The 57,671-nt window shown below is 72.7% G+C and carries 39 protein-coding genes (1 of these 39 running past the window's edge); 12 read left to right on the forward strand and 27 right to left on the reverse strand.

What is annotated here, in order from left to right:
* Positions 1–254: LLM class flavin-dependent oxidoreductase (locus tag AB0J87_RS32065; protein WP_363971108.1), on the reverse strand; the 254-nt coding region annotated here is incomplete at its 3' end.
* Between the two features lie 90 nt (positions 255–344).
* Between AB0J87_RS32065 and AB0J87_RS32070 the strand changes: the two genes are divergently transcribed.
* A complete protein-coding gene (locus AB0J87_RS32070; RefSeq protein ID WP_355209769.1) occupies positions 345–1,037 on the forward strand; it encodes a hypothetical protein in 693 nt (230 codons plus the stop codon).
* A 7-nt stretch (positions 1,038–1,044) separates the two neighbouring features.
* On the opposite strand, the gene AB0J87_RS32075 is transcribed toward AB0J87_RS32070, so the two are convergent.
* Positions 1,045–1,671 (reverse strand): TetR/AcrR family transcriptional regulator C-terminal domain-containing protein, encoded by a 627-nt coding sequence (locus tag AB0J87_RS32075; RefSeq protein ID WP_363971110.1) that lies wholly within the window; start codon positions 1,669–1,671, stop codon positions 1,045–1,047.
* 84 nt (positions 1,672–1,755) lie between these two features.
* Here AB0J87_RS32075 and AB0J87_RS32080 point away from each other — a divergent pair, with 84 nt between their 5' ends.
* Both AB0J87_RS32080 and AB0J87_RS32085 read left to right on the forward strand, forming a co-directional pair.
* A complete protein-coding gene (locus tag AB0J87_RS32080) occupies positions 1,756–2,958 on the forward strand; it encodes a cytochrome P450 (RefSeq protein WP_363971112.1) in 1,203 nt (400 codons plus the stop codon).
* A 78-nt stretch (positions 2,959–3,036) separates the two neighbouring features.
* Positions 3,037–3,936: a CHRD domain-containing protein gene (locus AB0J87_RS32085; RefSeq protein WP_363971114.1), complete on the forward strand. Its 900-nt coding sequence runs from the start codon at positions 3,037–3,039 to the stop codon at positions 3,934–3,936.
* A 117-nt stretch (positions 3,937–4,053) separates the two neighbouring features.
* Here the strand turns inward: AB0J87_RS32085 and AB0J87_RS32090 are convergent, their stop codons facing one another.
* The 4 genes from AB0J87_RS32090 to tatA form a co-directional block, all read right to left on the reverse strand.
* Positions 4,054–5,349 (reverse strand): hemolysin family protein, encoded by a 1,296-nt coding sequence (locus AB0J87_RS32090; protein ID WP_363971116.1) that lies wholly within the window; start codon positions 5,347–5,349, stop codon positions 4,054–4,056.
* Between the two features lie 64 nt (positions 5,350–5,413).
* A complete protein-coding gene (gene mgtA, locus AB0J87_RS32095) occupies positions 5,414–7,939 on the reverse strand; it encodes a magnesium-translocating P-type ATPase (protein WP_363971118.1) in 2,526 nt (841 codons plus the stop codon).
* Entirely contained in the window at positions 7,923–8,291 is a 369-nt protein-coding gene (locus AB0J87_RS32100; protein ID WP_350727544.1) for a metalloregulator ArsR/SmtB family transcription factor, read from the reverse strand. The genes mgtA and AB0J87_RS32100 overlap by 17 nt, the downstream gene beginning before the upstream one ends.
* 19 nt (positions 8,292–8,310) lie before the next feature.
* Entirely contained in the window at positions 8,311–8,574 is a 264-nt protein-coding gene (tatA, locus tag AB0J87_RS32105; RefSeq protein ID WP_350727543.1) for a Sec-independent protein translocase subunit TatA, read from the reverse strand.
* Between the two features lie 198 nt (positions 8,575–8,772).
* Between tatA and AB0J87_RS32110 the strand changes: the two genes are divergently transcribed.
* Together AB0J87_RS32110 and AB0J87_RS32115 are read left to right on the forward strand one after the other, a co-directional pair.
* Entirely contained in the window at positions 8,773–13,482 is a 4,710-nt protein-coding gene (locus AB0J87_RS32110) for an amino acid adenylation domain-containing protein (RefSeq protein WP_363971121.1), read from the forward strand.
* Positions 13,479–22,976: an amino acid adenylation domain-containing protein gene (locus AB0J87_RS32115; protein ID WP_363971123.1), complete on the forward strand. Its 9,498-nt coding sequence runs from the start codon at positions 13,479–13,481 to the stop codon at positions 22,974–22,976. The genes AB0J87_RS32110 and AB0J87_RS32115 overlap by 4 nt, the downstream gene beginning before the upstream one ends.
* A gap of 57 nt (positions 22,977–23,033) precedes the next feature.
* On the opposite strand, the gene AB0J87_RS32120 is transcribed toward AB0J87_RS32115, so the two are convergent.
* The 19 genes from AB0J87_RS32120 to AB0J87_RS32210 all read right to left on the reverse strand — a co-directional run bounded on the left by AB0J87_RS32120 (position 23,034) and on the right by AB0J87_RS32210 (position 47,001).
* Positions 23,034–23,738: a BTAD domain-containing putative transcriptional regulator gene (locus AB0J87_RS32120; RefSeq protein WP_350727540.1), complete on the reverse strand. Its 705-nt coding sequence runs from the start codon at positions 23,736–23,738 to the stop codon at positions 23,034–23,036.
* Positions 23,739–23,992: 254 nt separating this feature from the next.
* Positions 23,993–28,129 carry a DUF4157 domain-containing protein gene (locus tag AB0J87_RS32125; RefSeq protein ID WP_363971125.1) on the reverse strand — a complete coding sequence of 1,379 codons (4,137 nt, stop codon included), beginning with the start codon at positions 28,127–28,129 and terminating at the stop codon, positions 23,993–23,995.
* Positions 28,130–28,131: 2 nt separating this feature from the next.
* Positions 28,132–29,454, reverse strand: a complete 1,323-nt coding sequence (locus AB0J87_RS32130) for a DUF6519 domain-containing protein (protein ID WP_363971127.1) — start codon at positions 29,452–29,454, stop codon at positions 28,132–28,134.
* Positions 29,455–29,464: 10 nt separating this feature from the next.
* Positions 29,465–31,531: a phage tail protein gene (locus AB0J87_RS32135; protein WP_363971129.1), complete on the reverse strand. Its 2,067-nt coding sequence runs from the start codon at positions 31,529–31,531 to the stop codon at positions 29,465–29,467.
* Positions 31,528–33,990 (reverse strand): putative baseplate assembly protein, encoded by a 2,463-nt coding sequence (locus tag AB0J87_RS32140; protein WP_363971131.1) that lies wholly within the window; start codon positions 33,988–33,990, stop codon positions 31,528–31,530. Before AB0J87_RS32140 ends, AB0J87_RS32135 begins: the two co-directional genes overlap by 4 nt.
* A gap of 105 nt (positions 33,991–34,095) precedes the next feature.
* Positions 34,096–36,687 (reverse strand): putative baseplate assembly protein, encoded by a 2,592-nt coding sequence (locus AB0J87_RS32145; protein ID WP_363971133.1) that lies wholly within the window; start codon positions 36,685–36,687, stop codon positions 34,096–34,098.
* Entirely contained in the window at positions 36,684–37,052 is a 369-nt protein-coding gene (locus AB0J87_RS32150) for a GPW/gp25 family protein (RefSeq protein ID WP_350727534.1), read from the reverse strand. Before AB0J87_RS32150 ends, AB0J87_RS32145 begins: the two co-directional genes overlap by 4 nt.
* Positions 37,049–37,393 (reverse strand): hypothetical protein, encoded by a 345-nt coding sequence (locus tag AB0J87_RS32155; protein WP_355209731.1) that lies wholly within the window; start codon positions 37,391–37,393, stop codon positions 37,049–37,051. The genes AB0J87_RS32150 and AB0J87_RS32155 overlap by 4 nt, the downstream gene beginning before the upstream one ends.
* Before the next feature lie 14 nt (positions 37,394–37,407).
* On the reverse strand, positions 37,408–37,995 hold the full coding sequence (locus AB0J87_RS32160) for a phage baseplate assembly protein V (protein ID WP_350727532.1): 588 nt from the start codon (positions 37,993–37,995) through the stop codon (positions 37,408–37,410).
* Between the two features lie 9 nt (positions 37,996–38,004).
* Positions 38,005–39,114 (reverse strand): hypothetical protein, encoded by a 1,110-nt coding sequence (locus AB0J87_RS32165; protein ID WP_363971136.1) that lies wholly within the window; start codon positions 39,112–39,114, stop codon positions 38,005–38,007.
* The gene (locus AB0J87_RS32170) at positions 39,104–39,418 is read right to left on the reverse strand and encodes a LysM domain-containing protein (protein WP_350727530.1); all 315 of its coding nucleotides are present in this window, start codon (positions 39,416–39,418) and stop codon (positions 39,104–39,106) included. The genes AB0J87_RS32165 and AB0J87_RS32170 overlap by 11 nt, the downstream gene beginning before the upstream one ends.
* Positions 39,418–40,098: a hypothetical protein gene (locus AB0J87_RS32175; protein ID WP_363971138.1), complete on the reverse strand. Its 681-nt coding sequence runs from the start codon at positions 40,096–40,098 to the stop codon at positions 39,418–39,420. The genes AB0J87_RS32170 and AB0J87_RS32175 overlap by 1 nt, the downstream gene beginning before the upstream one ends.
* Positions 40,095–40,328, reverse strand: a complete 234-nt coding sequence (locus AB0J87_RS32180) for a hypothetical protein (protein ID WP_363971140.1) — start codon at positions 40,326–40,328, stop codon at positions 40,095–40,097. Before AB0J87_RS32180 ends, AB0J87_RS32175 begins: the two co-directional genes overlap by 4 nt.
* Complete coding sequence (locus AB0J87_RS32185) at positions 40,325–42,418, reverse strand: ATP-binding protein (protein WP_363971142.1); 2,094 nt, start codon at positions 42,416–42,418, stop codon at positions 40,325–40,327. The genes AB0J87_RS32180 and AB0J87_RS32185 overlap by 4 nt, the downstream gene beginning before the upstream one ends.
* Positions 42,415–43,602, reverse strand: a complete 1,188-nt coding sequence (locus AB0J87_RS32190; protein ID WP_363971144.1) for a DUF4255 domain-containing protein — start codon at positions 43,600–43,602, stop codon at positions 42,415–42,417. Before AB0J87_RS32190 ends, AB0J87_RS32185 begins: the two co-directional genes overlap by 4 nt.
* A complete protein-coding gene (locus AB0J87_RS32195; protein ID WP_363971146.1) occupies positions 43,599–44,297 on the reverse strand; it encodes a hypothetical protein in 699 nt (232 codons plus the stop codon). Before AB0J87_RS32195 ends, AB0J87_RS32190 begins: the two co-directional genes overlap by 4 nt.
* Positions 44,294–44,932, reverse strand: coding sequence for a hypothetical protein (locus AB0J87_RS32200; RefSeq protein WP_363971148.1), 639 nt, complete (start codon positions 44,930–44,932; stop codon positions 44,294–44,296). The genes AB0J87_RS32195 and AB0J87_RS32200 overlap by 4 nt, the downstream gene beginning before the upstream one ends.
* 12 nt (positions 44,933–44,944) lie before the next feature.
* Positions 44,945–45,475, reverse strand: coding sequence for a phage tail protein (locus tag AB0J87_RS32205; protein WP_192784721.1), 531 nt, complete (start codon positions 45,473–45,475; stop codon positions 44,945–44,947).
* A gap of 26 nt (positions 45,476–45,501) precedes the next feature.
* Positions 45,502–47,001 (reverse strand): phage tail sheath C-terminal domain-containing protein, encoded by a 1,500-nt coding sequence (locus AB0J87_RS32210; protein ID WP_363971150.1) that lies wholly within the window; start codon positions 46,999–47,001, stop codon positions 45,502–45,504.
* Positions 47,002–47,166: 165 nt separating this feature from the next.
* Between AB0J87_RS32210 and AB0J87_RS32215 the strand changes: the two genes are divergently transcribed.
* Positions 47,167–47,898, forward strand: coding sequence for a DUF3592 domain-containing protein (locus AB0J87_RS32215; protein WP_363971152.1), 732 nt, complete (start codon positions 47,167–47,169; stop codon positions 47,896–47,898).
* A gap of 16 nt (positions 47,899–47,914) precedes the next feature.
* On the opposite strand, the gene AB0J87_RS32220 is transcribed toward AB0J87_RS32215, so the two are convergent.
* Both AB0J87_RS32220 and AB0J87_RS32225 read right to left on the reverse strand, forming a co-directional pair.
* A complete protein-coding gene (locus AB0J87_RS32220) occupies positions 47,915–48,586 on the reverse strand; it encodes a carboxymuconolactone decarboxylase family protein (RefSeq protein WP_363971154.1) in 672 nt (223 codons plus the stop codon).
* Positions 48,587–48,640: 54 nt separating this feature from the next.
* On the reverse strand, positions 48,641–50,023 hold the full coding sequence (locus AB0J87_RS32225; RefSeq protein ID WP_363971156.1) for a cytochrome b N-terminal domain-containing protein: 1,383 nt from the start codon (positions 50,021–50,023) through the stop codon (positions 48,641–48,643).
* Between the two features lie 161 nt (positions 50,024–50,184).
* On the opposite strand from AB0J87_RS32225, the gene AB0J87_RS32230 reads away from it, so the two are divergent.
* The 6 genes from AB0J87_RS32230 to AB0J87_RS32255 form a co-directional block, all read left to right on the forward strand.
* Positions 50,185–50,670 (forward strand): SigE family RNA polymerase sigma factor, encoded by a 486-nt coding sequence (locus tag AB0J87_RS32230; RefSeq protein WP_350727519.1) that lies wholly within the window; start codon positions 50,185–50,187, stop codon positions 50,668–50,670.
* Complete coding sequence (locus AB0J87_RS32235) at positions 50,667–51,839, forward strand: hypothetical protein (protein ID WP_363971159.1); 1,173 nt, start codon at positions 50,667–50,669, stop codon at positions 51,837–51,839. Before AB0J87_RS32230 ends, AB0J87_RS32235 begins: the two co-directional genes overlap by 4 nt.
* A gap of 160 nt (positions 51,840–51,999) precedes the next feature.
* Positions 52,000–52,932, forward strand: coding sequence for a sulfotransferase domain-containing protein (locus AB0J87_RS32240; protein ID WP_363971160.1), 933 nt, complete (start codon positions 52,000–52,002; stop codon positions 52,930–52,932).
* Between the two features lie 67 nt (positions 52,933–52,999).
* Complete coding sequence (locus AB0J87_RS32245) at positions 53,000–54,166, forward strand: peptidogalycan biosysnthesis protein (protein ID WP_363971162.1); 1,167 nt, start codon at positions 53,000–53,002, stop codon at positions 54,164–54,166.
* Positions 54,167–54,187: 21 nt separating this feature from the next.
* Positions 54,188–55,846 (forward strand): non-ribosomal peptide synthetase, encoded by a 1,659-nt coding sequence (locus AB0J87_RS32250; RefSeq protein ID WP_363971164.1) that lies wholly within the window; start codon positions 54,188–54,190, stop codon positions 55,844–55,846.
* Positions 55,839–57,671, forward strand: the start of a protein-coding gene (locus tag AB0J87_RS32255) for an SDR family NAD(P)-dependent oxidoreductase (RefSeq protein WP_363971166.1). The gene runs 3,384 nt beyond the window's last position; the window shows 1,833 of its 5,217 coding nt (coding positions 1–1,833); it begins with the start codon at positions 55,839–55,841; its stop codon lies beyond the right edge, outside the window. The genes AB0J87_RS32250 and AB0J87_RS32255 overlap by 8 nt, the downstream gene beginning before the upstream one ends.

Here is a 57,671-nt window from a genome sequence, read left to right on the forward strand (position 1 = left end):
TACGCCGCCAGGTCGTCCTTGCCCGACACGATGTTGACCAGCACCCGTCCCCCGGTGAGATGGTCCAGGGTCGCGGCGGCGGAGGCGAAGTTGGCCGGACGCCAGTAGCCGGGCCGGACCGCGATCAGCGGCTGGAACGTCGTCGTCCGCGCGGCCAGCGCGGCGGCGACCGTGAAGGTGTCGGGCCGTCCCCAGCCGGCGCCGATGAGCGCCCCGCTCCACCCGTGCTCCTCGACGGTCGGCGAAAGTTTCACCCCGGGTTGACTGGCCGAGTCAACAGGCGCAAAGTGTCATTTAGTTTGGATGTCAGCCAAACTAACCATGGCAGGTAGAAGGGATCCAGCATGCGCAAGATCGTGCGTTCCGCCGTCCCCGTTTGCGTACTGGCGATGGTCGCCGTCCTCTTCGCCCCGCCCGCGCTGGCCGCCACCTGGTCCTCCACCGACCGATGGGGCACCTGGTCCAACGGCGGCTACACGCTCTACAACAACATCTGGGGCAGCGGCGCCGGCCCGCAGACCATCTGGGCGAACTCCTACAGCAACTGGGGCGTGTGGGCCAACCACCCCAACACCGGCGGGGTGAAGTCGTACCCGAACGCCACCAGGTACGTCGGCAAACGCATCAGCGCCCTCGGCAGCGCCACCAGCAGCTTCAACGTCACCGTGCCGAACGGCGGCTCGTACACGACGGCGTACGACATCTGGGACTCGGCCAACGCGTACGAGATCATGCTCTGGATGAACAAGCACGGCGCCGTCGGCCCGATCGGCTCCCGCCAGACCGGCGCCACGGTGGGCGGTCACAGCTGGGACGTCTACCGCGGCAGCAACGGCGCCAACCAGGTCTTCTCGTTCGTCAGGACCGGCAACACCAACTCCGGCACCGTGGACGTCAAGGCGGTGCTCAACTGGCTGCGCACCAACGGCTGGATGGGTGACGTGACGCTCGGCAACGTGCAGTTCGGCTACGAGATCACCTCCTCCAGCGGAGGGATGGACTTCGTCACCAACAGCTTCTCGGTGTCCGCCGGCTGACCGCTCCCTAGGCCTGGGAGTGGTCGTCCCCTCGGTAGACGGCCATCAGCAGCGGGCGGGTCAGGTCCGCCATCTCGGCGGGTGAGCGCGGGCAGTCGTGCTGGAGCCAGTCGGTGGCGACGCCGATGAGCGCGCCCGCCGTGAACGCGGCGGGCACGTCATGCGGGGTCCGGGCCGTGAAGTCGGTCGGGGTGTCGTCCCCGGTGGCCTTGCGGCGCGCGCCGACGTAGGCCGCGACGGTGGCGTGGCGGCGCACGTGGTCGATGACGCGCGCGCTGCCCTGGGGCCCGAGCACGCTGCGGTAGAGGCCGGCGTGCTCGTCGAGGTGGGCGAAGAAGGTCAGCAGCGTGTCGGGGGCGTCGTCCGGGACGTCCCGGACACCGGGGTCGGGGATGGCCTCGATCAGGTCGTCGATCATCGTGGTGCACGCCGCCTCGGCCAGTTCGTGCACGTCACGGTAGTGGTCGTAGAACGTGGAGCGGCTCACTCCGGCGCGTTCGGCGACATCGGCGACGCTGATCCTGGACAGGTCGCCGTCCTGGACGAGGTCGATCAGCGTGCGTTGCAGGGCCGCTTGCGTGCGGCGCACCCGCGGGTCGCTCAGGTCGCTCTTTCTGTCTCTGGTGAGGGCCACGCCTCAGTGTACTGTGCCCTACATCTGTAGGTTAGCCTACAGATGTAGGGAAATTTGGGAATGGCATGCTGATTGGGGACAACCGTGACCGCTGACTCCGCTGAGACGCTCCAGATCACCCGCACCTGCCCGTACGCACCGCCCGAGCAGCACCTTCGCCTCCTGCGTGAGCAGCCGGTCACCGAGGTCGCGCTGCCGGGCGGTTCGAGCGCCTGGGTCGCCGCCCGCTATGAGGACATCCGTACGGTCCTGAGCGACCCGCGTTTCAGTGCCGACCGCCGCCATCCCAACGCCCCCAGGCTGAGCGGCGAGATGGCGCCCGGCGACTCGCCGCTGCCCAAGATGATGCTGGAGATGGACCCGCCCGAGCACGGTCCGGCGCGACGCGCCGTGATCGGGGAGTTCACCCTCAGGCGCATCGCGGCCCTGCGGCCGCGCATCCAGCAGATCGTGGACGAGCACCTCGACGCCATGCTGGACGGTCCCCGCCCGGTCGACCTGGTGCGGGCGTTCGCCCTGCCGGTGCCCTCGCTGGTGATCTGCGAGCTGCTCGGCGTGCCGTACGAGGAGCACGATTTCTTCCAGACGCACTCGGCGCAGCTGCTCAACCGCGCCGCCACGCCGCAGGAGCGCCACCACGCCTCCTTCGAGCTGGCCGTCTACCTGGACAAGCTGATCAGGGCCAAGGAGGAGGACCCGACCGACGACCTGCTCGGCCGCCAGGTGGTCAAGCAGCGCGAGAGCGGCGAGGTGGACCACGGCGCGCTGCTCAGCCTCGCGTTCCTGCTGCTCATCGCCGGGCACGAGACCACGGCCAACATGATCTCGCTGGGCACGTACATGCTGCTGCGCCACCCCGACACGCTCGCCGCGCTGCGCGAGGACCCGAGCAAGACGCCGGGCGCGGTCGAGGAGCTGCTGCGGCACTTCACCATCGCCGAGTTCGCGATCATGCGGGTGGCCACCGAGGACGTGGAGCTCGGCGGCGCGGTCATCCCCGCGGGGGCGGGCGTGCTCACGCTGGCCAACGCCGGCAACCGCGATCCGGAGGCGTTCGCGGACCCCGACGCGTTCGACATCGAGCGCGACGCCCGCAGCCACCTGGCCTTCGGTTACGGCCCGCACCAGTGCCTGGGCCAGAACCTCGCCCGCGTGGAGCTGGAGATCGTCTTCGACTCGCTGTTCAGGCGGATCCCCGGCCTGCGGCTGGCCGTGCCCGCCGAGCAGCTCTCGTTCAAGGACGAGGCCAGCGTCTACGGGATGCACGAGCTGCCCGTCACATGGTGACGCAGAACCGTTGAACCAAGTTCATGAATCGGCCCGTACCTCCCAGGAGTAAGCAATCACCTAACCAAGGGCCGATTCATGAACAAGCGCACCCTCGCTCTTCCTGGCCTGGCTATCACCACCGCACTGGTCGCCGCTCCCGTGCCACCGGCCGCCGCGCAGACCAGCACTCCCGTCTACCTGGCCGCCAGCCTCGCCGGCAAGAACGAAGTGCCCGCACCCGGCACCAAGGTCGGCGATGACGACGGCGGCGCCCTCGCGGTCTTCCGCATCCACGGAAACCGCGTCGACTACGCCGTCCGCTGGAGCAACGTCAACGCCCCCAGCGGCTTCCACATCCACAAGGGCAACGCCGGCCAGAACGGCGAGGTCAAGATCCCCTTCATCACCACCGCCCTGCCGGCCCAGCTCCACGCCATCAAGGGCACCGTCATCGTCAAGGACCTCAACCTCCTCGGCCGCATCCTCAACAACCCCCAGGGCTGGTACGCCAACCTCCACAACGCCGACTTCGCCGGCGGCGCCGTACGGGCCCAGCTCCAGCGCATCCGCCCCGTCGCCCTGGAGAGCATCCTGGCCCACGGCTTCGGCCGCACCCTGACCACCCGCGCCGACGGCAAGCAGGAGATCCCCGCCCCCGGCACCAAGGTCGGCGACCACAACGGCCGCGCCGCCTGGCTCGTCCAGCCCGAAGGCGACCGCGTCTGGTTCGCCGCCACCTGGAAACACGTCGACACCCCCACCGCCGCCCACGTCCACCGCGCCCCCAAGGGCAAGAACGGCCCCGTCGTCGTCCCCTTCTTCGAGGCCAAGGACGGCCTGCCACCCAGCGTCAACGGCCTCGCCGGCAGCTCCAAGACCGACACCGCCACCGCCCGCCGCATCTGGAAGAACCCCAAGAACTGGTACGCCAACCTGCACAACGCCAAATTCCCCGGCGGCGCGGTCCGCGGCCAGCTCTACCGGGGCGACTGGTAGCGGAGGGCTCCTCGGCCCGGCGCGGGTGCGCTGGGCCGAGGAGGCGGTCCGGCTGGGGCGGCCGGTCCCGCGCGGCCAACAGGCCGGCTCGGCGACGGCCGGATCCGCCGCTCCGGTCTACGCGTCCTGTTCCGCCGCGTCGGGTACGGCGACCGGATGCAGGCGGACCTGCGTGATCGCGTGGCGTTCGACGCCGAGGACCTCGATGCGCCAGCCGGCCACGGTCACCGACTCGCCCGGCGCGGTCGGCACCCGTCCGAGCTCGGTCAGGACCAGACCCGCGACGGTGGTGTAGTCGCCCTCCGGCTGCCCCTCCAGGTGCACGTCCACGTCCGGCAGGTCGTGCACCGGGAAGCCGCCGGGCATCGTCAGCGTCCCGTCGTCGCCGCGCTGGACGGTCTCCAGGTCGCTGTCGGTCTCGTCGTAGATCTCGCCGACCACCTCTTCCAGGAGGTCCTCCAGGGTGACGATGCCGTCCACGGCGCCGCGTTCGTCGACGACGAGGGCGAACTGCTGGCGTTCGGCCTTGAAGCGGCGCAGCGCGTCGGAGACGTGCAGGCTCTCGGGGAGGACCAGGGCGGGCCGGGCGACGTCGGCTGCGGCCTCGGCGTCCTGGGTGAGCAGGTCGCGCAGGTTGGCGATGCCGAGGGTGTCGTCCAGGTTGCGCCCGCGGACGACCGGCGCGCGCGAGTGCCCGGAGGCCGCCAGTTCGGCCGCGGCCTGCCGGAGCGGGGTGCCGGCCTCGATCGTGAACACCTGGCGCGGGGGCACCAGGACCTCGCGCAGCACCCGTTCGGTGATCTCGACGGCGCCGGAGATGATCAGCCGCTGCTCCGGGGTGAAGCCGCGGTGGACGCTGACCAGATCGCGGATCTCCTCCGGGCTCATCTCCTCCCGGTGCAGGTCGGGGTCCCCGCCCATCAACCGGACCGTCAGGTCGGTGGACTTGCCCAGCGCCCAGATGACCGGCCGCGACATGCTCCCCAGCACGCTCAGCGGACGGGCGACCAGCAGCGCCCAGGTCTCCGCGCGCTGCATCGCCACCCGCTTGGGCGCCAGCTCGCCGAACACCAGGGTGAGGAACGTCAGCACCAGGGTGACGAGGATGATCGCCACCGGACCGGCCGCGCCGCCGAGGAAGGACAGCAGCGGCACCAGGGGTTCGGACAGGGTCACCGCCGCGGTGGCCGAGGCGAGGAATCCGGCCAGGGTGATGCCGATCTGGATGGTCGCCAGGAACTGGTTCGGGTCGCGGGCCAGCTTGGCCAGCACCCGTCCTCCGCTGCTGTGCTGCTCCAGGCGGCGCAGCTGGCCCTCCCGCAGGGAGACCAGCGCGAGCTCGCTTCCCGCGAACACCGCGTTGATCACGATGAGGACCGCGACCAGGGCGAGTTGCACCCAATAACCATCCACGAAAGGGGTTCCTCCAGACGCATGACACTTGCTGTATTGCGCAACTATAAAACAAGTGTGGCGTCTATGGCGTTCTGCGGCCTCTGTCCAGGAATCTCCGGCGGGTGATGGCCAGCAACGTGCCGCCGTACAGGCCGACCACCGCCAGCAGCCACAGGTAGCTCGTGGCAGGCAGCGCGACCAGCCCGAACGCGCCCGTCAGCGGCGAGAGCGGCAACAGCAGGCCGACCGCGGCGAGCGCGCCCGTGGCCAGCCCGAGCGGGCGCGACACCCCGCTGATGGGGCGCAGCAGCAGCATGATGACGGCCTGGGTGAGCATGTTCTCGATGAACCAGCCGGTGTGGAAGGCCGGCGCCCCCTCCACGCCGAGGACCCAGGTCAGGACGGCGAACGTGACGAGGTCCGCCACGGCGTTCAGGGCCCCGAACCCGACGACGAAGGGCAGGATCGCACGCGGCCGGAGCCGGAGCGGGCGGCGCAGGACGGCGGGGTCGGCCCGGTCGAAGGCGAGGGCGAGCTGCGCGGCGTCGAAGCACAGGTTCTGCACCAGCACCTGGACGGGCAGCATCGGCAGGAACGGCAGCGCCAGCCCGGCCGCGAGCATCGCGATCACGTTCCCGACGTTGGACGACAGCGCGATGCGCAGGTAGGTGACGATGTTGCCGGTGCTGCGCCGCCCGGCGGCGACCGCGTGATCGACCGCGGCGAGATCCTTGGCCGCCAGCACGACGTCGGCCGCCTCCCGGGTGACGTCCACCGCGCCCCTCGGGCAGATGCCGACGTCGGCGGCGCGCATGGCGGCCAGGTCGTTGACGCCGTCGCCGAGGAAGCCTACGGTGTGGCCGGAGGCGCGCAGCGCGCGTACGACCCGTGCCTTCTGCTCCGGGGTGCAGCGGGCGACCACCGTCGCCCGGCCGACGGCCTCGGCCAGCTCGGCGTCGGACAGGTCCGCCAGCTCGCCCGCGTTGACCACCGCGCCCACGCTCAGGCCCAGGTCCCGGCAGGTACGGGCGGCGGTCGCCGGATGGTCGCCGGTCAGCACCTTGGGAGTGATCCCGCGGCGGGAGAGCGCCGCCAGGGCCCCGGGCGCCTCCGGCGACGGCTCGTCGGCCAGCGTGACGAAACCGGCGAAGGAGAGCCCGCGCTCCTCGCCCAGTCGGTGGACGGCAGGGCGGTCGGTCACAGCGACCGCGAGCACCCGCAGCCCTTCCTCGGCCAGCCGGTCGGCCAGGCGGACGGCCCGCAGGCGATCCGGCGGGCTGAGCGTGCAACGTTCCAGCACCGGCTCCACGGCGCCCTTGACCACGACGCGGTGCGCGCCGCCGTCGTGCACGAGCGCGCACGAGACGCGGCTCACCGGATCGAACGGCGAGGCGTCCACGCCCTCGACGTCCCCATGGTCGGGCGCGCCGAGCAGGATCGCCTCGTCCAGGGCGTCGGGCACCGGCGGGTCGGCCAGGTGCAGCGTCCAGAAGCTGTTGATCGCGGCCCAGCGCAGCACCTCGGGATCCGGACCGCCGTCCGGGCCGATGGAGTCCCGGAGCACGGGACGGTCCCGGGTGAGCGTGCCGGTCTTGTCCATGCACAGCACGTCGATCGCGCCCACGTCGTGCAGCGCGGCCAGCCGCTTGACGATCACGCCGCTGCGCGCCAGCAACGCCGATCCCCTGGCCAGGGCGGTGGTCACGACGACGGGCAGCATCTCGGGCGTGAGCCCGACGGCCACCGCCACCGCGAACGGCAGCGCCTCCAGCCCCCGGCCGCGCAGGACCGCGTTGGCCACCAGCGCCACCGGCGGGATGATCACCATGAGCCGGACCAGCGTCCAGGAGATGCCGTTCACCGAACGGTCGAACGCCGACAACCTGCGCGCCGGCGCGGCGGAGGAGCCCGCGAGCATCGTGTCCGCGCCGGTGGCCGCCACCACCGCCAGCGCGCTCCCGGCGACGACGCTGCTGCCCTGCCGGCACAGGTGATCGTCACCCTCGGGCAGGTCGAGCGCCCGCTTGGGGACCGGGGCCGACTCCCCCGTCAGCGGCGCCTGGTGCACCGTCAGACCCCTGGCACGCAGCAGCCGGACGTCGGCCGGCACCAGGTCGCCCGGCCCCAGCTTGATCACATCGCCCGGTACGAGCTGATCGACCGGGATCTCCCGCTCCCACGGCTCGGCGTCCTCCGACGCGCGCCGCCGGACCGTGGCCGTGGTGGCCACCAGCTCCCGCAGCGCCGCGGTCGAGCGGTCGGCCCGGTATTCGCCGTTGGAGCGGAGCACGCAACTGGCCACGACCAGGAGCACGATGACGCCCGCCGTGCCCCAGGACGCGATCAGGGCCGACACCACACCCAGCGCGAGCAGCACCATCGTGAACGGGTCCCGCAGGCTGCGCGCCAGCCGGCGCGGCCAGGACACGGGACGACGACCGGGAAGGACGTTCTCACCGTGGCGGAGCAACCGGGACTCGGCCTCCGCCTCCATCAGGCCGCGCGGCCCGCTGTCCAGCAGCCGCAGCACCTGCAGCCTGCTCAGGCCCGCGACCTCGTCCCCGGCCGGCCGGGACGGCGTGCTCGGCGCCTCAGGCGCCCAGACCACGGGCCTGTCCCCCCGGGCGGCCCGCCCGCTCGGCAAGGCGCCCGACCAGCACCTGGACCGTGGCGACGATGTCCTGATCGTCGATCAGGTAGACCACCCGGCGTCCCTCGCGCCTCGACCGCACCAGGCCGGCCAGCTTCAGCTTGGCCAGGTGCTGGCTGACCGCGGGAAGCGCGCCGCCCACCCGCTCGGCCAGCCCGGTCACGTCGCATTCGCCCTGTGCCAGCGCCCAGACGATGTGCAGCCGCGGAGGCGACGACAGCAGCCCGAAAGCGGCCGCGGCTTCGGCCAGCACGTCGGCGGGCGGGTCGCCGACCTCCCCCATCGCCACCGTCACTCCTCCTCCGGACATAGCCGCCCAGTCTAGGGCGTCACGGCTTGGCCTGCCCGTCCTCCCGAATACCCGCGCGCAGCCTGGCCGCCTGCTCCTCCAGCCGCCGCGCCTGCTCCTCCAGCGTCGGGCCGGAGGGCGGCGGCTCGGCCGGTTCGTCGTCGTGGAGCTTGCCGGCCTCGGCCTTGAAGATCCGCAGGGACCGGCCGACGGCGCGGGCCGTCTCCGGGAGCTTCTTCGCGCCGAAGAGCAGCACGAAGACCAGGGCGATGATGAGGATTTCTGCCCATCCGAGATCCTGCATGAGGAGTCCTAACGTTGCTCGGATGCGCAAGTATAGGAGTGTCCAGGCGCATCGAAGACGCCACCTGCCGGTCGAGCGCCGCCGCCTCTGGATCGCATGATCACCAGATGGTTGACAGAGATCTAATGACAAGGTCATTCTGTTCGGCGGCCCACCCCCAAAGGGTCCTAAAAAACTCAACAATCGGCAGGCGTGACAATGACGTCAGATGCACCACCCTTGGCATCTGTTCTGCACCTTTACCAGGAGCAGTTGTACGCGGCCCCCGAAAGGGTCGCTGTTTCGGCCGGGCAAGAACACCTCACTTACCGGCAGTTAGATCGCCTGGCCAACGGCATCGCCGCCCAGCTGCGTCATCTCACGATGACCGGACAGCGGTGGGTCGCCGTGCTCGCCGGCCGTTCCATCCGGCTGGTCGCGGGACAGCTCGGCGCGATGAAGGCGGGCGTCGCCTTCGCGCCGATCGACCCGGCCACGCCCGTGGAGCGGATCCACGCCATGCTGGCGGGAGCCGCGGCCGTGATCACGGCGCCGGAGTGGAGATCGCTGGTCCCCGACGGCATCCCGGTGATCGACACCCCCGCCGAGGCGGACGCCTCACCCCCGCCCGATGTCGAGCCCGACGACCTCGCCTACGTCGTCCACACCTCCGGCTCGACGGGGACGCCCAAGGGCGTGCTCGTCCCCCACCGCGCGCTGACCAACCTGATCGGGTGGTCCCACGAGACCTTCGGCCTCGGTGGCCGTGCCTCGCTGCTCACCAGCCCCAACTTCGACCCGTCGGTCTGGGAGATCTGGATGTGCCTGACCGCGGGCACCACGATGGTCATCCCCACGGAGGAGATCCGGCTCTCGCTGCCCGCGCTCCGCGACTGGATCGTGGATCAGGAGCTGACCACCTGCTACGCGCCCACTCCCATCGCGGAGGGCCTGCTCGGCCTGTCCTGGCCGGAGGAGACCGAGCTCGCGACGCTGAGCACCGGCGGTGATCGCCTCACCACCTACCCGAGGCCCGGACTGCCCTTCCGCCTCATCAACCTGTACGGCCCGGCGGAATGCGCCGTCAACGCCATCGCCGGCGAGGTGCCCGTCCACGACGGCCAGAGCCGCCCGCCCGCGCTCGGCTCGCCGCTGCCCGGCGTCACCGTCCGCCTCCTGAACGAGGAGATGCGGCCGGTCGACGAGGGCGAGATCCACCTCGGCGGCGTGTGCGTCGGCCTGGGATACCTCGACCGGCCCGACCTCACCGCCGAGCGATTCGTCCGGGATCGCGACGGGCAGTTGCTCTACCGCACCGGCGACCTGGCCCGCCGCAACCGGGCCGGCGAGATCGAGTTCCTGGGACGCCTCGACGACCAGGTCAAGATCCGCGGCAACCGGGTGGAGCTCGGCGAGGTCGAGACCGTGCTCGGCCGTCACGAGCGGGTACGGGCCGCCACCACCGCCGTCCGCGGCCACGAGCTGGTCGCCTACGTCGTGGGCACGGCGACCGAGCAGGAGGCCCGCGCCCACCTGCGCAGGTTCCTGCCCGACTACATGATCCCCACGGCCTGGGTCTTCCTGGACGAGCTCCCGCTGACCGGCAACGGCAAGGTGGACCGGGCCGCGCTCCCCGACCCGGTCCGCGCGCCCCGCTCGATCACGCCGCCCGCCACCCCCACGGAGGCGCTGCTCGCCGAGATCTGGCAGGACGTCCTGGGCGCCGGGCCGATCGGCGCCGACGACGACTTCCTGGCGCTGGGTGGCCAGTCGCTGCTGGCGATGCGCATCGCCGCCCGCGCCTTCGAGAAGCTGGGCAAGCCGGTCGAGCCCCGGATGCTCTTCGAACATCTCACGCTCGCCGCCCTCGCCCACGCGATCGACGACCTGCCGGAGGCGACGGCCGTCACCGCGGCCCAGGGCGGGCTCACACCCGCGCAGCGCCGCCTCTGGTTCATCGACCAGGTCGCACCCGGCTCGCAGTACAACGTGCCCATCCTGTTCGCCCTGGACGGCCCCCTCGACACCGGGCGCCTGGAGAACGCGATCAACGAGATCGTGCGCAGGCATCCGCCCCTGCGCACCCGCTACGAAGAGCGCGACGGCGAGCCGGTGCCCCTGATCGGCGAAGCGGCGCCCGTACGGATCAAGGTCATGGACGCCACCCCGCGTGGCGCGCACGCCCTGGCGCTGCACCACGCGCGCGACCCCTTCGACCTGCGCGACGGTCCCGTGCTGCGGGCGCTGCTGCTCCGGCTCGGCGACGACCGGCACCGGCTGCTGGTGACCGTCCACCACATCGCGTTCGACGGCTGGTCGGCCGGGGTCTTCCTGGACGAGCTGGCGCGGCTCTACGCCGGGGAGAGCCTGCCTGCGGCGGCCTGGCCGTACCGGCGCGGGCAGAGCCTGGACGGCCTGCCGTACTGGAGGAAGGTCCTGGACTCGCCGCCCGAACGGCTGGGGCTGCCCGCGGACGGCCCGGGGGCGGCCCAGGGATCGGCAGGGCTGTCCCGGCGCGGCGGCCGGGTCCGGGCCACGCTGCCGGACGGGCTGCTCGCCGAGCTGGAGTCGCTGGGCAGGCGCACCCAGGCCAGCCCGTTCATGGTGCTGTTCGCGGCCTTCCAGGCGCTGCTGCACCGCTACAGCGGCCAGGACGACATCGTGACGGGCGTGCCGTTCTCCGGCAGGGAGACGCCGGGCGCGGATTCGATGATCGGCTTCTACGTGGAGACGCTGCCGATCAGGACCCGTCTGGACGGCGATCCGACCTTCGAGCGGCTGCTCGCACAGGTGCGGGCGACGGTCCTGGCCACGCCTTCGGACGTGCCGCTCGAGGAGATCGTACGAGAGCTGTGCCCCGACGGCCGGCCGCCCTTCGACGTGATGTTCGCGATGCAGGAGCCGGCGGACGCCAGGCGGGGCGACGGGGTGACCTTCCGGATCCTCGAGGAGGTCGAGAACGGCGGCGCCAAGGCCGACCTGGTGCTCTACGCCGAAGGGCGGGAGATGAGCCTGGAGTTCGCCACCGACCTGTTCGAGCGCGCCACCGCGGAGCGGCTGCTGGGCCACTACGTGCGCGTCCTGGAGCAGGTGGCGGCCGACCCGGCGGCGCCGCTCGCCGCGCTGCTCGCCCGCGAGCACGAGCCCCCCGGCCGGGGGCCCGACCAGTGCCTGCACCGGCTCTTCGAGCAGCAGGCCGACAGGACGCCCGACGCGGTCGCCGTCGAGTTCGAGGGCGCCGCCCTCACGTACGCCGAGCTCGACCGGCGGGCCAACAGGCTGGCCCACCTGCTGCGCGGGCTCGGGGTCGGCCCGGAGGTGCCGGTCGCCCTGCACGTACGGCGCTCGCTCGACCTGCCCGTGGCCCTGCTGGGGATCCTGAAGTCGGGCGGCGCGTACGTGCCGCTCGACCCCTCCTACCCCGAGGGACGCCTCACCCAGGTGCTCGGCCGCGTCGACACCCCGGTCCTGGTGACGCACCGGGCGCTGGCCGGCGGCCTGCCGCACGAGCGGCCCGTGCACGTCGACACCGACCTCGACGGACAGCCCGAACACCGGCCGGACAGCGGCGTCACCCCGGACGACCTGGCCTACATCCTGTTCACCTCGGGCTCGACCGGACAGCCCAAGGGCGTGGCGATGCCGCACCGCCCGGTCGCCAACCTCATGGCCTGGCACAGCGGCGCCTACCGGAGCCTGCAGTTCACCGCGCTCGGCTTCGACGTCTCGGTGCAGGAGATCTTCAGCACCTGGGCGTACGGCGGTACCCTGATCATGGTCAGCGACGAGGTCCGGCGCGACCCGGCCGCCCTGCTCGACCACATCGCCCGGACCCGCGTGGAGCGGATCTTCCTCCCCTTCGTGGCGCTGCAGTCGCTGGCCGGCGCCGGGGTCGAGCCGCCCGCCACGCTGCGCGAGGTGATCACCGCGGGCGAGCAGCTCCAGGTCACCCCGCAGCTCGAGCGGTTCGTCAAGCCGTGGATGACGCTGCACAACCAGTACGGGCCGACCGAGGGCGCGATCATCGACATCGCCCATACGCTCACCGGCCCTCCGGCGGACTGGCCCCGGCTACCGCCCATCGGCAAGCCGGTCACCGGCGTCCAGGCGCTGATCCTGAACCGCCTGGGCCACGAGGCGCCCGACGGCGTTCCCGGCGAGCTGCACCTCGGCGGCGCCTGCCTGGCCAGGGGCTACCACGGCCAGCCCGAGCTGACGCGCGAACGTTTCATCACCTGGCGGGACGGGCGCCGGCTCTACCGGACCGGGGACCTGGCCCGCCGCAACGAGGCCGGGGAGATCGAGTTCCTGGGCCGCGCGGACGACCAGGTCAAGATCCGCGGTTACCGGGTCGAGCCCGGCGAGATCGCCGCGGTGCTGGCCGGGCATCCGGCCGTGCGGGAGGCGTTCGTCATGGCTCTGGAAGGCAGGCTGGTGGCCTACGTGGTCGCCGACGGGACCCCCGAGCTGCGTCCCTACCTGGCCGGACGGCTGCCCGAGTACATGGTGCCGAGCACGTTCGTCGCGCTGGACGCCCTGCCGGTGAACCCTTCGGGCAAGGTGGACCGGCACGCCCTGCCGGACCCCGGCCAGAGCGTGCGGACCGTCGCGGCGCCGCTCACCCCGGTGGAGCAGACCGTCGCCGCCATCTGGCAGGAGGTGCTGGGCGGGGCGGTCGGGCGGCACGACAACCTCTTCGAGCTGGGCGGCCACTCGCTCAACGCGACCCGGATCGCCTCCCGGTTGCACGAGGCGCTGGACGTGCGGGTGCCGCTGCGGACGCTCTTCGCCCACCCGACCGTCGCCGAGCTCGCCGCCCAGCTCACGTCGCCCGACGTGGAGGCGGCGGCCGAGCTCTATCTCATGGTCGCCGCGTATTCAGATGACGAGGCCGAGGCCCTGCTGCGGTCTATGGAAGGTGACGAATGAGCCTGTCAGACCAGCAGCGCCAGCTCCTGGAAGCGTTACGCAAGAAGAAGCAGCAGCAGGCCGGGCCGCTCAGGCCCGACCGGCTGCCGATGTCCTTCACCCAGCTCCGCGCCTGGTACCTGGACCGGATGGCCCCGGGCGCCGCGCACTACCTCATCCCGCTCGCCTTCCGCATCGAAGGCCCGCTCGACCGCGACGCGCTGCACCGCGCGTTGAACGCCCTGGTGGCCAGGCACGAGAGCCTGCGCACCACGTTCGCCATGGACGAGGACGGCCCGTACCAGATCGTGGCCCGCTCGCTGGCGATCGACCTGGCGGACGCCGCCGACGGCACGCCGATGGACCTGACCACCGGCCCGCTCATCCGCGCGCACCTGGAGCGCGAAGGCGCGGACCGGCACGTCCTGCACCTCACGCTCCACCACATCGTCGCCGACGCCTGGTCGCTGGACGTGCTGCGCCGGGAGCTGGGCGCGCTCTACGACGGCCGGGAGCTGCCGGCGTTGTCCCGGCAGTACCCCGACTATGCGATCTGGCAGCGGGAGAACGAGTACGGCCGGGATCTGGACTTCTGGCGGGAGACGCTGGCGGGCGCGCCGCCGATCAGCGAGCTGCCGGCGGACCTGCCCCGGCCGACCGTCCAGACGTACGCGGGCGCGGAGCTGCCCTTCTCTCTCGACCTCCCGCGCGAGGAGTTCAAGGCGTACTGCCGGAGCCTGGGCGCCACCCCCTACATGGTGCTGTTCGCGGCCTATCTGGTGGTGCTCTCCCGGCGCTCGGGCCGGCGGGACCTGGTGGTGGGAACGCCCATCGCCAACCGGGACAGGGTCGAGTTCGAGGGCCTGATCGGGTTCTTCACCAACACCCTGGCCATCCGCGCCGACCTGTCGGGCGATCCGTCGTTCGCCGAGGTGGTCGAGCGGGTCAAGGACGCGGTGCTCGACGCTCACGACCACCAGGGGATGCCCTTCGAGCGGCTGGTGGAGGAGCTCAACCCGGAGCGCCGCCTGGACCGCAGCCCGGTGTTCCAGACGATGTTCAACATGCTGCCCGAGGCCACCGCGGCGCTGGAGCTGGACGGGCTGGCGGTCACCCCCGTGGAGATCGCCGAGCACACGGCCAAGTTCGACCTGACCGTGGGCGTCCGCGAGACCCTGGACGGGCTCGTGGAGTACAACACGGACCTGTTCCACGCGGGGACGATCCGCGATCTCGTGGCCGACCTCCGGCGGGTCCTCTCGGCGGCCATGGCCGGGGACGAGGCGCCCGGGGAGATGCCGCGGCACCAGATCTCCCAGCTCGTCACCCGGGCCTGGCGCGAGGCGCTGGGCAGCGACGCCTTCGGCCCCGACGACAACTTCTTCGACGTGGGCGGCCACTCGCTGCTGGTCCTGCAGGTGCACGAGCGGCTGCGCAAGCGGTTCAGCCTGACGGTCACCGACCTGTTCAGGTTCCCGACGATCGCCTCGCTGACGGCCTACCTGAGCCCTGACGCGCCGGCGCCCGCGGCGGTCGCGAGCACCGCGCCCGCCGGCGGCGCGCTCGCCATCGTCGGCATGGCCTGCCGCTTCCCCGGCGCCACCGGGCCGGAGGAGTTCTGGGCGGCGATCCGCGACGGCGTCGAAGCCGTACAGGACTTCACCGACGAGGAGCTGCTCGCCGACGGCGAGGACCCCGACCGGCTGGCGGACCCCGCCTACGTCAGGTCGGGGACGGTGCTGGACGGCATCGACCTGTTCGACGCCACGCTGTTCGAGTTCACGCCGCGTGAGGCCGAGATCCTCGACCCGCAGCAGCGCCTGTTCCTGGAGACCGCCTGGGAGGCGCTGGAGGACGCGGGCTGCGACCCCGCCCGCCACCCGGGGCGCATCGGCGTCTTCGCCGGTTCGGCGATGAGCAGCTACTACATCGAGAACCTGCTGGCCGCGCCCGACGTGCTCAGGGCCGTGGGCGAGTACCAGGTCATGCTCGGCAACGACAAGGACTCCCTGCCGACCAGGACCTCGTACAAGCTCGACCTGCGCGGGCCGAGCGTCAGCGTCAACAGCGCCTGCTCCACCTCGCTGGTCGCGCTCCACCTGGCCAGGCAGAGCCTGATCGCGGGCGACTGCGACCTCGCGCTGGCCGGGGCGGTGCGGGTCAACGCCTGGAGCCGCCGCGGCTACCTGTACCAGAGCGGCGGCATCGGCTCGCCGGACGGCCACTGCCGGCCCTTCGACGCCGAGGCCCAGGGCACGATCGGCGCCAGCGGCGTGGGCATCGTCGTGCTGAAGCGGCTGGAGGACGCCCTCGCCGCGGGCGATCCCATCCACGCCGTCGTACGCGGCTCCGCGGTGAACAACGACGGCACCAGGAAGATCGGCTACACCGCGCCGGCCGTGGACGGGCAGGCCGAGGTCATCACCGCGGCGCTGGCCTCGGCCGGCGTGGACCCCGGCACGATCGGCTACGTCGAGGCGCACGGCACGGGCACCGCGCTCGGCGATCCCATCGAGGTCGCGGCGCTCTCCCAGGTCTTCACCGGGGATCGGCCGATCGCGCTGGGCTCGGTCAAGTCCAACATCGGCCACGCCGACGCCGCCGCCGGGATGGCCGGGCTGATCAAGACCGTGCTGGCGCTCAAGCACCGTACGCTGCCGCCCACGGTCAACTTCGCGACGCCCAACCCGCGCATCGACTTCAGCCCGTTCTACGTGCCCACCGCCGGCGCGGAATGGCCGCAGGGCCAGGGACCGCGCAGGGCGGGCGTCAGCGCGTTCGGGATGGGCGGCACCAACGCCCACGTGGTGCTGGAGGAGGCGCCCGAACAGCCCGCCGCCCCGCCGGCGGCCGGCCCGCACCTGCTCGTCATGTCGGCCGCCGGCGACTCGGCGCTGACGGAGACGGCCACGCGGCTGCGCGCCCACCTGGCCGCGCATCCGGACGCGGACCTGGGCGAGGTCGCCGCCACCCTCCGGCACGGCCGCCGCCAGCTGCGGCACCGCGGCATCCTGGTCGCCGAGGACCACCGGTCGGCACAGGACGCCGAGCTCGTCGCGGGCGAGTCACGCCCGCGCGAGATCGCCTTCCTCTTCCCCGGCCAGGGCGCGCAACGCCGCGGGATGGGCGCGGGCCTGTATCGATCGGAGAGCGTCTTCCGCGCCACCGTCGACGCCTGCTCCGGCCTCCTCGAGCCGCACCTCGGCCTCGACCTGCGCGAGGTCCTGTACGGCGAGGCCGGCGATCTCGACCAGACCTGGCTCACCCAGCCCGCGCTCTTCGTCACCGAGTACGCGCTCGCCCGCGCGCTGATCGAGCGCGGGGTCCGCCCGGCGATGATGGCCGGGCACAGCATCGGCGAGTACGTCGCCGCCTGCCTGGCCGGGGTCTTCACCCTGGAGGACGCGCTGCGCCTGGTCGCCGCCCGCGGCCGCCTGGTGCAGAGCCTGCCCCCCGGCTCGATGCTGGCCGTGCCGCTGCCCGAGTCCGAGGTCGGCGACCTGCTCGGCGAGGACATCTCGCTGGCCGCGGTCAACGCCCCCGAGCTGTGCGTCCTGGCCGGCCCCGAGCAGGCCGTCGCCGAGCTGGAGCGGCGGCTGGCGGGGCAGGGCGTCGCCTGCCGCGCGCTGCGCACCTCCCACGCCTTCCACTCCGCCATGCTGGATCCGGTGCTCGACGCCTTCGCCGCCGAGGTCGCCTCGGTGCAGCTGGGGGCGCCGGACCTGCCGTACCTGTCCAACGTCACGGGCGGCTGGGTGTCCGGCGCCGAGACCAAGGACCCCGCCTACTGGGTGCGCCACCTGCGGGAGACCGTGCGGTTCGCCGACTGCGCCGGCGCCCTGGTGGCCGCCGACGCCGCGGTGATCGAGGCGGGGCCGGGCCGTACGCTGACCACCCTGGTCCGCCGCCAGGGAGGCCAGGCGGCGGTCGCCCCGTTCACCGAGCCGGACAGCGGGCAGTCCGCCCTGCTGGAAGGCATCGGACGGCTGTGGGTGAGCGGTGCCGGCATCGACTGGACGGCGTTCGGCCCGCCGGGCAGGCGAGTGCCGCTGCCCACGTACCCGTTCGAGCGGCGGCGCTACTGGATCGGGCCGCGCGCCCGGCGCTTCGAGATCGCGGCGGCGGCTTCGGCACCGCTGACGGCAGCGGAGCCGGTGGCGCAGGCTCGGGCGGTCCAGGAGCTCGACGCGGTCGCCGCCGCCTGGCAGGACGTGCTCGGCATCGTGCCCGCCGGCCCCCAGGACGACTTCTTCGGCCTGGGCGGCGACTCCCTCGTGGCCACCCAGCTCGCCTCCCGCCTCGGCCTGCCGATCGAGGCGATCTTCGAGCATCCGACGCTGGCCGGCCAGCGGGCGCTCGTCGCCGCGGCGCCCGCCCCCGCGCTGGTCCCGGCCGTCGCTTCGGTGGGAGCCCGCGAGGTGATCCCCGTCGTCGAGGATCCCGGTCCCGCGCCCGTCTCGTTCATCCAGCGGCGCATGTGGTTCATCGACCAGGTGCACGGCTCGGCCGCGTACGCCGTGGCCACGGGGCTGGACCTGCGGGGCGAGCTGGACGTGGAGCGGCTGCACGGCGCCCTGCGCGAGCTGGTTCGGCGGCACGAGTCGCTGCGGACCGTCTTCCGCGCCCCGGACGGCGAACCGGTGCAGGTGGTGCTGCCCGCAGGGGAGGTGCCGCTGCCGGTCGAGGACTGCGACGACGCCGAACGGGCGCTGAGCGAGGCCGCGGCCGAACCGTTCGACCTGGCGCACGGCCCGCTGTTCCGGGCCCGGCTGCTGCGGCTCGCCCCGGATCACCACGTCCTGTCGCTCGGCTTCCACCACATCGTCGTGGACGGCTGGTCGATCACCCTGCTGCGGACCGAGCTGGTCGCGCTGTACAACGGCGAGACGCTCTCCGAGCAGCCGGTCAGGTACCGCGACTACGCGCGCTGGCAGCGGGAGCAGGTCGCCGATCTCGGCTTCTGGAGGGAGCGGCTGCGCGGCATCCCGCACAGCCTGGACCTGCCCACGGACCGGCCGCGCCCGCCGATGCAGACCTTCGAGGGGGCGGTCGCCACTCACGTGCTCCCCGCGGAGCTGGCCGGAGGGCTGCGGAAGCTGAGCCAGGAGCGCGGCGCCACGCTCTACATGACGCTGCTGGCCGCGCTCCACACGCTGCTGTACCGCTACAGCGGCCAGGAGGACATCTGCGTCGGCTCGCCGGTGGCCGGGCGCACCCGCCCCGAGTTCGAGGGCATCGCGGGCTGCTTCATCAACACGCTCGTCATGCGGGCCGCGATGGACGGCTCGATGCCGTACACGCAGCTCCTGGCGCAGGTGCGCGAGTACGCCCTGGGCGCGTACGCGCATCAGGACGTGCCGTTCGAGCAGCTGGTGGAGGAGCTCAACCCGCCCAGGGACCTGTCGCGCAACCCGCTCTTCCAGGTGCTGTTCAACCTGCTCAACCTGCCCCAGAGCGACCTGGACATGAACGGGCCGGCCGTGGAGGAGCTGGCCGTGGAGACCGGCACCGCCCAGGTGGACCTGGTGCTCTACGTCTACGAGCAGGGCGACGAGCTGCTGTGCCGGCTGGAGTACAACACCGCGCTCTACGACGCCGGCACCGCCGGGCGGCTGCTGCGGCACTATGAGACCCTGCTCTCCGCGATCGCCGCGGCACCCGGGACCGCGCTGTCCGGCCTGGACCTCCTCACCGGCGAGGAGCGGGAGGAGCAGCTGGCCTGCCAGGACGTCGAGGTTCCCGACCTGTGCATCCACGAGCTGGTGGAGGCCCAGGCCGACCGGACGCCCGACGCCGTGGCCGTCACCTTCGAGGGCGACTCGCTGACGTACCGGGAGCTGGACGAGCGGGCCAACCGGGTCGCCCGGCGCCTGCGGGCAGCGGGGACGGGACCCGAGACGCTGGTGGGCGTCGCGCTGGAGCGGTCGGCCACGATGCTGGTCAGCCTGCTCGGCGTGCTGAAGGCGGGTGGCGCGTACGTGCCGCTCGACCCGATGTACCCGCAGGAGCGCCAAGACTACATCCTGGACCACTCCGGCATCGGTGTCCTGGTCACCGAGCGCGAGCTGGCCGGCCGCTACACCGGCTATAAGGGCGAGCTGATCCTCACCGACGAGGGGTTCCCGGAAGAGAGCCCGGAACGGCTGCCCGCGCAGGCCACCCGGCAGAACCCCTGCTATGTCCTGTACACCTCGGGTTCCACCGGGCGGCCCAAGGGCGTGCGCGTCCAGCACTCCTCGGTCGTCAACTTCCTCACCTCGATGAGCCGCGAGCCCGGCCTGACCGGCCAGGACACGCTCCTGGCCGTCACGACGTCCGCGTTCGACATCTCGGTGCTGGAGCTGTTCCTGCCGCTCACGGTCGGCGCCCGGGTGCTGATCGCGAGCCGCGAGGCGGCCTACGACCCGGTGAGCCTGGCCGCCCTGCTGGAGGACGCGACGGTCATGCAGGCCACCCCGGCCACCTGGCGGCTGCTGCTGTCGGCGGGTTGGGAGGGCAAGCCGGGGCTGAAGGCGCTGTGCGGCGGCGAGGCGCTGCCCGCCGACCTGGCCACCGGCCTGCGCGGGCGCGTGGCCGAGCTGTGGAACATGTACGGGCCGACCGAGACCACGATCTGGTCCACCCTCACCCGTGTCACCGACGGGCCGATCACGATCGGCCACCCGATCGCCAACACCCGGATCCACCTGCTCGACAGCGCGATGCAGCTGGTTCCCACCGGCGTGGTCGGCGAGCTCTACATCGGCGGGGCGGGCCTGGCCCGGGACTACCTCCACCAACCCGAGCTGACGGCCGAACGCTTCGTCACCTGGCAGGACGGCAGCCGGCTGTACCGGACCGGTGACCTGGCCCGCCGGCGGGCCGACGGCTCGATCGAGTTCCTCGGCCGGGCGGACGGGCAGGTGAAGGTCCGCGGCTACCGGATCGAACTGGGCGAGATCGAGTCGCTCCTGCTGGCACATCCGGCGGTCCGCGAGGCGGCCGTGGTGGTGCGCGGCTCGGACGAGGACAAGAGCATCGCCGCCTACCTGGCCGCCGATTCCGACCATGACTGGCGCGAATATCTGCGGCGCAAGCTGCCCGACTACATGATCCCTTCGGCGTTCGTGCCGCTGGAGGCGCTGCCGCTCACCCCCAACGGCAAGGTGGACCGCAAGGCGTTGCCGGAGCCGGTGGGCCAGGCACGCGCGGAGGGCGCGGCGGCGCGGACTCCGGCCGAGGTCAAGCTGGTCGAGCTCTGGTCGCAGATCCTGGGCGTGAAGGGGATCGGGATCGACGACGACTTCTTCGCGCTGGGCGGCGACTCCTTCAAGGCCGTGCGCGCCGTACGGGACTCGGGGATCCAGGCGACCGTGCTGGACCTCTTCAAGAACCCCACGATCCGAGCGTTCGCCACGCTCGACGGCTCATCGCACGACATCGGCCTCCTGCATGAACTGACGCCTCCACGCCCGGCGGCCTCGCTGACCCTGGTCTGCGTGCCGTTCGCGGGCGCCGGCGCGATCACGTACCAGCCGCTGGCCGCAGCCCTGCCCGAGCACATCACCATGCTCGCGCTGGAGCCGCCCGGCCACGACACCGGCAATCCCGGCGAACCCATGCTGACCTTCCACGAGCTCGTCGAGGGCTGCGTCAAGGAGATCAGGGAGAAGGTCGACGGGCCACTCGCGCTCTACGGCCACTGCATGGGCGGCGCGCTCACCGTCGAGCTGGCCCGCAGGCTGGAGGAGGAGGGCGTCGAGCCGGAGAAGGTGGTGATCGGCGGGCACTTCCCGGCGCCCCGCCTGCCGGGCAGGGCCTTCGCCTGGTTCCGCAGGACCTTCCCGATGGAGCGGTGGACCTCCAAGCGGCAGGCGCTGGAGTTCCTGCGGGCCATGGGCTTCTTCACCGAGGCGCTGGACCCTCAGGAGCGCGACTTCATCATGGGCGTCTTCCTCCACGACACCCAGGAGGGTGAGGACTACTACACCGAGCTCTACCAGGCGCCCATCAAGAAGCTGTCGGCGCCGCTGGTGTGCGTGGTCGGCGAGAACGACCGCGCCACCGAGCTGCACGAGGAGCGTTTCCGCGAGTGGGAGGCCTTCTCCGACTCGGTGTCGCTGGAGGTCATCCCCAAGGCCGGGCACTACTTCCAGAAGCACCAGGCGACCGAGCTGGCCGGGATCCTCGGCGGCGACGACCGGGCAGCGGCTCCGCTGCCGCCCCGCTACCAGCAGGCCAGCCTGAAGACGTTCTCCCTGGTGGCCTTCGGCCAGCTGGTGTCGCTGATCGGCACCGGGCTGACCACGTTCGGCCTGGGCCTGTGGGCCTACCAGCAGACCCGGTCGGTCTCGATGTTCGCCCTCGTCTCGGTCATGGCCCTGCTGCCCGCCGTCGTGCTGGCGCCGATCGCCGGCGCGGTGGCGGACCGCTTCAACCGCAGGCTCGTCATGATCACCGCCGACTCGGCGGCGGGGTGCGCCTCCGTCTCGCTGGCCGCCCTGCTCTGGACCGGCGGGCTCCAGCTCTGGCACGTCTACCTCATCGTCGCCGTCGGCGCGGTGTCGACGGCCTTCCACCAGCCCGCCTACATGGCGGCCGTGGCCCAGTTGGTGCCCAAACGCTATTACGGCAGGGCCAACGGCCTGACCCAGCTGGGGCAGGCGGCGGGAACCGTACTGGCGCCACTGCTCGGCGGCGCGCTCGTGGCCGCCGTCGGGCTGAGCGGCATCGTCCTGATCGACCTGTCCACCTTCGCCTTCGCGGTCGTCGTGACCTTGGCGGTCCGGTTCCCGGAGACGCTGTTCAAGAAGCGGGAGGAGCCGTTCTGGCAGGAGGTGACCGGCGGCTGGCGCTACATCAGCCGCAGGCACGGGCTGCTGGCGATCATCCTGTTCACGGCGTTCCTGAACTTCCCGTTCGCGATGGTCGAGGTCCTGTCCACGCCGCTGCTGCTCAGCCTCACCGACACCCGCGGCCTGGGCGTGGCGCTCTCGATGACCGGCATCGGGCTCCTGCTGGGCAGCCTGATCATGACGGTGACCGGCGGCCTGGCGCGGCGCACCAACGGCATCCTCGGCTCCTTCATGGCGCTGGGCGTCGCCTTCGCCGTCATCGGGATCGCGCCCCACCCGGCGCTGCCCGCGATCGGGCTCTTCCTCATCGGGCTGCTCACCGCGTTCCTGAACGCGCACTGGTTCTCCATCGTGCAGCAGAAGGTCGGGCTCGACCTGCAGGGCCGGGTCATCGCCACCAACCTGATGCTCAGCTGGGCGCTGGTCCCGGTCGGGTTCCTCCTGGCCGGACCGCTGGTGGAGCAGGTCTTCAACCCCATCGCCGGCTCCGCGCACGGCCGGGGGATCGCCCTGCTCACCATCGTGGCGGGCGCGGTGACCGTCCTGATCGGGCTGGCGGCCTTCCGCTACCGGCCGGTCCGCTTCCTGGAGGACGAGCTGCCCGACGCGACCCCCGACGCGGTGGCCATCTCCGACAAGGACCTGATCCAGCGGGAGGCCGACAGACAGCTCGTCGCATGACCCCTCCTCTCCCCCGGTACGGCCTGTGCCGGGGGAGAGCCGGCCGCCCGAGCGCGGTCAGCTCGGCGCCGGAAGCTCGACCAGGCCCGTGAACTCGGGACTGGGCCGGACCTTGATCTCCCGCCACAGCAGCTCCGTGAACGCGCGCACGGCGCGCACCGCCTCCACCAGGTTGCCCTCGGCGAGGTGGATGCGGACGACCAGGCGCTGGGAGCTCTCGCGCAGCGGCTCGTACTCGACGGCGGCCAGCGCGAGGTCCAGCGCGCGACCGTAGGCGCCCTGGGCGAGCTGCCGTTCGGCCATGGCCTCCAGGGTGTGCAACTGGAGCTGACGGACGCGCTCGCGGACGGCGACGACCCACTCGTCGTACCAGCCGGGCAGCAGCACGCCGCGCGGCGGCACCCACGAGCCGTCGTCCTCGGCCTGCGCCGGTCGCCGCACGTGCAGCCGCCGGCTCAGCGCCTGCAGCTCGTCGACGTCGACCGAGACCCGCGGGTCCAGCCGCATGGCCGGGCCGCCCGTGACGATCAGCCCCGGGCAGGCCCGGCCGGCCCGCCAGAGGGTGGTGCGGAGGTCGGCCTGCGCGCGGGCCTCGCTGGAGTCGGGCCACAGGCTGCCTGCGGCGAAGTCACGGGTCGCGGTGCCGTGCAGGCCGAGAAAGGCGACCAGCCGCCGAGCGCTGTGCGGGAGCTCGCCCCACCGTGCACCGCCCGTTTCAGCGCATGCCGACACCTCGAAGGTGCCCAGCAGACGCAGGCTCACCGACCCCTCCGGCCGTGCATCGTACGCCGCGACAGCAGAAGTGCTGTCCATCGGGCGCCCCTCCTCTGCACGAACAGATCCCCCTGGGTTTTATGCCGTCCGCAGATGATCTGTCAATAGGGCGTAACTTTTCGTGAGCGAGGCGGTCATGAGCTGGGCTTTTGAGCTACATTCAGGCGGCCGATAAAATCACGTTGAAACTGCCGAAAATCCCATTCGCCGTTTATTCCAAGCGATATCGAAAAGCACGCGACTCAGCCGTATTTGGTCAGTTCCGGGTGGCGGCGCAGCGTTTCGTAGGTCTTGCGGTCGGGGGCGTAGGCGTCGGCGCGCGACCCGTCCTCGCCGCGTTCGCGGAAGACCTCGCGAAGCCTGTCGACCAGCGGGTCCCACTGCGTGTAGACCGGCTTGAGCTTGTTGAGCGCCTGGATGACGGAGATGACGTCCGGGCCCCGGTACCACGGTGGATGCTCAAGCTCCTTGCGCACCTCGGCGAAGACCGCCCTCTCCTGGTCGCGCAGCGTCATCATGGCGGGGATCAGGCTCCGGAGCTTGGCGTTGCGCTCCTCCACCGCTTCGGCGTCAGGAGCGGGCGCGGGCGGAGGGCCTATCGTTTCCTTCTGTACGGGCGCAGCCGCCGGCTTCAGCTTGCGCAGCTCGGCGCGGATCTCCGTCTGCCGGTCGCCGATCCTGCGCAGCATCTCGGCCACCGCCGCCACGTCGGTGAACTGCTCGGAGGCGGCCGTGATGGCTCTGGCGGCCTTGTCGAGCCTGAGGTTGTCGGCCTTCAGGCCCGCCTGGGCCTCCTCGAAGGCCCCGGCCGCGGCGCGGGCCTTGAGCTGGGCGACCCGGTCGCCCACCACGATCGTCTCGAACGCCTCTCGCTCCTTGGCCAGCTCGGCCGGCCAGTCGTAGCGCACGCCGCCCTCGGCCTGGCCCTGCGGCCGGACCACCGCCTGCACGGCGTCGGACGCGCCGTCGTTGTGGCTCGCGTACTCGGCGAGCGCGCGGCTCATCTCCTCCCTGTCCCCGCCGCCGGCGGCGATCCTGCGGCCGAGGCGCTGCCAGTCCTGGAAGCTCGCGATCCGGCCGCGGAAGGCGTGGTTCCACCTGCCGGGTTCCCGGGAGATCGACGCGATGGTCGCGAAGTCGTCGTCCGACAGCTTCATCCCGATCACCTCGGTGCGGGACTGCAGCAGCTTGCTGCCGCCGGTGGCCAGTTTGAGCGAGCCGGCGACGGGCGACTGGTCGGCGGCGGAGGCCAGCGCGCGGGCCGAGGCCCCCAGGTCGGTCTCCGAGGTCGTGGTGCTGACGTCACCCGTGGCCTTGTTGCCGGGACCGACGGCGGCGGTGACGGCCTGCTCGGTCCGGTACTCCAGTTGCGGGCCCGACGCCACTCCGGCCGTGAGCGCGCCACCCGTCGCCCCGGAGAACAGCTTGTGCGTGCCCGTCTCGTCGACGACCGTCTTCTCCGCGAAGGAATGGGTGGTCGAGATCAACGCCTCCAGCCCCGCGACGCCGACCTTGGGGGTCAGCGTGGTCGACCAGCCGGTGCCGGACTCCGTACCGGCCACCCGGGTGGGGTCGGCGGCGGCCAGGGCGGTCAGTTCGGCCGCGCCGTCGACCGCGAGGATCCGGTCGAACCTGGTCTGGTAGTCCGGGTCTCCGGGGTTCAGGCGGAAGGTGACCGCCCTGGCCTCCGACGTCGTCCTGCCGTAGCTGAGGCCGGCACTCACGGCTCCCGACGAGCCGGACGCGCCGATGGACTTCGCGGTCTCCGACACCACCTCGACCGTGACGAGCACGGCCCCGCCCCTGCGCGCCACCGTACGCTTGAGCGACCTGCTCCTGCTGTAGGAGACCTCGGCGCCGACCGGCGATCTGCCCGCACCGGTCACGCCGAGCGAGCCGCCGACGCCCTTCCTGGCCTCCAGGCTCGCCTGGTCGCCCTCGCCGAGCTTGGCCGCCTCGGCGGCCGACAGCGGGGCCGCCAGGGTGGTCAGCAGCTGCCGCGCGTCGTCGACGCTGCCGCGCGCGACGAGGTTGACGACCCGCAGCTCCTGCTCCGCGCCGCCCGACCCGTCGCGGGCCAGGTCCCCGAGGTAGCGCTTGGTCTCCTCCTGGCTGAACCGGTGGACGAACGTCCCGGTCACCGACCCCGTGACCGACAGCGACGCGTTCGCCGTGCCCTTCCGTCCCGCCCCGCCGCCCACCGTACCGGTCGCGCCGATCGTGACGGTCACCATGAGCTGGTACGCCGGCGGTTCCGTCGCCTCCACCCGCGTGGCCTTCACCACCACGCGGGCGTTGCCGGCGACGGACCTGGTGGTGGTGAAGCCGTTGCCGTACGCGGTGGTCCGCTGGGCGCTCGCGGCCCCCTGCCCGCCGAACCCCTCGGGAGCGGCGACGACCCCGGCGCTCGCCTGGCGGCCGGTCCGGGTCCCCTGCTGGAGCCTGCCCTCCTCGTCGAACGTCCCCGTGCTGGTGTCCTTGCTCCGGGTGAGGGTCAGGCTGCCCTCGTTCCGTGCCACCGTCGTCCCTGTCGTGCTCTTGGACGTGGCCTCAGGGGCCCCCTTGGAGGGAGCCTGAGTTCCGGGCGCGGGGGCCGCGGACGCTTTCGGCGCCGTACCAGGGGGCGGGGTCGGCACGGGGGTAGCGGGAGCTTTCGGTGTGGTGGCGGGTGCCGGGGTCTTGGCCGGTGCGGGGGCAGGGGCCTGCTGCGGAGCTTCGGGTTTCGGACTGGCCTTGGGCGCCTTCGGCCGGGCCTGGGCCTGCTGGAGGATCTGGTCGTCCGCATCGGCCGGGACCGGGAGGGTCTCCGCCTTGGGCAGCGGGAACGGGATCAGCCGCCGCCGCTTGGCCGGGGGGGCGGCCGGGCCGGGGGGCGGGGCTCCCTCCGGGCGCCCCGGGTAGCGTCGCTCGACGACCGGTTCGGGCCTCGGCGGCTTGGGTGGGAGCTTCTTGATGGCCTCCAGCGCCGGGGAGAGGTTCACGGGGACGTGCTCGCCCAGCGGGTCCTTGGCCCGGCCGGTGCCGACGGTGGCGCCGGCCAGCCCGAGCTTGGCCGCGCAGTGCGGGCAGATCAGGGAGCTGGCGCCGACCGCTATCAGCTTGAGCTTGTGCTTGGCCGCGTGCGCGACCAGCCTCGCCTCCGCGTCCTTGCGCGCCTGCTCCGCCGTGCGCTTGCGCTTCGGCTCGTCCGGCTCCGACGCCTCCCCTTCGGCGGTCCCGCCCTCATGCTGGTCGACGAGATGCAGCCCCGGCTGGGACGCCGGAGCGGTCTTCGGCACCACCCCCGACAGAGGAACCGGCTCGGACTTCGGCACCACTCCCGACTGCGGCACCGGTTCGGACTCGGGCTCGGGCTCGTGGGCGTGCGCGAGCGCCGACCCCGGCGCGGGCACCGGGCCGGGAGTCGCTGAAGGGGCCGCTGCCGGTGAAGGGGCGGGCTTGGCGGCCGGAGCCGGTTCGGCGGGTCCGGCCGGTACGACCTTGAGATCGGGAGCCTCCGGCTTCTGCTTCTTCAGGCGGACGGCCTTGACCCACGTCTCCCCCGGCCCCAGATCGACGAGCTTGCGGCGGCTGCCTTTGGTGGTGGTGACGAGCTCGTGCAGGTTGTCTTCCTCGTCCACGGCGTAGCTGACGGTGACGGTGACGTCACCCCGGATGGAGCCCGCGGCCGCCTCGCGACGCTCCTCAGGGGTGCGCTGGTCCACCGGCAGCGGCTTGTCCTCCTTCTCCGCCTTGGCGGCTTTCGCCTCCTGGCCCGCCTCCCACCGGGCGAGGCTCTTCCGGACGACCCCCTCCATCAGCTCGGTCGCCCGCAGGTCGGCGGCGTCCTGGAACTCCCGCAGCCGGGCGAACGCCGCGACGTCCTCCGGGCTCGCGGGGCCGCCCGTCTCCTCCGCCATGGCCAGCCCGATCGACGCGCTGCCGCCGACGGCCACGTAGCCGCTCTCTGGGCCGCTCTCTGGGCCGCTCTCTGGCCCGCTCTCGTGCGCCACCGCGTCGGCCGCCGCGTGGGCCGCGGCCTCGAGCCCGGCGTGGCGGGTCGGCCGCGGGCCCGCGCCGCCGCGCTGCTGGATGACGTGGGCGAGCTCGTGGGCGAGCAGGTGCCTGCCGTCGGGGGTGTGCGGCGCGAACCTGCCGGGGCCGAAGACGATCTGCTCACCGACCGTGTACGCGCGGGCCCCCAGCTCGCGCGCCGATCTCCCGGCCGAGCCGTCGGAGTGCACCCTGACCTGGCTGAGGTCCTGCCCGAACCGCTGCTCCATGGCCGTACGCGTCACCCGGTCCAGCGGCTCGCCCCTGCGCGCCAGCTCCCTGCGGGCCGCGGCGGGGACGGGCGCCGAGGCCCGCGCGGGTTCGGCACGTCGGTCGCCGGCCGCCATGGTCACAGTCCGTGCGTGAGCGGCAGCGCGAACGACGTCCGCCAACCGGTGACCGCGTCGCCCTCGACGACGGCCAGCGGCGCGTAGTGGTAGGCCACGCCGTGCGGGCCGCGGCCCTGGGGGTGGTGCCAGATGACGTCGCCCAGCGTGCGGCGCGCGGGGAAGACCCAGTAGTCACCCGTACGGTAGCGGTGCGGGTTGCCGCGCTCGCCGGTGAGGAAGCGCACCTCGACGCCCCGCTCCAGCGGGATCCACCCCGTATCCTTCCTGGCCGCCTGCGCCTCGGTCACCGGAACGGCCCCGTCGGGGGACTTGCCGGGCGGCGTGTGGTCCCAGCGCCGCAGGTACGGGTGGCGGCGCCGGTCGATCGCGGGCGGCGGAGCGTCCAGGGTCACGGTCGACAGGTCCACGTCCACGTCGACCACCTGCCGCAGCGGCGCGGCCGGACGCGGCCAGCCCAGCTCGCGGCGCAGCGAGACGGCGTCGTCCACGGCCTCCACCCACTGGCCGACCTCCAGCGCGGTGTGCCGGTCGCGGCCCAGGCTGCTCACCTGGACCACGGGCCCGTCGCTCGCCAGGATCGGATAGATCACCGAGCCGTTGTCCCGCGACCAGGCGAAGCTCGCCCCTTCCCGGACGGTGCCGCCGCTGCGGATCTCCACCCGGTAGAGCTGGTTCTCCCCGGTGTACCCCGCGTCGGACGGCGCGGTGCACGGGTCGTCGTCGGCCTCGTGCGGGCGCGTGGCCCGTACCTGGAGCACTCCCCGGTGCTCCGCCGACTCGGCGGCGGCGATCCAGTCGGCGACCCAGGTCTCCACCGACACGTCGCCGGTCGGCACGGGCACGGCGCGCACCTGCCAGACGACCTGCGCGCGGCTGCTGGTGTCGGGGTGGTGCGGGCCGAGCGCGGGCTCGTGCAGCGTAGGGTCCTCCACCTCGGTGACGTGCCGCTCCCAGACCTTCAGGTAGACCAGGTACCTGCCCTTGGGCAGCCGGTCGGCGCCCGCGACGTCCAGCACGGCGTGCGGCTGCTTGGCGTAGGTGGTCTCGGCCGGGTTCTCGACGCCGATGCCGTTCACGTAATAGCGGCCCGCCCCGATGGTGAAGTCCGCCACGGCCGGGTCGCCGACGGCGAAGCCCAGTCCGGGGCCCGCCGGCCCGGCGTGGGGGCCCATCAGGTCGGCCAGCGCGCCGCGCAGCTGGTGCAGCAGGAGCGCGGTCTGCTCGTTGCGGTTGGCGTCCAGGCCGACCCTGCCCTGCAGGTCGAAGACCGCGGAGTAGCCGCGCTCCGGCGAGAAGGTGATGTTGGAGAAGTCTCCGTGCACAGCGGTCTCCCTAGGTGGCGTTGATGACGGCTGCATCGACACCGAGGGGGACGAACCCGTCCAGGTGGTCGACGAGGTTGGCGAGTCTGCGCGCCTCGAACAGGTCGTGGAAGGCGCCCATCTCGGCGCCGTCCTCCGCTCCTGTGCGGATGGCGTCGGCACAGGTCTCGTGCAGCCGGCAGTAGCCGGGCGTGCCGTACCTGACGCTGGTGAACCTGGGCCGCAGCCGGTTGTCCGAATCGGGCGGGCACCGGTAGCGGGGCGGGCCGCCGTGGCAGGCGTAGGAGACGTAGGAGTAGCGCGCGCAGCCGGCGTCGCGCCTGGCCACGTGCACGCAGCCGGTCACGATGCTGTCCTCGGCGAGCCTGAGCAGGTAGACGCGCACCTGGCCGAGCACGGTGCAGCGGCGCAGGGTCAGGTCGGCGTAGGCGTTCCTGGCGTCCACGCCCGTCACTGCGGCCAGCTCGCGGCCGGTCGCGTCGATGATCGAGTCGTACGCCTCGACGATGAGCGGCTCCCCCGCGGTCTCGTCCTGGTCGACGAGGATCGTGCCGACGATCGACCGTTCGACGCGCAGGCGGGCGGTGGTGCGGCGCAGCTCGATCGACGGCTCCTCGCCGTGGCGGGGCTCGCACCGGTCGTCCAGCTCCCAGCCGGGCACGAGGGTGCAGTGCCTGATCGTCACCTCACCCACCTGCCCGGTGATGTCGACGCTGCGGCCCGAGATCACGAGCCCGTCGAGGAGCAGGCGGGGGCGGCGCGCGGACGGCGGCGGGCAGTCGGCGGCGCCACCCGGCGGCGGGGTCTTGGAGCGGGCGCGCACCGAGAGCGCGTCGAACCTGTTGGCCCGCTGGTTGAGCAGCCTGATGACCGGCCGCTGGTAAGGCGCCGCCCGCAGCTCCAGCCGGTCGTCCAGGTCCAGGTCGACGCAGAGCGCCTCGGTGTAGTCGGCCGAGTCGACGATCTCCACGAGCGCGTCGTGCAGCGACGGGTCGGCCTCCTTGTCCTCCTGCCACTGCCGGAGCGCGGCGGTGATCGAGCCGAACCCGTCACCGCCGACGACGTACCGGCGGCGCTCCCCGACCGGGGCGGTCGCCCTGGCGTAGGCGCCGCCACCCATGCGCTCGCTGAAGCCGTAGCACCAGCTCACCCACACCCCCTCCTCCGGCGCCTCGTCCGGCGGGAAGGCGATCCTGCCCAGCACCGGGTCCACGACCACCTGGCCCGGCTGGGGCCGGTAGCGCCAGTCGCTCAGGTCGGCGCCGACGATCCGGCTCGCGGGGACGGGGTTGTCCAGGCTGTCGCGCCAGATCCGCAGGGCGCGGCCCGGGCCGTAGTACTCGGTCACGGCCGCGGCGAACTCCTCGCGGCCGATCGGCTGCGGCAGGTCGGCGGGTCCCGACAGGTGGGCGGCCTTCGGCCCCGTACCCTGCGGGGCGAACAGCTGGGTGTCGATGCCCAGCACGTTGACCAGGTAGCGGCTGTAGCGCTGGTCGACGCAGAACGCCGGGGCCCGGGTGACGGGGAAGGACAGCAGCCGCCACACGTACAGCGCCAGGCTGGGGATGTTGGGCAGGCCCCGGGTCAGCTCGCTGTTGATGCGGCGCACGTCGGGCAGCCTGGGGGCGGTGTCGAAGGGGCCGCCGACGCGCTCGCAGGCGACGAGGTCGCGCACGTCGAAGGTGGCCGGCCGGTCCGGCCGCAGGTGCCGGAGGTGCTGGTCGCGCACCAGCATCCGGTACGTCTCCACCGCCCGCGCGGGCCGGCCCGCGACGTCGAAGGCGAGCTGTTCCAGCGCGGCGGCGGTGCCCTTGCGGCGGCGTACGGCCACCGCGTCCGCCACCTCGGCGCGCGAGACGCCCTCCCTGTCGATGCCGACCAGGGCCGCGATGTACGGCACGATCCACTCGTCGCAGGTCTCGACGAACCAGTTGGCGTACCAGGTGTCGAGGTCGTCCTCGATGACGTGTACCTGCTCCTCGATGATCCGCAGCAGTGCCCGCAGCGGGTGGCCCCGCTCCTCGTCCCTGCTGCGGTGGATGGCGGGCAGCAGCGCGGCCAGCTCGTCGCGGGTCATCGGGCCACCTCCACGTGCAGGACGACGAACCCGTCCAGGCCGGGTGTGATCAGGACGAGCTCGGCGGGGTCGATGTGGACGCCGTCGGCCCGGGTCCTGGCCGGTCTCGCGGGTATCCGTTCGGCCACGCCGGTGACCGCGGCGGCCTCGGGGGCGGTCGTGCCGAGGGTGGCGCCCAGCCGTACGACGTCGGCGAACGCGACGCCGGGCACGCGCTGGAGCTCCGCGACGACCTCGGACAGGTACAGGCTGCGCCCGAGAGCGCGCGCGTCGAACCCGAACGCCGACTCCAGGGCCGCGCGGGCCTGCGGGCCGACCAGGTCGGGGGCGCGGTCGGCGTCGATCCACACGTTCGCCTCCAGGACGACGTTCCACAGCGTGCGCGGCGCCGCGGCGACCGGCACGCCGGGGTCGCCGTAGCGGCGGCAGGCCGCGAGCAGGCCGCGCAGCAGGTCGGAGTCCGGCTCGATCGGCGCGTCGTCCACGCCCGCCACCGTCACGTGGACCAGTTCCCTGCCGCCCGCGCTCAGGCGGGTCGCCGCGGCCTTGCCGACACCCGCGCGGGCCAGGGTGAAGTCCGCGTAGTCGCGCAGGCCCACCAGCCGGTCCATGGCCAGCGTGGGCAGCGGCGCCCGGCCGCGCAGCGCCGGGTCCGCGTCGTGGTCGGTGCCGCCGCTCGCGCGCAGCGGGTTGGTCACCGCGCTGACGCCCAGCGGTTTGGTCTGCAGCTGGCTGAGCTGCCCGGCGCGCACGTTGCCCGCCCTGCCGATGCCCACGCGGTAGGTGAAGGCCACGTTGCCGGTGCCGGTGGGCAGCCGCGATCCGCGCCTGCCGTCGCCGAACTCGACGGTCGCGCCGCCCGCGGCGTCCACGCTCAGCTGGTAGGCCCGCTCGGACGGCCCCGCCCAGGCCAGCTCGGGGACCTCGTGCCAGGCGATCCCGCCGACCCTGACGATCAGCTCCGCCTCGGCGCCGTCGGCGTCGGGGGTGGCGAGGTACGTCAGCGGCTGCTGGCCCAGGGTGAAGCGCTGGCCGGCCGCGCCGGCGTCGCCGCTGCCCGCCGCGGGTTCGAGCTTCGTCTCGCCGTTCGTGGCGCGTACGACGTTGGCCCAGACGGTGACGGTGGAGCGGCGGTAGCTGCCGCGCAGCGGGGCCGCGAGGTCCAGCACCGTGTGATCCGGCACGCTCCCCGACGAGGAGGCCCGCCGGGTGCCGATGACCCGCGCGACCTCGCCGCTCGGCGGCGTGAGCGGGCCCGCGTCCTGCGGCATCCCGGACACGACGATCGTACGGCCGGTCGGCAGGTCCTCGATCACCACGCCGAGGTCGATCGAGCCGCCCTCGACGGGCCCCGTGATGGGCTCGTCGGCCAGGGCGAGAGGCTCGGCCTGGACGTAGAAGGTGTAGCCGCGCAGCTCGGACAGGGAGCGCCCGGCGTCGCCGTGCTCCTCGGGGAACCAGGGCGCCACCAGCACGAGCGCGGTCACCCTGCCGGAGATGCCGTAGCGGGCCAGGCCCAGCGTGCGCACCTCTTTCACGAGGTTGACGTTCACGAGGCCGTCGCCGGAGACCACCACGATCCAGCTGCCCGGGAGGATGCGCGGGTAGTCGGCGTCGAGCGGGAGCAACGTGCGCGCGCCCGCGTCGGAGTCGTACAGGCCCTCGTCGAGCTCCCAGTCGGGGTCGTCCGCGGCGACCTCGCCGATCACCCCGCCGGATGTCGCGGGCGGGAGCGGGGCGGCGGAGCCGAACGTGGCCGCCTTGGCCCGCAGGACCTCCAGCCGGACGAACTCCGCCTCCTCGTCGCCGTCCTCGGCCACCCCGGCCGGGGACAGCTGGAGCCTGGCGGCGGTCACCTGCGCGTCCAGATCGGTCTCCGCCGACTCGACGATCCTCAGCAGGGGCGATCCGTCGGTGAAGTGGAAGAGCAGGCGGTCGTTGGGCGCGAGCCCGGTCGCGATCCCTTCGACGTGCACCACCCGCAGGGAGGCCACGCGGCAGCGGGTCAGCCGCGTCGGGCGGCGCAGCCTGGGCGGCAGCGCGCCCCACGACGGGCGGGCCACCAGCTCCTCAGCCGTCTCGAAGATCTGCGGCTTGGCGCCGGGGTCGGGCACGCTCTGCACCCTGGCGCCCGCCGGCACCCGCACGAGCGGGTCGTCGGGGTCGGGGTCGAGGGTGTAGGCCAGCCAGGCGCTCGCCGCCAGCCCCGGCCGGGGCCGGTAGCCGACGAGCGCGGCCAGCTCCACCAGCGAGCGCCGCTCCTTGGCCGTCGCGAGGTAGCCCTCGTCGGCGATGCGTTCCTGGTAGAAGGTCAGCACGTCGCCGACGCAGGCCCACGCGTCCAGCAGCGCCAGCGCGGGGTCGTCGGGGGCGCGCGTGGTGAGCCTGGCCAGCTCGGGATGGTCGGCGGAGGCCAGCCTCCCGATCATCCTGGTCAGGAACGCCGCCCGGGTACCCACGCGGACGCTCAGGCTCGACCGCCCCGGCGGATTGGCCGTCGGCAGCGGTGTCCCCGAAGCGCACCGCCCGCAACATCCCGCCGCTTCACCGCAGCTCATACCGGCTCACCGCCCTCCCACGAGATCCAGCGTCAACGTCCCGGCCGAGGGGATCTCCAGCGGGCCGAACGCGAGCGCGCCGCCGGGAGCCACGGGCGGCCCGGTGGAGACCGTGCGGGCCAGCCGGACGACGCTCGACGACACCACTCCCGGCACGGCCATGGCCTCGGCCAGGATCCGGCTCACGTACAGGCCGGTGCCGAAGGTGAGGCGGTCGGGGTCGAACATGCCGCCCGGCGCGTCGCCGAGCCGGGCCCGCAGCGCGACGGTGACGGCCGAGCGGGGCGCGTTCGCCGCCAGGCAGACGCGTAGCCCGAGGTCGACCGCGACCAGCCGGGGCGGGTCGGCCCGCAGGTCGTGCCCGATCCGCCGGACCTGCTCCAGCCGGGTCCGCACCGCCTCCAGGGGGAACTCCTCGCCGCAGCGGCCGCGCAGGGGGTCGATCGCCACGTCGGCCTCGTACCAGCCGCCGGTCCAGGCCAGGTCGGTGGCCGCGCTCTGGACTCCGGGCTGGGCGGCGGCGATCGTGGCGTAGTCCTCGGCGGTGACCGCCCGTATCAGGCGGTGCCGGTAGGCGGTGGGGCCGAGCAGGCGGGCTTCGGCGACCGGTTCGGGGTCGATGCCGCCCGTGGCGGCCAGCGGGTTGCGTACGCCGGTCACGGGCACCGCGATGGGGCACGAGGCCACCAGGTGGGCCACCGCCTCGGGGCCGACGTTGCCGGCCGTCCCGTTGCCGACCCGCAGGCGCAGCTCGAACCGCTGGCCGGGGCGGACCCCGCGGCCGTACTTTCCATCGCCGAAGCGCAGGTGCGAGCTGCCCTCGTCGTCCACCTCGACGACGACATGCCGGTCCTCGGGGCCGCTGCCGATCAGGTCGGCCCGCACCGTCCACGTCTCGCACTCGGAGGTGAGCCACAGCTGGGCCGGCGCCGTACGCGGGTCCTGGGTGAGCGCGGCGGCGGCGGGACCCGCGGCGACCGGCTCGGCGGGGTCGAGCCCCCCGCCGGCACCCCAGGTGGCGGCCACCTCGGCCGCGTCGGCGGCGTCCAGCGGCAGGCCGAGGCGGGCCTGGGCGGTCAGCCTGGCCAGCCTGCCGAGCAGGCGGGGCCGGGGCGCGGTGCCGGTGGGGATGCGGGCCAGCGTCAGGGCCTGGCCCGCCGCGACGATCTCGGGAGCGGGATAGGGCGCCCGGCGGGTGAGGGGCGCGTGCGGCAGCACGGGCTCGAAGCGCACCCGTACGGGGTCGCGCTCCGGGCGGCCGAGCCCCTCGCACCGCACGGGACCGGGCTCCCCTTCGGGCACGGTCAGCGTGCCGGTCACTGTGGCGCCGTGGTCGACGAGGACCACGTTCGCCCTGGCCACGCTCACGTCCTCGAACAGGCAGCACTCCTCGCCGCCGATGGCGGCCAGGCACAGGTCGAACGTCAGGGCGTCGGCGCACGCCCAGCTCACCCGGAGCAACGGCTGGTCGTAGACCGGGTCGTCGAGCTCCTCGACCTCGGTCAGCCGTACGGCCTGGCGGTGGGTGACGTCCGCGTCGCCCGGCACCCCGGTCAGCGGGCCGCGTACCTCCTCGAAGATCACCACGTCGCCGGGGCACAGGCCGAGCAGCCGCTCGGACCGCTCCTCGTCGCACCAGCCGTCCACCAGCGTCGCGGCCGTCGCGCCGCGCTGCAGGCAGCACTCCTCGCCGCCCCAGGTCCACAGCCGGATGCGGTTACGGGCAGGGCTGACGGCCAGGTCGTGCTCCAGCACGGGTTCGTACACCTGGTAGCCGCCGCCGGGCGCCAGACGGCGCAGCTCGCCCTCCGAGACCATCGGGCGGCCGCCGAGCGCCGGGACCGCCGTCACGAACCGGTAGCTGCCCGCGTACAGGACCCCCGGCTCCTCGACCTCCAGGTGCACCCAGGTGCGCGCGTTGCAGCCGTCGTGCATCCGGTAGTCGACCAGCCGCAGGTGCCGCCGCACCGACGTGCGCAGCCGGGCCGTGCCCAGGTACGCCTCGGTGGCCACCGCGTCCTGGCGGTAGGAGAGCTGGTCGCCGACGTAGGCGAGCAGCTCGACCAGCGTGACGCCCAGGTCGGGGATCTGCCGGTCGGTCCAGGCGGGGGAGGTCAGCGCGAGCCGGTCCAGGATGAGCCGCCGGAAGCTCGCGTAGTCCTTGGCCAGGTAGTCGATGACCGCCCGGTCCTCATCGCCCGGAGGGCAGGGCGCCGTCGCGCCGCAGTCGCTCTCCTCGCCGCAGTCGCCGGTGAAGGTGAAGGCGGCCCGGGCGTACCGGGGGTCGAGGTCCTGTGCGCAGGCCAGCTCCACCTCGTACGGCGAGCGGTCCCCGAGCCGGTCGAGGTGGACGACCAGCTCGTCGTAGCGACCGGCCCGCGCGGCGACCACCTCGACGTGGACGGCCCGCACCGCGCGCCCGGGCCCGGTGATGGCGACGTCGTCCGCCTCCGGCACAGGCTCGGGCGCCTTGCCGAACAGCAGCAGCCGCAGCGTGCGCGCCTCGTTGTCGACCTGCACGCCGGCGATGCCGCCCCATCCGCAGGCGCGGTCCCGTTCCCGCCGCGCGCGGGGCGGGCAGCCCTCGTCGGCCGTCATGGCCCGGTCCTCCGTTCGACGGTGACCGAGTTGAGCTCCCCGGTCAGCAGCAGCACGTACGCCACCGACACCAGCAGCGTCCCCTCCTCGGCCCGCACGTCCACGCGCTCGACCCGCAGGTCGTCGGGCAGCCACTGCTGCAGGGCGGCCTGGAGCGTGTACTCGACGGCCCCGGCCAGTTCGGGGCTGTTGGGGGCGAAGACCAGCCGTAGGACGCCGGTGCCGAAGTCGGGCCGGTTGACCCGCTCCCCCGGGATCGTGAACAGCAGCTGCTCGACCATGTCGCGCACGTGGTCCTCGTCCGTGGTGGTGGCCGACCTGCCGTGCGCGTCGACGTGGAAGGGGAAGTCGAGGTGGGTGCTCATGATCCCGCCGCCCTGAGCTGCGTCGAGGTGATGATCGGCGTGCCCTGGGGGGCCTTGGCCGCCGACTGGCTGACACCGGCGCCGGGCCCCGCGGGCTCCAGGACGACCGGTTTGCCGAGCACGAAGACCCGGGTGGAGGCGGCCAGCGCGAAGTCGACGGTGACGCAGGGGCTCGGCGGGGTCGCGCCCGACAGCGAGCAGCCCGCCACCGCGACCACGTCGCCGACGGTCACCACCGGCGCGCCGCCGGCCAGCACCACGGTCTGGCCGGGGACGATCGTGGCCTTGCCCTGATGCAGGCAGGTCACCTGCGAGGCGACGGTCAGGAGGAAACCCGGCATCGTCGGCACCCCTCTCAGGCCGGCTTCACGACGAGCGCGCCGTTGTTGATGTTGACGAGCCCGACGAGGTTGATGGCCGGCGCGGTGATGGTCACGCCCGAGGTGTCGACCGTGATGGCCGCCGACTGGGACTGCAGCAGCACGCCGCTGCCCTTCATCGGGGCCACCGGGGTGTCGGACAGGGCGATCTTGCTCTTGCCGATGGTCTCGATGAGGAGCGCGGGCGCCGCCGGGGGCAGCAGCTTGGCGGTGGCGGGCGCCTCTTCCCGGCTCCCCCAGAAGAAGCCCACCCAGATGGGGCTGTCGGGGCTGCCCTGCTCGAACTCCACCCAGACCCCGGCGCCGGGCGGCGGCACGGCGAAGAAGCCCATCTGCAGCCCGGCCAGCGGCACGCACGGCATCGCCCACGTCGACGGCAGCACGCCGAGCACGTCGGGCACGCTGACCAGCAGCCGTCCCTTGCCGAGAGGGTCGATGTTGTTCAGCACCGAGCCCCGGTACTTGCCGTAGAAACGTCTGGTGCCCGGCGGCTCGGCGTCCTCGCGCTCGGCGGGGCCGAAGAAGCCGGGAGACTCGACATAGCCGAGCTCGTCCATGTTCATGGCAGGTCCTTAGGAGAGGGGCAGGAACGCGTTGCGGGTCAGGGTGAACTGCTGGGTGTAGCCGCCGCGCGTGATGTCGTGGGTGACGCTCTTGACGAAGTAGGTGCCGTCGTAGCCGAGGCTCGCGCCGCGCACCGTGACGGGACGGCGGGCGCGCAGCGGCTGGCCGTAGCGCAGCACGTCCAGCGTGCCCTGCCCGCTGATCACCTCGTAGCCGTCGGCGGCCCTGGCCAGCGCGACCAACCCCGCTTCCAGGGGGGACAGCTTGGCCAGGCCCCTGACCACCGACGTCTTCAGCGGCAGCGGCTTGCGGGCGCCCATCGGCGGGTTGACCGGGGTGATGTCCGGGATGGGCACGGGGATGGGGAACTTCGTGGTGGGCTCCTGGACCAGCGCCACGTACTGCGTCGCGGAGAACCCGTCGAAGGTGAACGTCAGCGTCTCGACGTTGGTGGTCGCGTCGGCGTTGGCCCACAGGGTGGGCTGTGGCGGCCCGGCCTTGACCAGCGGCCCCCAGTACGCGTAGTTGACCCCGGGGTCCGGCCCCGGCTCGACGTAGAACTGGTAGCCGACCTGCGCCGCGAGCGCCTTGACGTAGGCCAGGTCGGTGCCCTGCTGCGCGGGGATCGACTCCATCGGGTTCGGGGTGATCAGTTTCACGCTCGGCACGATCCGCGGGACGAGCCCGTACATCGGGTATTTGGCGCAGATCACGGCAACCCGCACCTCCGGCGGCAGACCTATGTACGGCACGCCAGTGAAGTCGACGACGTCCATCATCCGGGAGACGTCCTCGCCGGTGAGCGTGAGCCGCGCCTGGCCGGGCTCGGCGGACGGCGTCACCTCGTGCCGGGTGACGACACCGTCCATCAGGACGGTGGCCTGGCCTCTGATCGTCACGACGATCTGCGCCCTGGCCGGCGGGTCGAGCGCCCCCGAGGGCAGCAGCTCGCGGAACAGCAGCGACCGCTTGCCCATGCCGAACGACAGCCGGAACCCGCCCGGCTGGCCCACGCCCTCGCTCACCTGCACCGACAGCAGCGCGTCCACGACCTCGCGCGGCACCCGCTCGGCCCGCACCGCGCCGAGCCTGAGCGACAGCAGCAGCTCAGAAGCCATGCGGGCTCCCGATGGTCGCGGTGGGCAGGGCGACGTCGAGCCGCCGTCCCGGGCGGGCGGTGAGGTCGGCGGGGTCGAGCACCGGGTTGGCGTCCGCGATCTGCCAGAAGCGCTCGGGGTCGTCGAGGTGCAGCGCGGCGATCCGGTCCAGGCGGTCGCCGTCGCGCACCACGTGCACGGCGATCACGGTGAGCGTGCGCCGGTCCGGCAGGAACCTGCGGCGCACGTACGGGATCGGCTCGCCGCCCTCCGGCCGGTGGGTGGCGATCTCGATCCCCTGGTAGCGGCTGGTCGCGGTGAACATCAGGTGCCTCCTGGCGGGCCGTCGAGGCCGAGAGTGCGCAGCTGGTCGGACGGGTGCAGCGCGGCGAGCTGCTCGCGGCGCCGCTGGTGGCCGATGAACAGGCCGCTCCCCCGGTGGGTGAACCCCAGGTCGTCGACGGTGAGGATGCGCATCGACAGCGACACCTTGGCCCTGATCGGGTTGAGGTTGGAGTCGAACGCCTCCTCCGTGACGGTGAACTCGGTGAGCCGGACCGGCACCACGCGCTCGCGGCTCCACACGAAGACCGTCAGCGGCGACTCGACGGGGACGATCTCGAAGGCGCCCTTGCGGGCCGCCTCGTCCTGCGCGATCAGGGCGCCGGCCGTCGGGTTCACCAGCAGGTCCAGCGTGGCCAGGACGGGCAGCAGGCCGTACGCGGCGACGGCGTCGTTGCCCGGCGCGAAGGGGTCTTCGAGCTGCGTCGTCGCGTCGAGCTCCGCCTCGAGCTTGATGGTCTCGTGCGCGGGCCCGCGCAGCCGCAGCGCCTCGCTGCGGTCGCCGGGTTCGGCGCCCACGCCCTGGGGCTGGAGCGTGCGGGTGATGGTGTCCGGGTTGTACTGCAGGGTGATGACCCTGAGCACCGCGCCGTCGGCGGGGTCGAGCAGGACGAGCCCGCCCCTCGGCACCACGGGCGTCCCCGGTGCGAACTGCGCGCTCACCGCTGCCCGCCTCCCGCCAGTCCCTGAATCCCGCCGACGACGGCCTGTGCCAGCCCCGGCGTGGAGCCGTCGGCGGCGTCCACGCTCAACCGCCGCCGGGCGGCCTGTTGCGTGGGCCCGCCCGCCAGATCCCGCCGTACGGCCTCGGTCAGAGCGTCGATGAGCTCCTGCCGGGAGAGGCCCGCCGAGTCCAGCACGACCCTGTCGATGTGCAGCACGATGCGCGTCACCGGCCCACCCGCTCGGGGTGCGGGACCGTCAGCGGCAGGCCCAGTTTCCGGAACTCCGCCCGCGCCGCCGTGAGCACCGTCGCGGTGTCGACGGGCTCGCCGGCGTCCGCGGCGAGGAACGCGGCGCCCAGCGCGATCGCCTGTACGGCGGCGCCCGTGACCGGCAGGTCCACCAGCGCGTCGAGGTCGAGGCCGCCGAGCGGCACACCCGCGGGGAAGGCCGCCGACCACAGCCGTCTGCGCTCCTCCCGTCCCGGCATCGGGAAGTCGACGACGAACCGCAGCCGCCGCAGGAAGGCCGGGTCCAGCGCGGCACGCAGGTTGGTGGCCAGCACCGCCACCCCCTCGTAGGCCTCCATCCGCTGGAGCAGGTAGCTGACCTCGATGTTGGCGTAGCGGTCGTGGCTGTCACGCACCTCGCTGCGGCGCCCGAACAGCGCGTCGGCCTCGTCGAACAGCAGCAGCGCGCCGCCGTCCTCCGCCGCGTCGAAGACCCTGCGCAGGTTCTTCTCGGTCTCGCCGATGTACTTGTTGACCACGGCCGACAGGTCGACGCGGTAGAGGTCCTGGCCGAGCTCGTGGGCGAGCACCTCGGCCGCGAACGTCTTGCCCGTCCCGCTGGGGCCGCTGAACAGCGCGGTGACCCCGTTGCCGCGTGCCCGGCGCTCCCCGTACCCCCAGGTGGACATGACCGTGGCGCGGTGCCGCACCTGCGCGACGAGCCCGCGCAGCAGGTCCGTCTGCTCGCCGGGCAGCACCAGGTCCTCCCACCTGGCCTGCGGCACCGTGCGCTGGGCCAGGGCCTCCAGCCTCGGCCTGGCCGAGCTGCGGCAGGCCGCCCACAGGCGCGCCCGCCCGTCGGGGGCGTCGAGCACGGGCCGCAGGGCGGTGGCGATGCGGTGGACGGCGGGCACGCTCAGCCGGAACTGGCCGGCCAGCGTGCGCGGCGCCCCCTCCAGGGGCAGCCCCGTCGCGGCCGCCCACAGCTCGGCCTGCTCGGCGAGCGTCGGCCGGCCGACGTCGATCACCGACGTGGCCCGGTCGGTGACCGGCCACACCTCGCGCGTGGCCAGCAGGACGAGCCCGCCCACCTGGGACAGGAAGCGCCGCAGCGCCGCGGCCGTGGCGGGGTCGGCCAGGTCGGCGTCCACGGCGTCGAGCAGCAGCGCCATCGGCAACAGCAGGCTTTCGCGCTGCCACAGCCTGGCCACCAGGTCCTGGTCCGCCCCCGCCGCCACGAGCGCGCCGACCGGCAGGTGGTACAGCTCGCGGTTGAGCAGCGCCATGGCCCGTACGGCGACCAGCTCGCAGCTCGGCTCGTCGCCGCCGAGCAGCTGGATCACCGGGAAGCGGCCGTCGGGCGTGTCGGTCAGCGCCGCGCCGACCAGGGCGTCCGCCGCGGCCTGCGACGAGCGGGGCAGCCCGAGGCCCGCCGCCGGGTCGGGGCAATGCTCGACCAGCCCCGTCAGCCGCTCGTCGAGCCGGTTGAGCCCTCTGATCAGGTCCACGATCCGGTCGTCGGCCCGCAGCGGCACGACGGCCAGCGGCTGAGCTCCCGCGCCCACGGGCTCCACCAGCCGCCAGAACCGCAGGCCCCGCTCGGGCGAGAGCACGTCCCAGCGGGCGTCGTCGAACAGGCGCAGCGCCAGGGCGAAGGTGGGGGCGGGCTCCCCCTGGGCCGCGGCGATCAGCGCGGTGATGCCGGGCTCGATCGCGGGGGCGGCGCACAGCAGCAGCACGTCCCGTTCGAAGTCGCTCAGCCCCAGCCGCTCGGCGATCTGCACCAGGGCGGGGGCCCCGAGGCCCGCCGTCGCCCGAGCCGCGGCCTCCCGCGCGCCCGCCATCGCCTGCGCCGCACCCTGCCGTGGGGTCGCTTGGCCGGCGGCCGGCGCGTCGGCGGGCACGGCGGGCACGGCGGTGCGGTCACGGGTTCTCCGCCAGCCCCTCCTCGTCTCCAGCGGCTCCGGCTCAGACCGCTGGGCGGGACTCGGGGGTTGCGGGGTGAGGCCGGCGAGCCGGACGGCCAGCCAGTCGAGGGACGCCTTCAGGTAGGCGCCGTTGGCCTGCTCCCAGGCGGGCGCGTCGGTCATGGGATCACCACCTCTGCCGTGGGGCCGGACTTGAAGGCGCCTGTGGCCCGGTCGACGATGTCGGTGTCGACGCCGTCCACGCGGACGCGGACCTTGTACGTGCCGGGCGGGATCGCGGCGACGACCGAGAGCGTGCCGGTGCCGGCGGTCAGCAGGGGCACCGGCAGGTGCAGACCGCCCACGAGGACGGCCGCCTGCTGGCCGACCAGCACCGGATCGGCGACGGTCGCGGTCACCGTGGTCCTGGCCGGGGTGCCGCCCGCCGGGGTGGCGGCGAGGGCGATGATCTCGGGGGCGACGGCCAGGGGGACCTCGTTGGTGGGCACCCCGCCGGACGCGGGCGTCAGGGAGATCGCCCACGGTCCCGCGGGCAGCCCGGTGGCGGGCAGCGCGACGGCGACCTCGTCGGTTCCCGGAGACGGGAGGTGGACCTCGGCCGTGGCCGGCACCCGCAGATGACGCAGGTGGGCCATGAGGGCGCCCGCAGGGAGGTTGCGGACGCTCAGCGTGACGGTCTCGCCGGGCAGCGCGACCGGGCTCCCCGGCACGCCGTACCGGATGCCGGTGACGGCCGGGAAAGGTGAGGCGGCGTCCGGGTGGGCGACCGGCGACCTGCCGTCGGGCCCACGCTTGAGCACGGGCAGCGGCGCGGCGCCGGGCGCGGGGTTGTCGATGAGCACCGCCGAGACCTGGTAGGACGCCGAGACCCGGTACGGCGTGGCGAACGCGGTCCACATCTTCGCGATGTCGTCCTGGCTCAGCGACTCGAAGCTGACCTTCACGTTCTCGAGCTGCAGGTGCAGGTCGCTGCCGGGCAGCGGGATCGCCGTGGCGGCCCGGATCTCCTCCCCCGGCAGGATCGGGGTGTCGTGCAGGGCCAGCATCGCGGCGCCGAGCAGCTCGTGGGCGGTGCCCTCGTCGGTGCTGTAGGCGGCCAGCAGGTAGTGCAGGACCAGCGGGAGCAGCGGCCTGGGCGACTCCCCGGGCGGCGCGCCCGGCGGGTCGGCGTTGCGGAAGGAGGGGTGCATGTCGGTGCGGTACAGGAACAGGTTCACGTGGTCGCCGTTGACCTCGTCGGGCGCGCGGTCCGGCGGCACGATGGTCACCTGCGGGCCGCCGAGCTGGTTGAAGATCCTGGCGCGCAGCGCGGCGGTCACTGCGGCGATGGCGAGGGAGTTGCTCATGCCAGCTCCCCCTTGCTCCGGCCGCGCAGGTACGCCTGGAGCACCGAGGCGTGGTCCTTGCGCGGCGGCTTGGCCTGCGGGGCGGCCTGGGCCTGCGGGGCGCGTACCTCGAGCCGCCCGATCGAGATCTCGACCACCGACGGCGCGGGGGCGTCCTGTGCCGCCTGGGCGGGCGAGGGCCGCGCCGGCGCGGCGAGCACGGGGCCCGCGGCGACCCGCAGCAGCGGGGCGCCCGCCGCACGCCTGGCCTCGGCGATGTCGGGGAGCGGCGAGTCCGGCTGATGAGCGGGGGCGTACGGCCGCGGCGGAGTGGCGGGGGTGCGGCGCCCGGCGCGCGGCGCCCGGGCCACGACGGCCGGGTCCACCGCATCGGGCCTGGTCACGGACGGCACCGGCGGGGTCCGCTCGCGGCCAGGTTCCTCGGGGGCGCGCGGGGACCGTTCCACGTCGATCTCGTGCTCCTCGTACGCCTCCGTCTCCTCCGCGGCGGGCCGTCGGAGCCTCGTCGCGGGGACGGCGGGCGGCCGGGCGGCAGGAGCGGCAGGGGCGGGGTCCGGCACGTCGGAGAAGGCGGGCGGTTCGGCCTGGGCGCGGCTCATCGGCGGCTGGTCCTCGTACAGCGAGGCCGGGCGGGGGCGGATGCCAGTCACCGGCTCGCGGCTGCGCGTGATCAGCCGCTGGACCAGGCCACTCACGATCTCACCAGCCCCAGGTAGCACTGCCGCCGCCAGGCGCTCAGCGCGAGGACCTGCGGCTCGGTCCAGCCGTAGGCGGCGGCCAGGTCGTGCACCTCCAGCAGGGTCCTGCGGCACCAGCCGTCCAGCTCCGACCACAGGTAGCTGACGATGTCGAAGGACTCGGCCCACTCCAGCCCGCAGTCGGGGCACGCCAGGCACAGCTCCACGTCCACCAACGGGTCGGCCGCGGCCCAGGCCGCGGCCGTCTTCTCGATGTCCTCCGCTTCGGAGCAGCGGCCGACGAGGGCTTCGCACGGGTCGCGCTCGGACAGCGCGGCGGCGACGTCGGCGCTGGTGGGCAGCCGGCACGGTGCCGAGGACGGCGGGTCGAGCAGTTGCTCCTGGTCGAAGGAGACCTCCACGTCCGTACCGCACTCCGGGCACGTGGACACGCCGTCCAGGCTGGAGCCGAACAGCGCGGCGCGCAGCTCGAACAGAGCCCGGTCGCGCTGCCCGACGGTCAGGTGGGCCAGCTCGCCGGGGGTGCGGCCCGTACCGGCCGCGAGCAGGGCGAGGCCCCGCTCCAGCGGCGTGCGGTCCCAGCCCGCCTCCCACGCGTCGAGCAGCTCAGCAGCACCGGCCACCACTGTCACCAGGACCGCCCCTCAGGAGTCCTGCTCGGTGGGCTCGGTGACGCTCAGGTCGCGCACCCATCCCTCGTTCTCCAGCTTCAGGTGCTGGATCGCGATGGCGTTGGCGTTGGCGTCGAGGTCGGGCAGCGCCTGGAACTCCGACACCCAGCAGCGGAAGACCTGGTACGCCAGCACCTTCTGGCCCGCCTCGTTGAAGACCTCGATGACGAGGTCCTTCCTGAAGGAGGCCAGCGCCACCTCGCGGTCGCGCTGGTCGGGGCCGGCCTGGGCGTTGGCGTAGTTCCACACCTTGTTGGCCCACTGCTCGAACTCGGGGTCGTGGGTGACGCCGCGTTCCAGGGTGATCGGCTCGTACTTGGTGCGGCCCGGCGACTTGCGCGAGCTGGAGTGGTCGCCGCCGTCGCGGTGCTCGACCACCTCCGTGGTCCGGCGCAGGGCGCTGACCTTGCTGATCCCGGCGACGTACTTGTTGTCCCACTTCACCCGGAACTTGAAATTCTTGTACGGGTCCAGGCGAGTGGTGTTGACGGAGAACTGAACCAATGTCGCTCCTAGGGAGTGGCCGATCGTCAGGCGTCGGGACGCTTCTGCTGGATCCGGATGCGCACGAACTCGGCGGGTTTCAGCGGCTGGAAGCCGACGTCCACGTTGACGACGCCGACGTCGATGTCGGCCTGCGGGTTGTTCTCCCTGTCACACTTGACGAAGTACGCCTCCCGGGCCGTCCTGCCCTGGAAGGCGCCCTGGCGGAACAGGCCGTCCATGAAGGCGCCGACGTTCAGCCGGATGGAGGCCCACAGCGGCTCGTCGTTGGGCTCGAACACCACCCACTTGGTGGCGCGGAACAGCGTCTCCTCGATGAACAGGGCGAGCCTGCGGACGGGGACGTACTTCCACGGGTCGCCCACCTCGTCGTTGCCCCGGCAGGTCCGCGACCCCCACAGCACGTGCGAGTAGACGGGGAAGGTGCGCAGGCAGTTGACGCCCAGCGGGTTGAGGCCGCCGTTCTCCGCGTCGGTCAGCGCCACGGTCGCCGAACGTACGCCGGCCAGCGCCGCGTCCACCCCCGCCGGCGCCTTCCACACCCCGCGCAGGGTGTCGGTGCGGGCGAACACCCCGGCCACGGTGCCGATGGGCCCCACGGTCAGGTCGGGGCCGCCCGCCGGGTCGGAGATCGTGAGGCGCGGGTAGAAGACGGCGGCGTTGCGCCCGGCGACGCCGGTGACCGGCAGCCCCGCGCCCGCCCCCGAGGTCGCGTTGGCGACGGTGGTCCAGGAGAAGGGCGGATCGAGCAGCAGCATCGCCCTGCGGTCCACGCACAGCCGGGCCGCCGCGTCGATCACCGGCGCCCAGCGCGAGTCCCTGTCGTCGGGGGTCCCGGAGGCGGGGGGCGCGAGCTGCGGCGGGATCACCAGCAGGTTGAAGATCGGCACGTCGAGCAGGGCCTGCATGCCGGTGCGCCGGACCGGGTCGCCGATCACGTCGGCGGCGTTGAGCGTCACGTCGGCCGCCGGAGTGACGGTTTTGTCCCCTTCGGGGGGCCGCCTGTCGACCGCGCTGCCGTCGGCCGGCCCGACCAGCCGGGAGGTCTCCAGCGCCCGGTCCAGCCACCTGCCGCGCAGGGCCGCGTCGATGGAGATCTCGTACGTCTCGGTCGCCTTGCCGGAGACCTTGATCGTCAGGGTGTAGTGCTTGCTGTCGGCGGGGTCGTGCTTGACGGTCGCCGTCAGCGTGTTGCCCGCCGTGCCGGGGGCCGTGGCCCGCAGCTTGACGCCGTCACCGAGGTCGATGGTGGCGTACTGGGTGTCGGCGCCGACCCGTACGACGATCGCCTTGGCGCCGCCGTTGAGGAAGAACTGGTAGACCGCGTAGCTCAGCTCGCTGCCGGTCCACAGCCCGCCGAAGGTGCTGTCGTACTCGGTCCAGCTGTTGATCGTCGTCGGGGTGCGCGGACCCTCCAGCGCCAGGCCGACGAACGCCGCCACGGACGTGTCGACGCCGACGATCGGCCGGACCGCGCTCTCGATCTCCTCAAGATAGACACCGGGATAGGTGAATCTCGTCGCCATCGGCCTTCCTCGTCCTGTAGCCGCAGAGCCTCTGCCGGTAGTGTCGGCCCAGGCCATAACCCGGCCGTCACCTCACCGTCACTGCGCCATCACCCAGGCCCTGGACGAGCCGTTTCCGGCTGGACCGCCGCGACCCTCGTGGGGCCGATCGGGCACACTCGTCCCATGCGTAACGGACGGCTCTTCACCATCGTGGGCGGGATCTTCGGTCTGATCGGGCTGGTGCTGCTCTGCGTCGGCATCGCGATCGCCGCCTCCACGGCGAGCTTCCTGACCTCGGCCGAGCGGACCGACGGCACGGTGGTCGAGCTGACCGCGCGGACCAGCACGACCCGGAGCTCCGACGGCCATACCCGCCGCGCGACGTACTGGTACCCGACCGTGGAGTTCACCGTCGGCGGCAGGCGGTACGCGTTCCAGAGCTCCACGGGCAGCAACCCGCCGTCCCATCAGAAGGGCGAAAGCGTGCCCGTCGCCTACGACCCGGACGATCCGTCCGACGCGCGGATCGCGTCGTTCTCGTCGGCGTTCCTCGCTCCGCTGATCGTCGGCGGGCTGGGGGTGGTGTTCACCCCGATCGGTACGGTCCTGTTCGTCAAGGGACGGCGGATCGCCCGGCTGCGTGCCTGGCTCCGGGAGCAGGGACAGCAGGTGTGGGCGGAGATCGAGCACGTGGGACGCGACTTCAGCGTGCGGGTGAACAACCGGCACCCGTACGTCGTCCATGCGACGTGGCAGGACGAGCGGACGGGCCGGACGTACACCGCGGCCAGTGACCACCTCCGCGACGACCCGGGTCCCCGCCTGCGGGGCCGGACCCGCGTTCGCGTGCTGTACGACGCCGCCGACCCCGATCGCAACCTGATCGACCTGGACGCGCTGCCGTCCCCGTCCTGACGGGCCCGCGAGCCGGCTAGAGCGGCGCGCCGATCGCGAACACGTCCATCAGCTGCGCGAGGGTGCGGTAGTAGCCGATGAGGACGACCAGCTCCACGACACCCTCGCGTCCGAGCGGTCCGGCCGCGGCCGCGTACTCCTCGTCGTCCAGGGGGCGCGGGTCGTCCTGCAGCCGCCGGCACAGGCGGTAGGCCGCCGCCTCGGTGGGATCGGCGGAGGTGAAGGTGCCGGAGGCGAGTGTGGACAGCTCCTCATCGGTGAGCCCGGCCGCGCGGCCCACCCGCTCGTGGGCGTACCTCTCGAAGTCGCTCCCGGTCGCCGCGGCGACGGCGAGAATCGCGATCTCGCGGGTGCGGGCGCTCATCCGCGTGCGGTAGCGCAGTGCCGCGCCCAGCTCCTGGAGCGGGCCGCCGAGGAGAGGCGCGTGCAGCATCACGCCGAAGGGCCCGTTGAGCGCCCCGTCCTGGTCCTGGAGCGCGAAGAGCTGGGGCCCTGCGGCGCGGGGACCCGAGGTGATCTGCCGGTAGAGGGCCAGCTGCTCCTCGCTCAGCTCGGCCTCGGTCAGTTTCGGAAGCCGCGGGGCGGGCGTGTCGCGCACGTCGATGTCCTGTTCGCCGGTGTCGGGTCGGAGTTGTGCGGCGAAGAAGTCCGCCGTCCAGGAGCAGGGTACGGGCCCGGCCGCCCGCACCGCCGATCCGCGGCTCGCCCTTCGCCGTCACGGTGGACGGGGCGAGCGTACCCGTCATCGCCCTGAGGTGATCGCCGGCTCCCGCCGCGCCGGCGCCAGCCGTTCGTGGAATCCGCCGTCAGGGGACCGCACGATGATCCCGGTCTCCACTCCGTGCTCGGCCACGTCGCGATCCGTCTGCTGGAGGGCCAGGCAGATCCACCGGGTGATGACGAAGGCGATGACGGGGCCGATGAGCACGGCGTACCTGAAGAAGATCGTCACGGCATCGACCGTGAGCTGGAACTGGTGGGCGAACTGGTCGTTGGCCGCGGCCGCCCACAGCAGGCCGTAGAACGTGACGCCGGCGACCGCGACGGCCGTCTTCACCGGCGTCTCGCGGGGCCGATCGAGCAGGTCGTGCGCGAGCGTCTCGCGGGCCATGCGGCCGGTCGTCTTGGGCCGGCCCAGCGCGTCGCGGCGGCCGCGTCGCGAGGCGAGGAAGCGCTCGGCCATCGGGTACGCGGCCAGGGCGGTGAAGAAGACCCCGGGGATCACCAGCGTGGGGACGATGACCGCGAGGCTGAGCGTGTAGTCCCCGACGGTGAGCTCCCACCCGGGCATGATCCGCAGGGCGCCGTCGAGGAACCCCATGTACCAGTCGGGAACCGAGCCCGCCGAGATCTGCGTCGGCGTCGCCGGGCCGTACAGCCATATGGGGGCGATCTGGAACCCGAACCCGAGGATGATCAGCATGCCGATCGTCGCGAACGCCATCGTCGGGCGCACGCTCCGCCGCGCCGGCAGCGAGGCGACGAACCGGGAGTGGCCGTGCCGCCGTACCAGCAGCTCACGGGCGATCAGCAGCGCGGCCATGATCACCGCGACCAGCAGGTGGCCCCCGTACATGACCGGAATGACCCTGTCACCGGGGAAGTCCGGGCCGAACAGCAGCGACAGCGCCCAGGTGCCCACCACGGGGATGGACTGCACGACCGACTTGATCAGCCACAGGCTCCCGCCCGACAGCAGGTCGTCGGGCAGGGCGTTGCCGGTCTCGCCCGCGGCCATGCCCAGCGCCAGCAGGGTCACCCAGATCAGCCACTGCCCGGTGCGCGGGCGGCGGAACGCGCCGGTGAGGAACATGCGCAGCAGCTGCACCGCGACGGCCGCCACGAAGACGAGCGCCGCCCAGTGGTGGACCTGGCGGATGAGCAGGCCGCCGCGCACCTCCAGGCTCAGGTGCATGGTCGAGTCGAAGGCCCTGCTGACGAGGAGCCCGCGCAGCGGGCCGTACGAGCCGTCATAGGTCACCTGGGACATGCCGGGGTCGTAGAAGACCATCAGCACCGCCCCGGTCACCGCCAGGACGACGAACGACCAGACGGCGATCTCGGCGAACATGAACGACCAGTGGGAGAACTGAAACGAGCGGCGCTTGGCCGGCAACGAACGCATGTGAGCCCCCTAAAAGTGCCTCACTCACAAGACGAAATCGGGCCGGGAGGTGTGACACCGAAGAGGCGCCGGTGACGGTGATTCACGTCACCACGGCCCGAATCACCGGCGGATTTCGCGGAGGCCCCAACCGTTCACCCCCTCTGGGACGTCTTGTCTACATGACGGATTCCGAGGCGTTCGAGGCCTTCGTCACCGCCTGGCACCCGCGGCTGCTGCGGGCGGCCATCCTCATCAGCGGTGACAGGCATCTGGCCGAGGACGTCCTCCAGGATGCCCTGATCAAACTGGCGCGCCGCTGGTCGAAAGTGCATACCGACCCGGTCAATTACGTGCGTACCACCTTGTACAGGGACGTGGCGTCCAGCTGGCGGAGGCGGCGGGAATTCGCCTACGGGGAGCCGCCCGACCTGGCGGATCACGACACCTCGGGAGCGTCGGACCTGAAGGTGGTGTTCGCCCGCGCGCTGGCCAGGCTGCCGGTGAAGCAGCGGGCGGTGCTGGTGCTGCGCTTCTACGAGGACCTGCCCGTCGGGGAGGTCGCCGCGATCCTCCGGGTCTCGCCCGGGACGGTGAAGAGCCAGACGCACGCGGCGCTGAAGCGGTTGCGCGAGGTCGCTCCCGAGCTGGAAGAGGTGTTGATATGACGGACCAGAGGCTGCGGGAGCTCTTCGACGATCTCGCCGAGACGCTGCCCGAGGGGCCGTCCCGCGCGGGCGAGCTGTGGCGGCAGGGTACGCGGAGCCGGGCCCGCCGCCGGTGGACGGCGGTCGCGGTGGCCGCGACGCTCACCGTGCTCGTCGCGGTGGAGATCGTCGTGTCCCCGGAGCCGGTCGAGCGCGGCATCACCGTGTACCCCAGCGCCACCCCCACGCCCACGATCCCGTCGACCCCGCCCATGGACACGGCGCCGCCGCCCAGCGGCGAGGCGGGGCTGCCCGCGCTGGCGACCGGGCTGCCGCAGAAGTGGGCCGGCATCCCCGTCGTGACCTCGGTTCCCGGACCCGTCCTGGCGCTGGCCGAGTTCGGCGATGGGCGGATCTACCTGATGAAGTCCGACGGCCGCGTCCCCCTCGATGTGAAGCTGAGTGATTCCGTGGACTCGGCCGGCAACGGCGGGACGGCGCTGAAGCCCAACTCGCTCTCCCCCGACGGGACGATGGCCGCCTTCCCGCAGAAGGACGCGGTGGTGGTCGTCGACCTGGTGATCGGCCAGACCAGGCGCTACAAGGTGCCGGGGTTCAACGAGGTGGTGCTCTGGCGCGGCGAGCAACTCCTCGTCGAGCAGGAGAAGGCGAACTACCTGCTCGACCTGGCCACGGGGAAGGCGCGGCGGCAGTCGTACCAGGGCTTCACGGGTGTCGCGGGCTACCGCGACCTGAGGATCGTCTCGCCCGGCGAAGGCGGCTGGACGGTCATCCAGGAGGGCGGGTCGGAGGTGGTGCTGGACGTCCGGGGCCTCACCGGCGAGGGCGGCATGCCCGTGGGCGTCCTGGGCAATCACGGATGGCAGCGCGGCGGCCTCGTCGCCAGGTCCGCGTCCGCCCACGGCGACCAGGCAGGGAACGCCGACGTGGTCGTCGTGGCCGACGCCGACACGGGACGGGTGGTCAGGACGCTGCTCCTGCCCTGGGGCGACGCTCCTGACACGAGGTGCGGGAAGGGCGGCTGCCCCGTACGCGGCTGGATCGGCCAGGACACGGTGATCATCGAGAGCGGGGACAGGCTGCTCGGCTGGAACATCGGCACCGGCGCGCTGTCCCGCGTCGCCGAACTGCCCGATGAGGTGACCGCCTACTCCCTGCGCGGTTGGTGAGCCCGCGATTTGATCATCAAATGCCCAGACAGGGAGGTTTACCGGAATAATTCCCGTCTAGTCAGATCAGTAATGTGGCCAAATCGCGATTCTTATACGGAATGAACACACACAATCACATACCTTCCGTAACTCATGTTCAGTGATTAAACTCACACAAATGACGACGCATCTAGCTCGTTACCTCACACCGATGGAGGACAGCTCTCGGTGGGACGGGTTCCAATTCCGGCCTGGCGACATCGTCATCAATTCCCCGGCTAAGTGCGGCACCACCTGGACCCAGATGATCTGCGCGCTCCTGGTCTTCCAGACGCCTCAGCTGCCCGCGCCGCTGTCGAGCCTCTCACCGTGGATCGACATGCTCGTACGTCCGAAGCAGGAGGTCTGGGACCACCTGTCCGCGCAGCGGCACCGCCGTTTCATCAAGACCCACATCCCGCTCGACGGCATCCCCACCGATCCGCAGGTCACCTACATCACGGTGGGCCGGGATCCGCGCGATGTCGCCATCTCCCTGCGCAGCCACGGCAAGAACCTCAAGCGTGAGGTGATCCGCCGGCTGATCCACCAGGCCGCCCAGCCCGGCAACGGGGCGGCCGAGGCCCCGGTCGACGGTCATGACGAGAGGGACCTCCTCGACGAACGGACGTACTTGTTACGTTGGGTCGACAACGACGACTCGCCGTACGCCAACCTCGACTCGCTGCGCGCGCTGATCTGGACGCAGAGCCGCGCATGGGTCCGCCGCTCGGAGCCGAACGTCATCCTGCTCCATTACGCCGAGCTCTCCGAGGACCTCCCCGGCCAGATGCGACGGCTCGCCGGACGGCTCGGCATCGAGATCGACGAGAGCAGGTGGCCGGAGTTGGTCGAGGCAGCAACGTTCCAACAGATGCGAAATCGCGCGGACGAACTCGCACCCGATGAGCAACTGGGCTACATCCGCGATCGCGAACGCTTTTTCCGCAGCGGTAAGTCGGGCCAATGGCAGCAGTTCCTCACCGTTGAGGATCGAGCGCACTACGACCGCCGGATAGCCGAGTTCGCGGAGCCAGACCTGCTCGAATGGCTCCATCATGAGCCCGGCTGACCGTGACTGCGGTGTTTCGGTGACGCACCAGAAAATTCCAGAAATACAGCCAGAAGTGCCCGGGCTCGTGACGATCGAGCGCGTCCCCTCGTTGGACGACATCGCCGGGCGCGCGTGGGATGACGTCGCCGATCCGCGGGACCTGTTCCAGAGCCGCGCGTGGCTGCGGGCTCTGGAGCAATCCGGTGAAGCGCCCGTCACCTACCTGATCGCCCGTCAACCCGGGCACCCCCGGATCCTCGGCGCCCTTCCCCTCTATGACCCGCTCCCCAGTCGTGGTGACTTCCTGTACTGGCCAGAGCTCCACTTCCAGGACCTTCTGCACGCCGCGGGTCCGCCCGGCGGCCGGCTGGGACTGCTCGCCGGTTCCCGGGCGGGATTCAGCACGCGGCTCATCGTCGACCGCACCCTGCCGGCCACGACCAGGACGGCGGTCCTGCACGCGCTTCGGGACGCCGCCTGCGCCGTGGCGGTCGAGCGCGGGCTCCCGTACACCTTCTTCCTGTTCCTCGACGCCTCCTCATGGAGAGATCTCGCGCCGGTCGTCGGCGACGGAGATCACCACCGGCTGGCGAGCGTCGCGCAGACCGAGCTGGAGCTCCCCGGTGGGGGCTTCGAGGATTACCTCGCGACGCTGCCACGGAACACCCGCACCAGCGTCCGCAGGGAGGTGGGGCTCTTCGCCAGGACCTGCGCGACCGAGACCGTCCCTCTCCGCGAGGCCATCGCGACCGTCGCGCCGATGATCGTGAACGTGCGGGCCAAGCACGGGATGGCGTACGGCGTGGACGCGGTCACGCGCCGCCTCGCGCAGTACTCGGCCGCGCTGGGAGACGCCGCGGCGACGGCCCTGCTGTGCCGGGTGCGGGGCCACGTCGTCGGCGCCGGAGTCCTGTGCCGCTGGCGTGACCGGCTGTACGTGACGGACTTCGGACGCCTCGACGACGACGCGCCGGACCCGTTCGTGTACTTCAACGCCGCCATCTACGAACCCGTCAGGCACGCCTATGCGATGGGGCTGTCGAGCGTCGTCACCGGGGCCGGGGCGGAGCTGGGCAAGGCCCGGCGTGGTTCGGCCGTGCTCCCGCTGACGCACCTGGCGTGGGCGGCGGCCGGGGATCGCCCGGACCGCCGGATCGACACCGCGCCGGCGGAGCAGCGCAGGAAGCACTGGAGCGAGCTACGCGGCGCGCACCCCCGGTACTTCCACTCGGCGTGGGATGAGCTGTTATGACCCGATCCGAGGGAGGCTAGCGTGAGCCGAGGGGACGAGCTGATCAGTCCCGTCCGTGACCCGGCCGGCATCGCCGCGCCGGGGCTTCTCGGACGGGTGCCACGCGACCCGGGCAGGGTCGCCCTGGTCCACGAGGGCCGTGACATCACCTTCGGCGACGTCGCCGCGCTCAGCGAGGACGTCGGCGACGCCGTGCGGGCTCACCGCCTGGAGGGCCGCGTGGTGGGCCTGCCGGCGGAGCGGAGCCCGGAGTTCGTCGCGCGGATCGTGGGGGTCTGGCGCGCGGGCGCCGTCCCGGCGATCCTCGGGGACTGGGGTCCTGAGCGGGTACGCGGAGCGTTGACGGCCACCGGCGCCGCGGCGGCCTTCGGGCCCGCCCTGACCGATCTGGAGCCGCTGGACACCGGCCGGCAGCTCCACGGCCAGGACATGGGAGAAGTCAGTCATGTCCTCTTCACATCCGGCACGACGGGCAGGCCCAAGGGGATCGTCGTCGGACGGGCGGCCTTCGAGGCCGCCGGTGTGGCGTTCTTCAAGGAACTGCCCATGGACGAATCCGATCGGATCGCCTTTCTCAGCAGGCCCGGCCACGACCCGAGCCTGCGGGAGCTGATCGCGCCCTGGCTCACCGGCGCGACGTTGTTCATTCCCGACGGCCGCACGGCCTCGGATCCCCGGCTGACGGCGGCCTGGCTCGCCAGGCATTCGATCACCGTGCTCCAGGGCTCGCCGGTCCTCCTCCAGCTCATGGCGGGCTCGTCTGGGCTTCCCGTCGAGAGCCTGCGGCTGGTCTGCTCGGTGGGGGCACGGCTCACGGCGGCGGCGCTGCGGTCGACGGCCCGGTTCGCCCCGCGTGCCACCATCGCCAACTGCTACGGCGCGTCGGAGACCCCGCAGGTCGTGTGCATGCACCAGGTGCCGCCCGGTGAGGGGGTCGCGAGCGAGGACCCGGTTCCCATCGGACGCGCGCTCGGCCACGCCTCGGTCAAGATCGACAGTGCGGGCCGGCTGCACGTGGAAGCCGCCGCCTGCGCGCTCGGCTACACCGACGGAACCCCGCTGCCGGCTCCCGGCCACGACGGCCGGCGCTGGTACGACACCGGCGACATCGTCCGCCGGCTGCCGGACGGCTCGATGTGCTTCCTCCGGCGGGCGGACCGGCAGGTCCAGGTCAACGGCACGCGGGTGGAGCTGGACGAGATCGAGGGCGCGGCCGCCCGGGTCGCCGGCGTCGTCGACGCGGCGGCGGCGTTCGTCGAGGACGGCAACGGGGTCGGATCCGTACGCCTGACCGTCGTACGCGGCCCCACGGCGGCGGTCGACGGCGACGAGGTTCGTGCGGTGCTCAGCGACTGCCTGGACCCCGCGGTCATGCCTTCGAGCATCGAGGTGCGCGACTCGCCTGGCGGGCAGGGTACGGACCGGGCGGCGACGCTGTGGGAGGTGCTTCAGGAGAGCGCGCAATCCGCTCTCGGCCGAGGCGGAGGCGGAGGCCGGATCGACCCTGATGGTGGCTTCTTCGAGGCGGGATTCACCTCGATGTCTCTCATGCGTTTCGTGGCGGAGGTCTCCGTTCGTCTCGGAACGGAGATCTCTCCCGTGCTCGTCTTCCAATATCCCACCCTGAACACCTTTGCCGATCACCTGCGGGAGAACCTGAAAGAAGGACGACATGGGTGACCTCGTCGAGCCGATCGCGATCATCGGGATGGCGGGTCGTTTCCCGGCCGCGGTCGACACCCGGCAGCTCTGGAGCAACCTCGTCGCCGGGGAGGAGGCCGTGCGCTTCCCGTCCGCGGACGAGCTCCGGTCGAGCGGCGTGTCACGCGAAGCGCTGGACGACCCGGCCTACGTACGGGCAGTGGCGGAGCCTGAGGGCATCGACCTGTTCGACGCCGAGTTCTTCCGCCTGACCCGGCGCGAGGCCGAGGCGTGCGACCCGCAGCTGCGGTTGTATCTGGAGACCTCGCACGCCGCCGTCGAGAACGCCGGCTACGACGCTACGAGGCTCGGCAGAGCGGGCGTGTTCTCGTCGGTCGCCGCGAACCGCTACGGGATCGGCCGCGTCCTCGGCAGCCTGGAGGCGCTGCGGAGTGCCACCGGCATGGCGGCCGGCATGTGGAACAACCCCGACAGCGCCTCGACGCTGGTCTCGTACAAGCTGAACCTGCACGGCCCCAGCATGACCGTGCAGAGCGCGTGTTCGAGCTCGCTGGTGGCCGTGCATCTCGCCGTGAACGCGCTTCGGCTCCACGAGTGCGACGTCGCCCTGGCCGGCGGCGCCGACGTCGAGTTCCCCGTCGGTCACGGGTACTGGTGGGCCCAGGACGGCCCGCTGAGCCGGGACGGCCACTGCCGCCCCTTCGACGCGGCGGCCGGCGGCACGATCTTCGGCAGCGGCGTCGGCGTCGTGGTGCTCAAGCGGCTCGCCGACGCCCTGGCCGACGGCGATCGGATCTCCGCGGTGATCCGCGCCGTGGCCGTCAACAACGACGGCGCGAACAAGGTCGGCTTCACCGCGCCCAGCGCCGATCGGCAGGCGGAGGTCGTGCTGAGGGCCATGGAGGTCGCCGGCGTGGGCCCCGGGGACATCGGGTACGTCGAGGCGCACGCCACCGCGACCCGGCTGGGTGACGCCATCGAGATCGCGGCGCTGCGGAAGGCGTTCGGCGCCCGGGCGACGTCGGGGCAGTGCCCCATCGGATCGATCAAGGGGAACGTGGGCCACCTGGGTCACGCGGCGGGGATCACCTCGCTGATCAAGGCCGCGCTGTCGCTGGCCCACGAGCAGATCCCCGCGAGCATCAACCTCGAGGAGGTGAACCCGCTCCTCGGGCTCGGGGACTCGCCGTTCTTCGTCAACGACATGCTGCGGCCCTGGCCTCGATCGGCCGGCCGCCGCCTGGCGGGGGTCAGCTCGTTCGGGATCGGCGGCACGAACGCGCACGCCATCCTCGAAGAGGCGCCGCCCCGCGCGGTCGCCCCGGCTCCGGGACCCACGCAGCTGATCGTGTGGTCAGGACGGACGCCGTCCGCGGCCGAGGCCTACCCGGAGCGGCTCGCCCGTTCCTTCGAGGAGAGCGCGGACCCGCTCTCCGACGTCTCGTTCACGCTGCAGAAGGGACGCACGCCGCACCCGGTCCGAGGCGCCGTGGTGGTCGAGAGCCTGTCCGACGCGGCCACCGCCGTGCTCGACCGCGCGAGGCGGATCGTCACGCCGGAGGAGCCGGCGGACCGGAGCACGGTGTTCCTGTTCCCGGGAGAAGGGGCGCAGCACGCCCGCATGGCGGCGGAGCTCTATCGCACCGAACCGGTGTTCGGCGCGGCACTCGACGAGTGTTTCGAGCTCTTCGAGGCCCACGGGCCGGCGCAGCGGCAGATCTGGGAGGGGGCGTCGGAAGGGCTGGAGGACACCACCTTGCTCTTCAGCGTCGAGTACGCGCTGGGGCGGCTGTGGCTGGCGCTCGGCGTCGAGCCCGACGTGCTGCTCGGCCACGGCATCGGG

The organism is Nonomuraea sp. NPDC049625, assembly GCF_040675285.1.
Lineage (GTDB): Bacteria > Actinomycetota > Actinomycetes > Streptosporangiales > Streptosporangiaceae > Nonomuraea > Nonomuraea angiospora_A.

What these genes read in the sequence shown, in the direction of transcription:
- AB0J87_RS32070 (WP_355209769.1), top strand. Translation starts at nt 345, where the DNA reads ATGCGCAAGATCGTGCGTTCCGCCGTCCCCGTTTGCGTACTGGCGATG.
- AB0J87_RS32085 (WP_363971114.1), top strand. Translation starts at nt 3,037, where the DNA reads ATGAACAAGCGCACCCTCGCTCTTCCTGGCCTGGCTATCACCACCGCA.
- AB0J87_RS32100 (WP_350727544.1), bottom strand. Translation starts at nt 8,291, where the DNA reads ATGTCCGGAGGAGGAGTGACGGTGGCGATGGGGGAGGTCGGCGACCCG.
- tatA (WP_350727543.1), bottom strand. Translation starts at nt 8,574, where the DNA reads ATGCAGGATCTCGGATGGGCAGAAATCCTCATCATCGCCCTGGTCTTC.
- AB0J87_RS32110 (WP_363971121.1), top strand. Translation starts at nt 8,773, where the DNA reads ATGACGTCAGATGCACCACCCTTGGCATCTGTTCTGCACCTTTACCAG.
- AB0J87_RS32115 (WP_363971123.1), top strand. Translation starts at nt 13,479, where the DNA reads ATGAGCCTGTCAGACCAGCAGCGCCAGCTCCTGGAAGCGTTACGCAAG.
- AB0J87_RS32125 (WP_363971125.1), bottom strand. Translation starts at nt 28,129, where the DNA reads ATGGCGGCCGGCGACCGACGTGCCGAACCCGCGCGGGCCTCGGCGCCC.
- AB0J87_RS32135 (WP_363971129.1), bottom strand. Translation starts at nt 31,531, where the DNA reads ATGACCCGCGACGAGCTGGCCGCGCTGCTGCCCGCCATCCACCGCAGC.
- AB0J87_RS32145 (WP_363971133.1), bottom strand. Translation starts at nt 36,687, where the DNA reads ATGACGGCCGACGAGGGCTGCCCGCCCCGCGCGCGGCGGGAACGGGAC.
- AB0J87_RS32150 (WP_350727534.1), bottom strand. Translation starts at nt 37,052, where the DNA reads ATGAGCACCCACCTCGACTTCCCCTTCCACGTCGACGCGCACGGCAGG.
- AB0J87_RS32155 (WP_355209731.1), bottom strand. Translation starts at nt 37,393, where the DNA reads ATGCCGGGTTTCCTCCTGACCGTCGCCTCGCAGGTGACCTGCCTGCAT.
- AB0J87_RS32160 (WP_350727532.1), bottom strand. Translation starts at nt 37,995, where the DNA reads ATGAACATGGACGAGCTCGGCTATGTCGAGTCTCCCGGCTTCTTCGGC.
- AB0J87_RS32165 (WP_363971136.1), bottom strand. Translation starts at nt 39,114, where the DNA reads ATGGCTTCTGAGCTGCTGCTGTCGCTCAGGCTCGGCGCGGTGCGGGCC.
- AB0J87_RS32170 (WP_350727530.1), bottom strand. Translation starts at nt 39,418, where the DNA reads ATGTTCACCGCGACCAGCCGCTACCAGGGGATCGAGATCGCCACCCAC.
- AB0J87_RS32185 (WP_363971142.1), bottom strand. Translation starts at nt 42,418, where the DNA reads ATGACCGACGCGCCCGCCTGGGAGCAGGCCAACGGCGCCTACCTGAAG.
- AB0J87_RS32190 (WP_363971144.1), bottom strand. Translation starts at nt 43,602, where the DNA reads ATGAGCAACTCCCTCGCCATCGCCGCAGTGACCGCCGCGCTGCGCGCC.
- AB0J87_RS32210 (WP_363971150.1), bottom strand. Translation starts at nt 47,001, where the DNA reads ATGGCGACGAGATTCACCTATCCCGGTGTCTATCTTGAGGAGATCGAG.
- AB0J87_RS32215 (WP_363971152.1), top strand. Translation starts at nt 47,167, where the DNA reads ATGCGTAACGGACGGCTCTTCACCATCGTGGGCGGGATCTTCGGTCTG.
- AB0J87_RS32225 (WP_363971156.1), bottom strand. Translation starts at nt 50,023, where the DNA reads ATGCGTTCGTTGCCGGCCAAGCGCCGCTCGTTTCAGTTCTCCCACTGG.
- AB0J87_RS32230 (WP_350727519.1), top strand. Translation starts at nt 50,185, where the DNA reads ATGACGGATTCCGAGGCGTTCGAGGCCTTCGTCACCGCCTGGCACCCG.
- AB0J87_RS32235 (WP_363971159.1), top strand. Translation starts at nt 50,667, where the DNA reads ATGACGGACCAGAGGCTGCGGGAGCTCTTCGACGATCTCGCCGAGACG.
- AB0J87_RS32240 (WP_363971160.1), top strand. Translation starts at nt 52,000, where the DNA reads ATGACGACGCATCTAGCTCGTTACCTCACACCGATGGAGGACAGCTCT.